We start from the raw sequence: 55,699 nt of genomic DNA on the forward strand, positions 1-55,699 counted from the left end.
GTGATGTGGCAGTTCGCCGAGGCCTGCCGCGGCCTCAAGGACGCCTGCGCCGAGCTCGGCATCCCGGTCACGGGCGGCAACGTCAGCCTCTACAACCAGACCGGCGAGACGGCCATCCTGCCGACGCCGGTGGTCGCGGTGCTGGGCGTCATCGAGGACGTTCGCCGCCGCACCCCCTCTGCCTTCCAGGCCGCCGGCGAGCACGTCGTGCTGCTCGGCACGACCCGCGAGGAGCTCTCCGGCTCGGAGTGGGCGCACGTCGTGCACGGCCACCTCGGCGGGCTGCCGCCGCGGGTCGACCTGCGGGCCGAGCGCGACCTGGCCCGCCTGCTCCAGGACCTGGTCGGCGTCGCCACGAGCGCACACGACCTCTCCGACGGCGGCCTCGCGCAGGCCCTCGCCGAGGCCGCGATGGTCAGTGGCATCGGCGTCTCGGTGCGCCTCGAGGGCGACCCGTTCGTCGGCCTGTTCTCCGAGTCCGCGGCCCGCGCCGTCGTCACGGTGCCGGCCGGCGACCTCGACGAGCTGCGGGCGCTGTGTGCCCGCCACGACGTGGCGATGACCGAGCTCGGCACCACCGGCGGCGACGTCCTCGCCGTCGAGGGGCAGTTCGAGGTCCCGGTCGCCGAGCTGCGCGAGGCGTGGAGCGGCACCCTGCCGAACGCGCTGGGCTGAGCAGGGCCCGGTCGACGACCGGCCGGGCTACTCGACGGGCAGCCGGGTCCGGTCGGTCACCGTCAGCTCGAGCTGCTCCGGTGCGTCGATCGTGCCCCAGGTCGAGGTGCGCCCGAGCTCGTAGCGCTGCTTGATCACGAGGTTGCGCGGCGCATCCTCGCCGACGTCGAAGAGCACGTGGAAGACCGCGCTGCAGTTCTGGTTGGCGATGTCGGGGCAGGTGCCGCGCCCGGCGTCGCGGATCACCTGCACGGCCTTCGATCCCCCGAGGGTGAACGCGCCGTCGACGGTGCCCGGGTAGTAGATCGCGCCCGCACTGAGGTCGGCGGCCGCCTCGTCCCAGCGGCCGAACGCCGTCTCCACCGTGAGGGCGAGCCACGTGCGGCCGTCCGCGGCCCACGCGTCGCCGGCGTACGGCAGCAGGACCGGCGGCGTCATGGTGCAGGTGAAGGCGAGCTCGCTGACGGTGACCGCGCGACTCGGCCGGGCCGTGCCGCCGCAGGGGAGGGGCTCGGCGGGGGCGGCCTCGAGGTCGTAGAGCGGGGCGGCAGCTCCCGCGTCGACCTCGCCCGAGGAGAGGTCGGCGGTCTGGGTCACGCCGTCGAAGTCGACCTTCAGCTCCGGGTCGTCGCCGTTCCCGCTGACGGTGACGAAGAAGGACTCGGGTCCCTCCGTCGCCGTCTCCGGCGGCGGGATGCGGTAGGACGCGCCGTCGACGACCAGGTCGACTACCGGCGTCGACGTCGTCTCCAGGTAGCGGGCGTAGGTGCCGAGCGAGGTCGTGTCGTACTGCCAGCTGACGGGCACGAACACCTCGCCGTCGCTGGCGGTCAGCCGCTCGAGCTGGCGGGTGTCGTCGGCGGAGATCTCGCGCACCGGCTTCCCCACGGTGACGAGCAGGTCGCCGATCGGCAGCGCGATCGTCGTCTCCGCGCCGCTCGCGGCGATCCCCGCCTCGTGCCGGGCGGGCACGACGTCGCCGGCCGCCACGGCCGCGGGGTCGTCTCCACAGGCGGCGAGGGTGGGCGCGAGCAGGAGCAGACCGAGGGCGGTCGCTGAGCGTCGGCGAGGGAGCATGGGCCCCATTGTGGTGGCTGGGGTCACGCGGTGTGCGCAGGACGCGGATCTGGGATCGCCGCGACGCTCCACCGCGCCGGTCGCGGCACCGTCCGGACCGACCGCGCGAGCGTCGGCACCAGGGCGACCAGGGCGGTCAGCCCGCCGAGGGCGAGCACCGCGTCCCGTCCGCCGAGGAGGGTCAGCAGGCCGCCGGCGAGCGCGGGCGCGACCGGGATGGTCAGCATCGACACCGCCTGCATCGACGACTGCAGCCGCCCCACCAGCTCCGGCGGCGTGATCGCCAGGCGGTAGGCGCCGAGCCCCGCGTTGCCGGCCGGGTTGAGGAACGTGCCGACGGACGAGGCCAGGGCGAGGGCCCACGGATGGTTCCACAGGGCGAGCGGCAGGGCGAGGGGGACGAAGCTCCACGCGACGAGGACGACGAGCGCCCCAGTCGCGACGCGGTCGATGAGGAAGGGCGCGGCGAGGGCGCCGAGGATGCCGAAGGCCCCGATCGCCGTCTCCGCCAGGCCGATCTGCCAGGCCGGGAAGCCCGCCTCGACCAGTCGGAGGAGCGCGACGAAGAAGAGCGCGTTGACGGCGAGATTGGCCGTCGGGGACCAGCACAGCACGACCCGCAGGAAGGGGTGCGCCCACAAGAAGCGCAGTCCCTCGCCGAGGTCGCGCAGCGGACGGGTGGCGGCGTCGGCATCGGGACGGGCCTCGGGGGAGAGGTCGGCGCGCACCCGGCCGAGGAGCATCCACCCGAGGGCGTAGGTGATCGCGTCGGCGGCGAAGGGCGCCCACCGGGCCACGCCGTACAGCGCCCCGCCGGCGGGTCCGCCGACCAGGCTGGCGACGTGCTGGCGGGCCTGCTGCTGGCTGAGCGCGGTCGGCAGCTCCTCGGCGCTCACCACCCGCCGGATCGCCGACGTCTCCGCCGGCAGGAACAGCCCGGCGACCAGGCCGCTCGCGAGGGCGACCGCGAGCAGGTGGGGAAGGGTCAGTCGGCCGGCGATGCCGGCCGCGGCGAGGGAGGCGTGCAGGAGGACCCCGGCGCCGAGGGACACGCGCATCAGCCGCAACCGGTCGCGCCGGTCGGCGAGCACGCCCGCCGGCAGCAGCATCGCGACCATGCCGAGCAGGTAGACCGCCTCCGCCGCCGCGGCCCACAGCGTCGAGCCGCTCAGCGCGTAGGCGACCAGCGGCAGCGCGAACGTCGTGACCCGGGTGCCCAGCTCGGAGACGGTCGCCCCGATCCACAGCGCGGTGAAGTCGTGGTTGCGCGCCAGCGAGCGGTAGGAGGACATGTCCGCACGTTATGGTGCGCACCTCTTATTGCGCAAGATATAGTGCGCAATGAGTGATGCGGATCTGGCTAGGCTGGGCCCATGGCGATGTACGACGACCCGCGGATCCTCCGCGCGATCGCCCATCCCGTCCGCAACCGGGTGCTCCACGAGCTCGAGGCGGCCGGCGCGCTGCGCGCCGCCGACATCGCCCGGCTGCTCGACGTCCCGGCGAACCAGGCCAGCTTCCACCTGCGCCAGCTCGCGAAGTACGGCCTCGTCGAGGAGGACCCCGACGCCGCGCGCGACCGCCGCGACCGGGTCTGGCGGCTCGCCGACCCCGACGGGATCCGGTTCCGCACCGCGGACATGCTCGCCCAGCCCGGCGGCCGGGCGGCGTACTCGGTCTTCCAGCGCAACACGGTCGCCCGCGGCCGGCACCTCGTCGAGCGCGCCCTCGCGGTCGACGGCTCGGAGAGCACCGGACGCAGCGTCTCGGAGTGGTCGCTGCGGATGAGCGTCGAGGAGGCCCAGGAGCTGATGGAGGAGCTCGCCGAGGTCGTCGAGCGCCGCCGGGACGCAGGTCGGGCCCACGGTCCCGGCGACGGCCGGGAGACCTACTCGGTGTTCCAGCTCATCCAGCCCTACCCGGAGGACGACTGACATGCCCGCCCGGCTCAAGCCCGCCCCCGCCGCGGACGTCGCCGCCGCCCGGACCCGCGTCGACGCCGGCGCCGCCGAGCGCGCCGACCTGCGGCTGCTCACCAAGCACTACCTCGCGCTGCTCGAGGCCCGCGCGCCCGGCCGCTCGGTCGAGGTCCGCGTGCCGCCCTACGCCGCGGTGCAGGTGATCGAGGGGGTCCGGCACACCCGGGGCACCCCGCCGGCCGTCGTCGAGACCGACGCCGCGACCTGGATCGCCCTCGCCACCGGCCGGCTCGCGTGGGCCGACGCCGTCGCCGACGTCCGCGTGCAGGCGAGTGGCGAGCGGACCGACCTGACGCCGTACCTGCCGCTGGGATGAGAGGCGGGCGCCGACGTACGTCCCGCGCCCTGCCCGGCATAGGTTGGTCGCCATGACCGGACCTGTCACCACCGCCGACCTGCGTACGCGCCTCGCCGAGATCCTCCCGGGCGTCCGATCGGACCTCGAGGCCCTCGTCCGCATCCCGTCCGTCAGCGCCGACCCCGCCCGCCTCGACCAGGTCGAGGTGAGCGCGCGGGCCACCGCCGACCTGTTCGCCGCGGAGGGCGTCGACGTGCAGATCGTGCGCGCCTTCGACGGCGCCCCGCCGGCGGTGATCGGCGAGAAGAAGGGCCCCGAGGGCGCGCCCACGGTGCTGCTCTACGCCCACCACGACGTGCAGCCCGAGAACGACCACGCCGAGTGGGACACGCCGCCGTGGGAGCCGACCGAGCGCGACGGCCGGCTCTACGGGCGCGGCGCCGCCGACGACAAGGCCGGCATCCTCACCCACGTCGCCGCGCTGCGCCTCCTGGGCGACGACCTGCCGGTGACCGTCCGGCTCTTCATCGAGGGCGAGGAGGAGGTCGCCAGCGCGACCCTCCCGCAGCTGCTGGAGAAGTACGTCGACGAGCTGCGCTCCGACGTGATCGTGATCGCCGACTCCGGGAACTGGGACATCGGCGTGCCCGCGCTCACCACCAGCCTGCGCGGCCTGGTCCGGGTCAACGTCGAGGTCCGCACGCTCAGCCACGCCGTCCACCAGGGCATGTGGGGCGGCCTGGTCCCCGACGCGCTCATCACGCTCTCCCGCCTCATCGCGAGCCTGCACGACGACGCCGGCAACCTGGTCGTCGAGGGGCTGCACTCGGGTCCGGCCGCGCCCGTGGACTACCCCGAGCAGCGGCTGCGGGCCGAGTCCGGCGTCGCGGAGGGCGTGGAGTGGATCGGCTCCGGGCCGGCCGTCGAGCGGCTGTGGACCCAGCCGGCGCTGTCGGTCATCGGCCTCGACGCCCCCAAGGTCGACGGGTCGTCCAACACGCTCATCCCCTCGGCGCGCGCCCGCCTCGCGCTGCGCACCGCTCCGGGCGAGACGTCCGAGAACGCGCTCGCCTGCCTGCGCGCCCACCTGGAGAAGCACGTCCCGTGGGGCGCGCAGCTCTCGATCGAGGTCGTCGACACCGGCGAGCCGATCGCGCTCGACGTCACCGGACCGGCGTACGACGCCGCGCGGGCGGCGTTCACCGAGGCCTGGGACGGCACCGCGCCGGTCGACATGGGCGTCGGCGGCTCGATCCCGTTCATCGCGGAGTTCCTCGAGTCCTTCCCGCAGGCGTCCGTGCTCGTGACGGGCGTCGAGGACCCCGACACCCGGGCCCACGGACCCAACGAGGGCCTGCACCTGGCCGAGTTCGAGAAGGTGCTGCTCGCCGAGGCGCTGCTGCTGCGCAACCTCGGCGCCTGACCCGGCCGCCCGCCGCTTGTAACTAAGTGTTACAGGTGGGTTATCCACCACAGGAGCCCCATCAGCCCCAGATGGGCGACGTAACACTTAGTTACAAGCGGCCGGGCGCCGGCTTTGCCCCTTAAGTCAAGTGATTCGCTAGACTCACTCCCATGACGCCGACCCGCACCCCGACGACCACCCCGACCTCCCCGCGGACGGGGACCCGGGTGGCGGTGGTCGGCGGCGGCGCCAGTGGTGTGCTCACCGCGATCAACCTGCTGGTCCGCGCCGACGATCCCGGGCTCGAGGTCGTCATCCACGAGGCCAGCGGGATCGTCGGTCGCGGTGTCGCCTACGGCACCAACGACCAGCGCCACCTGCTCAACGTGCGGGCGCGCCACATGAGCGCCTTCCCGGACGCCCCGTCAGACCTGCTCGACTGGGCGCTGCGCACCGGCCGCAGCAGCGACCCCCAGGGCTTCCTGCCCCGCGCCGACTACGCGATCTACCTCCAGGACCGGCTCGCCGACGTCGCCGACGACCGGCTGCGGATCCGGGCCGGCCGCGTGCTCGACGTCGTCCCCTCCGGCTCCGGCTTCGAGATCGTCACCGAGCGGTCCGCCGCGAGCGCCGACGCCGTCGTGCTCTGCCACGGGAACCAGCCGCCCCGTCCGCTCGCCACGGCGGACGGGGCGGTGCTCCCCGACGCGCCCTGGCACGTGGCCAACCCGTGGGCGCTCGCCCGGCTGCGGGCGCTGCCCGCGGACGCCCGCGTGGTGGTGGTCGGGACCGGGCTGACCGGCATCGACACCGCCATCACCCTGCTCGAGGACGGGCCCGGCCGGCACGTGACCCTGGTCAGCCGCAACGGGCTGCTGCCCAAGCCCCACGTCGGCCAGGCCCACACCGCGTGGGTGACCAAGGTCCCCGACGACGCCGTGACGGCCGACGCGATCGCGGCCGCGGTGGCCGAGGAGTGCCGGGCGGCCGTCGAGCGCGGCGTCGGCTGGCGGGCCGTCGTCGACGGCCTGCGCCCCCTCACCCAGGAGCTGTGGCGCCGGCTCCCGCTCGCCGAGCGCCGCCGCTTCCTCGACGTCCACGCGCGCGACTGGGAGGTCCGCCGGCACCGGATGGCGCCCGAGGTCGCGCTGCGCCTCCAGTCCTACCGGTACGACGACCGGCTCGCCGTCCGGGCCGGCAGCCTGCACGCCGTCGAGGACCTCGGCGAGCGCTGTCGGGTCCGCACCGGACCCGGCCACGAGCCCCTCGAGGTCGACGCGGTCGTCAACTGCACCGGCCCGCTCGCCGACGTACGCCGCAGCGGCGACCCGCTGCTGCGCGCCCTCGTCGCGCGCGGCACCGTCGCCCCCGATCCGCTCGCGCTCGGCATCGACGCGACCGTCGAGGGCGCCGTCCGCGACGCCGCCGGGCGCGTCGTCGACGGGATGTTCGTCGTCGGGCCGCCGCGCAAGGGCACCCTGTGGGAGTCGACCGCGATCCCGGAGATCCGGGCCCAGGCGGCCCAGGTCGCGAGCGCGGTGGTGGAGCGCACGTCTCGCCGGGTCGTCGCGAACTGAGTCAAACGGCGTCCGGCCGGTAGGCTTGGGCAACGTGTGCGGAGTCTTCGGTGTATGGGCCCCGGGTGAGGACGTCGCGAAGCTGACGTACTTCGGTCTCTACTCGCTGCAACACCGCGGCCAGGAGTCCGCCGGCATCTCGGTCAGCAACGGGCGGCAGATCCTCGTCTACAAGGACATGGGCCTGGTGTCCCAGGTCTTCGACGAGAACACCCTGGAGTCGTTCGCGGGGCATCTCGCCGTCGGTCACTGTCGCTACTCGACCACCGGCGCGAGCACCTGGCAGAACGCGCAGCCGACCTTCCGGCCCACCGAGGACGGGTCCATCGCGCTGGGTCACAACGGCAACCTGATCAACACCGCGCAGCTCGCGGAGATGGTCCAGGCCCTGCCCAGCGACGACGGCGAGCTCGACATCCACGCCCGCAACCTGGAGACCTCGACCAACGACACCAGCCTGGTGACCGCGCTCCTGGCGCACCACCCCGACCAGTCGCTGGAGGCCCGGGCGCTGGAACTGCTGCCGCAGGTGCACGGCGCGTTCTCGTTCGTGTTCATGAACGAGAACACGCTGTACGCCGCCCGCGACCCCGAGGGCATCCGGCCGCTCGTGCTCGGCCGTCTCGAGCGGGGCTGGGTCGTGGCCAGCGAGGACGCCGCGCTGGCCACCACCGGTGCCAGCGTCGTCCGCGAGGTCGAGCCCGGCGAGCTCATCGTCATCGACGAGGACGGCCTGCGCTCCCACCGGTTCGCCGAGCCGCGCCGCAAGGGCTGCGTCTTCGAGTACGTCTACCTCGCCCGCCCCGACGCCACGATCGCCAACCGCAGCGTCCACGAGGCGCGGGTCGAGATGGGCCGCCAGCTGGCCCGCGAATTCCCCGTCGAGGCCGACCTCGTCATCCCGGTCCCCGAGTCCGGCACCCCGGCCGCGTCCGGCTACGCGCTGGAGAGCGGCATCCCGTTCGGTCAGGGCTTCGTGAAGAACGCCTACGTCGGTCGCACCTTCATCCAGCCCAGCCAGACCCTGCGCCAGCTCGGCATCCGGCTCAAGCTCAACGCGCTCGAGCACATGATCCGCGGCAAGCGGATCGTCGTCGTCGACGACTCGATCGTGCGCGGCAACACCCAGCGCGCCCAGGTCCGGATGCTGCGCGAGGCCGGTGCGACCGAGGTCCACGTGCGGATCTCCAGCCCGCCGGTGAAGTGGCCCTGCTTCTACGGCATCGACTTCGCCACCCGCGCCGAGCTCATCGCCAACGGCCTCGACGTCGACGAGATCGCCGCCAGCGTCGGCGCCGACAGCCTCGGCTACATCTCCCTGGAGGGCATGGTCCAGGCGACCGGCCAGCCGGTCCAGACCCTGTGCACCGCCTGCTTCACCGGCGAGTACCCGATCGAGCTTCCCGACGAGAGCCTGCTCGGCAAGCACCTCCTCGAGGCGACGCTCCAGCCGAGCACGCACGGCGAGGCGCTCCCTGTTTTCAACAATCCATAATGGGCCGAGCGTGTCGCCCGATCGAGGACGCCGCACGGTCCTCGCTTCGCTCGCACCGCGGACGCCCTCGATGCGCTTCGCGCGGCGCGCCACGCTGCCGGCCACGCGGTCGAGGCGGTCCGGATCCACAACTTGGCTGGCGGCAACACCGCAGATTAAGGAATTGCATTGACTGACAACGCCTACGCCCGTGCCGGTGTCGACATCGAGGCCGCGGACCGCGCCGTCGACCTGATGAAGGAGTGGGTCGAAAAGGCCCGCCGGCCCGAGATGCTCGGCGGCCTCGGCGGCTTCGCCGGCCTCTTCGACGCGAGCGCCCTGACCTCGTACAAGCGTCCGCTGCTGGCGACCTCCACCGACGGCGTCGGCACCAAGGTCGCGGTCGCGCAGCTGATGGACAAGCACGACACGATCGGCTTCGACCTCGTCGGCATGGTCGTCGACGACCTCGTCGTGTGCGGCGCCGAGCCGCTCTTCATGACCGACTACATCGCCACCGGCAAGGTCGTCCCCGAGCGGATAGCCGCGATCGTCAAGGGCATCGCCGAGGCGTGCGTCGAGGCCGGCTGCGCCCTCGTCGGCGGCGAGACCGCCGAGCACCCGGGCCTGCTCGCCCCCGACGAGTACGACGTCGCGGGGGCCACCACCGGCGTCGTGGAGGCCGACGCGCTGCTCGGTGCCTCGCTGGTGCGCGAGGGCGACGTCGTGGTCGCGATGGCCGCCAGCGGACTGCACTCGAACGGCTACTCCCTGGCCCGCCACGTGTTCTTCACGCAGGCCGGCTGGAGCGTCGACCGTCACGTCGAGGAGCTCGGCCGCACCCTCGGCGAGGAGCTCCTCGAGCCCACCCGGCTCTACACCAAGCCCTGCCTCGCCATCGCCCGCGAGACCGAGACCCACGCGATGGCCCACGTCACCGGCGGCGGCCTCGCCAACAACCTCGCCCGGGTCATGCCGCCCGAGCTCAAGGCGACCCTCGACCGCGGCACCTGGACACCCGCGCCCGTCTTCGACGTCGTCCGCCGGGTCGGCGACGTCGCCCAGCCCGACCTGGAGGCCACCCTCAACTGCGGGGTCGGCATGGTCGCCCTCGTCGCCCCCGCCTCCGTGGACGCCGCCCTGGCCCGCCTCGCGGACTTCGGGATCGACGCGTGGGTGGCCGGCGAGGTCGCCCCCGACCCGGAGCAGAAGGGCACCGTCGAGCTGGTCGGCCAGCACCCCGGTTGGTGACCTGCGCCTCACCCCCCGCCCTCGCGACCGGCAGCGACGCTCCGGAGGGCATCCCGGCGTGCGGGAACAGCCATCGGCCATGTACCGTTGAGGCTACGAGACTCTGATTCAGCAGTCCGGGGCCCGGAGGGTACCCGGCCAAGTGTGCGAGGGGGCTGGACCCTATGGGCCGCGGCCGAGCGAAAGCCAAGCAGACGAAGGTCGCACGCGACCTGAAGTACCGCACTCACGACACGGATCTCAGCGCTCTCGCGCGCGAGCTCCACGGTGAGTCCGAGGACGTCGGCAAGACCGACGAGGTCGATGACATCGACGACAAGTGGTCGGACTACGCCGACCGCGACTGAGTTGATCTGGCCGAGCGTGTCGCTCGTTCCTCGCGACACGCTGCCGGCCGCGCGGTCGAGCAGGTAGGACTCACGTCTCGCTGGCGGCACGAGGCCGGCGCGGCGGAAAGCACCGCCCTCGTCGGCTCCGGTCGCTCGTTCCTCGCTCCCTGCGCGCTTCTCGTGCGGCGTTCCCGCCGCAGCCTTGCGGCGTGGGGGCTCGGCGGGGTTCGGTCAGGTCGCAGGGGCCTGCCGCATGATCAGCACGTCTCCGTGGGTGCCGTAGCCGGCCAGCCGGCCGGCGTACCTGGTGCCGTCGAAGGTCACCAGGCGCCACCGGTCGCCGGGCATGCCGGGGTCGGGCGGCACGACGGTCGGCCAGGGGATGTTGGTGGGGTACGGCGCGGCGAGGGTGCCGACCTCGCGCAGCGCGGTGTCGAAGACCGGGAAGCGTCCGCGGACCGCGCGCCGGTTGTCCCTGCCGTCGCTGGCGAGCACCCGCCAGTCCGCCCCGACGCGGAGCAGGGTCGTGCCCTCGGTCGCTCGGCGGTCGGTCGCGGCGCCGCGCAGCGCGAGGTGGTCGAGTGAGGGGCCGGCGGCGACCAGCGGGTGGAAGTCGAAGAACCTCCGCGCGCTGACGTAGCCGACCAGCCAGCCCCCACCCGGGCCGTCGGGACGCACCAGGTGCGGGTCCCACACCCCGACGCTCGCTCCGTCGGTCGGCAGCTCGAGCCGCCGGGTGGCGAGCACGTGCTGCCCACGGGTCAGGTCGTCGGTCGACGTGGCGAGCGTGACGCCGAGCGAGCCCGGCACCCGGTCGGCCTTGCGCGCGGGGAAGTCCGACCAGGTGCTGGTCGCGACCAGCCAGCGCTCGCCGTCTCGGACCAGATGGGTGGCGTGGTCGCCGTACACCCCGGGCCGGTCGGGACGCTCGAAGAAGAGATCGCTGCGCCAGCTGATCCCACCCGTGGCGCACAGCGACCACACCGAGGTGTGGGCGGTGTCGAAGAACCCGGGGCCGGCGCTGGTCGCGGTGAACAGCACGTCCGTCCCGTCGCCACCCGCCACCCGGTACGGCGACCCGTCGGCGTGCGACACGAGGCGGATGTCGCGCAGCCCGAGCTGCCCGAAGCTGCCCGCGCGCACGTCGTCGACCGCGCCCGAGGCGTCCGGGCGCAGCCCCGCCAGCCAGGCGGGGTCGCGGGTATCGGGTCCGCCGATCTCGCGCAGGTCGATCCGGCCGCGGGCGACCCACGCGCCCCGCTCGTGCGTGAGCACGGCGAGCTGGCTGCCGGTCAGGGTCAGCGCCAGCCGGGTCGCCGGCGCGCGCACGCGTCCGTACCGGCGGCTGTGCAGCGCCTGCTCGGCCCCGCCGATCCGGACGCGCAGCGATGCCCGGCCGTCCTCGAGCCGGACCGCGAGCCGGGTCCCGTCCGCACCGTCCAGCGCCAGCTCCGCGGACCCCGCGCCGGAGATTCCCGCCTCGACCGCGCCGAAGGGGGCGCGCAGGGGGAACACGTCGGTCGCCGTCACCAGCGACACCGGGCGGTGCCGGGCGGCGATCTCGAAGGGCGGCAGCACGGGCGAAGGCTACTGGCCGCCCGCGTCGTGCACGAACGGCGTCACGCCTCCAGGCGCAGGGGGCCGGTCGCGCCCGCGGGCGCGACGGATCCGCCCTCCTTGAGCACGATGCCGGTCGCCTGCAGCCGGCGGGCTCCCCGCACGAGCGAGGCGATGGTGCGGGCGGCGGACGCGTGGTCGAGGCCGTGCGGGGGATGGATGTTCGAGACGCAGTTGCGGGCCGCGTCCGGCGTGCCGGGCCGCGGCGCCCAGGTGAGGTACGCGCCGAGGCTGTCCGCCGTGGTCAGCCCGGGACGCTCGCCGACGAGCACCAGTGTCAGCCGCGTCCGCCAGGTGGCGCCGACGTGGTCGCCCAGCGCCACCCGGGCCTGGGTCGCGATCACCGGAGGAGCCCATCGAGTGCCCGGCAGCAGCGGCAGCAGCGCCCGGAGGACCCCGGTGGCGTGCCGCTGCACCGCCGTCGCGCACAGGCCGTCGGCGAGGACGACGGCCAGGTCGGCGCCCGGCTCGGCAGGCGGCAGCGGGTCGCGGAGGCGGCGTCCCAGGTCCGGCCGGGTGAGGTACGTCGCCCGGTCGGGCGCCGCGGACGCGACGACGACCGGGGCCGCGAGCTCGGGGATCGAGGCGAGGTCGGCCACGAGCGCGGGCACGTCGAGCGGCGTGTGCACGGCATCGCGGGCGGCGGCGTGGGCGCTGGCGAACGCGAGCCGCTCCCGGGTGCCGGGTGCCTCGCCGAACCGCTGCTGGCCGATCCGCGCCGGGGTGCGGGCGCGCAGCGCCTCCCAGAAGTCGCTCACCGGCGTGCTCCTGCCAGCTCCCGCAGCACGCTGCGCGCAGGGTCGACGGGGCGGATGCCGCCGTCCTCGGCGAGCAGGCCGACCCGGTCGAGCCAGGCCTCGAACTCCGGTGCCGGCCGCTTCCCCGAGATCCGGCGCGCGTAGAGGGCGTCGTGGTAGCTCGTCGACTGGTAGCCGAGCATCACATCGTCGGCACCCGGGACGGTGATCACGAACGAGCACCCGGCGGCGGTCAGCAGGGTCAGCAGGGTGTCGGTGTCGTCGGAGTCGGCCTCGGCGTGGTTGGTGTAGCAGACGTCGACCCCCATGGGGACGCCGAGCAGCTTGCCGCAGAGATGGTCCTCCAGACCGGCGCGGACGATCTGCTTGCCGTCGTAGAGGTACTCCGGGCCGATGAAGCCGACCACGGTGTTGACCAGGAACGGGTCGAAGGCCCGCGCGACGGCGTACGCCCTGGCCTCGAGGGTCTGCTGGTCGACGGGCAGCCCGCCGGTGCCGTGGTGCGCGCCGGCCGACAGCGCGGAGCCCTGGCCGGTCTCGAAGTACATGACCTGCCGGCCGACCTCGCCGCGGTCGAGGGAGAGGGCGGCGTCGCGTCCCTCGGCGAGCACGGCCAGGTCGACCCCGAAGCCGGTGTTGGCGGCCTCGGTGCCCGCGATCGACTGGAAGACCAGGTCCACCGGCTCGCCCGCCGCGATCAGGTCGATCGTGGTCGTGACGTGCGTCAGCACGCAGGACTGGGTCGGGATGTCGTAGCGCCGGCGCACCTCGTCGAGCAGCCGGAGCAGACGAGCCACGGTCGCGGGACTGTCGGAGGCGGGGTTGATGCCGATCACCGCGTCGCCGCAACCCAGCAGGAGTCCGTCGAGCACCGCCGCGGCGACGCCGGCGGGATCGTCGGTCGGGTGGTTGGGCTGCAGCCGGGTCGCGAGTCGTCCCGCGAGCCCCACCGTCGAGCGGAAGCCCGTCACCACCTCCGTCGCCGCACCGACGGCGATCAGCTCCTGGTTGCGCATCAGCTTGCTCACCGCAGCGACCATCTCCGGCGTCAGCCCGGGCGCGACGGCGGCGAGCGCCGATGCCGCCTCCGGCCCGGCGGCGGTGGCGAGCAGCCACTCCCGGAGGCCGCCGACCGTCAGATGACGCAGCGGCGCGAAGGCGAGCTCGTCGTGGCCGTCGACGATCAGCCGCGTCACCTCGTCCGTCTCGTAGGGCACGACCGGCTCCTCGAGGAAGGTCGTCAGCGGCACGTCGGCCAGCACCCACTGTGCCGCAGCCCGCTCCGCCGCGGACGCGGCGGCGCAGCCCGCGAGCACGTCGCCGGACCGCGGGGGAGAGGCCTTGCCGAGCACCTCCACCAGCGAGGAGAACGCGTAGGACCGGCCCCGGGCCTGGTGCGCGTACCTCATGCGGGCTCCCTTCGTCGTGGGCGGATCGACCAGCGTAGGCCGGTCCGCCCGCCGGGGTCGTCGGTCGATCGACGTATCCGACCGGCGCGTCCCGCGCGCGGTCCGTGACGGCGGACCGCGCCGTTCGTGAATCTCTTGTTTCGTCCCCGCTCACGGGCCGGCAGATACGTCAAACGACGGACGCGCCCGCACCTCCCGCCTTCCTACGGTCCTCGTCACCGCCGGGCGTGTGACCCGGACCGCACGACGAGGAAGCAGGACGCATGGACAACCTGACGGGACGCGTGGCGCTCGTGACGGGCGCCGCCCAAGGCATCGGGTACGCCGTCGCGACGCGGCTGGCCGAGGCCGGAGCCCGGGTCGTGGCGACCGACGTGCGCGACCAGTCGGATCTCGGGGACCACATCGTGACCCGCTCGCACGACGTCACCTCGGCCGCGCGCTGGGCGGAGGTGGTCGAGGAGGCCGTCGCGGAGCACGGGCGGCTGGACATCCTCGTCAACAACGCGGGCGTCTCGGGCTACGACCAGCTGCACGAGCTGTCCCTGGCCGAGTGGGAGCGGATCGTCGCGATCAACCAGACCGGTGTGCTGCTGGGGATGCAGACCGCGCTCGGCCCCATGCGCCGCCAGCGCGCCGGCGCGATCGTCAACATCTCCTCCATCTGCGGAGCGACCTCGGTGCCGGGCGTCGCGGCGTACCACTCCTCCAAGCACGCCGTGCTGACGATGACGAAGAACGCGGCCGTGACCTATGCCCGGGAGGGCATCCGCGCCAACGCCGTGCTTCCGGGCTGGATCCGCACCCCGCTGACGCTCGGGCAGACCGACGACCTCAACGACGCCTTCCTCGACGCGACGCCCATGGGCGCCGGCGGTGAGCCGGAGGACGTGGCCGACGCCGTGTGCTTCCTCGTGTCGGACCGCGCGCGGTTCATCACCGGGGTCGACCTGCCGGTCGACGGCGGCTACCTGGCTCGCTGACCCGCGGCCACGACACAGACACCGATCGGAGAGGAAGCGACATGGACCGGCTCAAGGACAAGGTGGCCGTGGTGACCGGCGGAGCCGTCGGGATCGGCCTGGCGACCGCCCGGCTGTTCGCCGAGGAGGGCGCGACCGTCGTCGTCGCGGACCTGGAGAAGCCCGAGCAGGAGGTGGACGGTCCCGGACTGGAGTACGCCGAGCTCGACGTGACCGACGAGGCCGCCTGGACCCGAGTGGTCGCCGACGTCGTCGCCCGGCACGGCCGGCTCGACGTGCTGGTCAACAACGCCGGCGTCATCGACTACGCAGCCATCGACGCCGTGACGCCCGCCGACTGGGCGCGGGTGGTCGGCGTCGACCAGACCGGGGTCTTCCTCGGCATGCGTGCCGCGCTGGGCCCGATGCTCGCCCAGGGCGCGGGCTCGATCATCAACCTCTCCTCGGCGTGGGGCGTCGTCGGCTCCGAGGGCGTCGCCGCCTACCAGGCGGCGAAGGGCGGCGTGCGCGGCCTGACCCGCAACGGCGCGGTGACCTACGCGAGCCGGGGCGTTCGCGTGAACACGGTGATCCCGGGATGGGTCACCACGCCGCTGACCGACGCGCAGCCCGCGGAGAAGAACGCGGAGGTGATCGCGCTGACGCCGCTCGGCTACGGCGCGGAGCCGCGCGACATCGCCTGGGGCTGCGTCTACCTGGCCAGCGACGAGTCCCGCTACGTGACCGGCAGCGAGCTCGTCATCGACGGCGGCCTGCTCGCCCAGTGACCACGCACCCGCAACGAGAGGACGTTCCCATGAGCCGCACCCTGACCGTGGCCGCCGCGCAGTTCGAGCTCCGCGAGGTCGACTCCTTCGACGCGTGGGCCGCGCAGGTCCGCGCCCTCCTCGACCGGACGCCCGATGCCCGGGTCGTCGTGCTGCCCGAGCTGGTCACGGAGTCGCTGTTCACCGTCGATCCCGACTGGCGCACCCACGATATCGCGCAGCTGACCCGGATCACCGACCACACCGACGCGTACGTCGCGCTGTTCACCGCCGAGGCCGCTCGCCGCGACCAGTGGATCCTGGCCGGCACCCACCTCGTGGCGACACCCGCCGGGCACCGCAACGTCGCCTTCCTGTTCGGGCCCGACGGCGAGGTCCACCAGCACGCCAAGACCCACATCTTCCCGGCCGAGGCCGACTGGGGCACGGGTGAGGGCGACGAGCTGGCCGTGTACGAGATCGACGGAGTCACCGTCGGGATCGCGATCTGCTACGAGGCGGAGATCCCCGAGGTCTGCACCACGCTGACCGCGCTGGGCGCGGAGGTGTTGCTCGTGCCGTCGTACACCTTCACCGAGGCGGGCTTCTGGAGGGTGCGTCACTGCGCGGCCGCCCGCGCGATCGAGAACCAGGTGTACGTCGTGCACTGCCCCACGGTCTCCCACCTGGAGGCGCCGCTGGCGCCCGGCTGGGCGCGGGCCGCGGTGCTCTCGCCGTGCGACCTGGTCTTCCCCGCGGACGGCGTGCTGGCACAGGCGCGCACGAACGAGCAGGACGCCGTCTCCTTCGAGCTCGACCTCGACCTGCTGGCCGAGAACCGGCGCGCCGGCGCGGCCACGACGTACCTGGACCGCGGGCGTCGCCGCGACCTCTACGAGAAGTACGCCCACATCACCCTCTGACCGCCCGCACCGGGCCCGACCGACACCAAGGAGCACCGACCCATGCCTCTCAACCTTCCCGAGGGCACGAAGATCGCCGTCAACATCGGCGCCGACTTCGACGCCCACGCCGTGTGGATGGGCACCTTCGGCAAGACCAGTCCCAGCTACCTCTCCCGCGGTGAGTACTGCGCGACCGTCGGCGTGCCGCGGCTGCTCGACCTGTTCGACCGCTACGGCATCCAGGGCACCTGGTGCACGCCGGTGCACACCATGGAGACCTTCCCCGAGGCGTTCGCGAAGATCGTCGAGGCGGGCCAGGAGATCGCGGCCCACGGGTGCTACCACGAGTCCGTCCCGAGCCTGGACCAGGACACCGAGATCCGGCTGATGGAGCAGACCATCGAGGGGCATCTCAAGCACGTGGGCAAGCGCCCGCGCGGCTACCGCTCGCCGGCCTGGGACTTCACCGAGCACACCCTCGACCTGCTGGAGAAGACCGGCTTCGAGTGGGACTCCTCGCTCATGGGCCACGACTTCCAGCCCTACCACCCGCGCCCGGTGGACGTGCGCTGGGAGGAGGGCTCCGTCTTCGGGCCGCCGAGCCCGCTGCTGGAGTTCCCCGTGTCGTGGTACCTCGACGACTTCCCGGTCGGCGAGTACATCCCGGGGGTGAACCCGGGCCTCGGCTCGAGCGAGGTCATGTTCCGCCGCTTCCAGGACCACTTCGACTTCGCCTACGAGCGGGAGACCAACCCGGTCCTGGCGATCACGCTGCACCCCCAGACGGCAGCCCGCGCCCACCACCTGCTGGGCCTCGAGCGGCTGCTCGACCACATGGCGTCCCACGAGGGCGTGTGGTTCGCGTCGCTGAGCGACATCTACGACACCTGGACCGAGGACTGATCCAGGCCACCTCTCGGGCACTTCCGGTCGCAGCGCCGCGTCCGTCTCTCGACCCTCACGTTCGAAGGAACCAACCATGAAGCACCGTCCCCTCCTCTCCATCGCCGTCGCGGGCGTCGCCGCCAGCCTCGTGATGACCGGCTGCTCCTCGGGTGTCAGCGACACGGCCTCCGCGTCGAGCGAGATCATCGACGCCCCGGTGAGTGACCCGGCCGACCTCAAGATCGCCTACTTCTCGGCGGGCACCAGCAACTCCTACCTGCAGGCCGCGATCGACGAGGCGAAGAAGACCGCCGCCGAGCTCGGTGCCGACCTCGACGTCTTCGACGGCGCCTTCGACGCCCAGGTGCAGTTCGACCAGATGCAGCAGGCGCTCACGAGCGGCAAGTACAACGCGTTCGTCGTCGAGCCCAACGACGGCAACCTGGTCTGCGACATCCTCACCCAGCAGGCGCCCGAGAAGGACGTCCTGGTCTCCGTGTTCAACCTGCCCATCTGCGGCCGGGCGACGAAGCTGGGGGAGGAGACCCACCAGCCGGGCACCATCACCTACGTCGGCGGCCAGACCCTGGACGTCTACGAGGACTGGGTGCAGGACGTCATCGACTCCCACCCGGACGGCGCGAAGGTCGCCCTGGTGTCCGGTCCCGACCTCAACGCCAACACGCTGTGCTTCTTCGAGGCGGCGAAGGCCTTCGCGAAGGTCGACGGGTTCGAGGTCGTGGCGCAGCAGACCACCGACTACACGACGCCGAAGGCGTTCGACGCCGCCCAGACGATCGTCCAGGCCAACCCCGACGTCGACATCATCATGTCGAACTTCTCGGGCATGACCCGCGGCGTCGTCGAGGCGGTCGGCGGCAAGGACATCGAGATCTACGACTTCGGGGGCGACGAGTGGGCCCTGCAGAACGTCGCGTCCGGTGCCCTGACCAGCTCCGTGATGATGCTCCCGCGCGTCGAGACCCGCGAGGCGATCGAGGCGGTCGCCCGCTACGTCGAGGGCGAGGACGTCCCCGTCTTCATCAACCTCGCCGAGTCCGACACCCTCCCCGGCACGCCCTTCGCGACCAAGGAGAACGTCGCGAAGTTCACGGCCGAGTACTGAGCGGCCCAGGAGGATCCATGAGCGAGACGACCACGCCCGCCATCGCCTGCCGCGGGGCACGCAAGGTCTTCGGCGGGGCCGTCGCCGTCGCCGGCGCGGACCTCACGGTCCGGGCCGGGGAGGTGCACGCCCTGGTCGGCGAGAACGGCGCCGGCAAGTCCACGCTGCTCGGCATGGTGAGCGGCCGGTTGGCCGCCGACGGGGGCACCGTCGAGGTGTTCGGGCACCGGATGCACGGCGGCGACCCGCGCGAGAGTCGGGAGCGCGGCCTCGTGGCGGTCTACCAGGAGCTGACGATGGTGCCGGGGCTGACCGCGGAGGCGAACGTCTTCCTCGGTCAGGCCCGCACCCGGCGCGGCCTCCTGGACGGCCGGGCCATGCGGCGGCGCTACCTCGAGCTGTGCGCGGAGCTGGAGGTCGACGTACCGCCGACGGCGCTGGCGCGGGACCTGTCGGTGTCGCAGCAGCAGATGCTCGAGATCATCCGCGGCATCGAGAGCGACGGTCGGGTCCTGGTGCTCGACGAGCCGACCGCGGCGCTGGCCGAGCACGAGCGGGACACGCTCTACCGGGTGCTGCGGCGGCTGACCGCCCGCGGCACGACGGTCGTCTTCGTCAGCCACAACCTCGACGAGGTGCTCGACCTCAGCGACACCATCACGGTCCTGCGCGACGGTCAGGTGGTGCGCAGCGCGCCGCGCGGCGAGTGGAGCAAGCCGACGCTGATCGAGCACATGGTGGGCCGCACGGTCGACCGGCTGGCCGACCGTGGCACGCACCCGCTCGGCGAGGAGGTGCTGGCCGCGCACGGCGTACGACTGCCGGGCGTCCTCCACGACATCGACCTCACCGTGCGGGCCGGCGAGATCGTCGGCCTGTGGGGGCTCGTCGGCTCGGGCCGCACGACCTTCCTGCGCTCGCTCGCCGGTGCGGAGCCGGCCTCGTCCGGCGACCTGCGCCTGGCCGGCGCGCCGGTGCCCTGGCCGCGCTCGGTGCGCCAGGCCGTCGGTCGCGGCGTCGTGATGGTTCCCGAGTCGCGCAAGCAGGCGCTGGTGCTCGGCATGGACGGCACCAGCAACTACTGGCTCGGCCGCGGTCGCCGCGGGCTCTTCCTGGACCGCGGCGCCGAGCGGGTCGAGGCGGGCGACACGGCCGACTTCTTCGCCTTCAAGCGGTCCCGGCTCGGCGAGCCCGTGCGCAACCTCTCGGGCGGCAACCAGCAGAAGGTCCTGCTGGCCAAGTGGGCCGGGCACCGTCCCGACGTCTTCCTCATCGACGAGCCGACCCGCGGCATCGACATCGGTGCCAAGGCCGAGGTCCTCACGTCCCTGGTCCGCCTCGCGGCCGAGGGCGCAGCCGTCGTCGTCACGTCGTCGGAGCTGGAGGAGGTGCTCGCGATCGCGAACCGGCTGCTCGTCTTCGCCCATGGCTCCGTGGTCCGCGAGATCCCCAGCGACGACCCCGAATTCAACGTCGACGCCGTCGTGCGTCACGGATTCAGCACAGGAGAGACCCATGAACCCGTCCACTGAACTCTCGCCCGCCGGAGCGGCGGCCGCCGCGCCGCCGATCACCCGGGCCTCGCTCGCCCCGCTCGCGTCGCGCTTCGCGATGATCGCGGTGCTCGTGGGCCTGGTGGTCCTGGCGAGCATCCTGTATCCGGGCTTCCTCGCCGCGGCCAACGTGCGCGACCTGCTCCTGCAGAACACCGCGGTCGGCATCGTCGCGCTGGGCATGACCTTCGTGATCATCTCCGGCGGCTTCGACCTGTCCGTCGGCGCGACCTACGCGCTGGGCGCCACGGTGTCGGCGGGCGTCGCGCTGTCGACGGGATCGCCCGTCGCCGGCATCGTCGCGGCGATCCTCGCGGGACTGGTCTGCGGCGTGGTCAACGGCGTGCTCGTCGCGCGGGTCGGCATCAACCCGTTCGTCGCGACGCTCGGCAGCGCGTCGGTGATCTCCGGCGTCGCCTATCTCTACTCGAACTCCGCGCCGTTCATCGTGTCCGACCCGAACTTCAAGATCCTCGCCCGCTCCAGCGTCGCGGGCATCCCGACGCCGATCCTGATCCTCGTCGTCACCTTCGCGCTCGGGGGCGTGGCGCTCGCGATGACCCGCTACGGCCGCAACATCTACGCCGTCGGCGGCAACCATGAGGCGGGCTGGCTCTCGGGCCTGCGGGTCAAGGACCTGACCGCCAGCGTCTACGTCCTGACCGGCGTGCTCGCCGCGTTCGCGGGCACCATCGACGCCTCGCGGCTCGGCGTCGGGCAGGCCGACGTCGGGGCCAATATCGCCCTCGACGCGATCGCCATCGTGATCGTCGGCGGTACGTCGCTGCGCGGTGGCGAGGGCGCGGTGTGGCGCAGCGCGGTCGGACTGCTCATCTTCGCGACGCTCACCAACCTGTTCTACAGCCTCAATCTGTCGCAGAACTGGCAACTGATCGCCAAGGGCACGATCGTGCTGCTCGCGGTCGCACTCGACTCCTGGTCGCGCAACCGACGCGGCTGAGAGCGATCCGCGACGATCCGCGACCCGGGCGGGACCCGGCCCCGACCGATATCCTCGAGGGACGGGCTCGGGCTCTGCTCGGCGGGGGAAAGGAGGGAGCCGTGCCCACGGACGAGACCACCGTCGCGACCGCGCACGAGATCGTCCTGACCCCGGAGGGGGAGCTCTCCACGGTCCGCGGGGTCGGGGCCGAGGCCGCCGGGCGCCTCGAGGGCCTGCTCGCCATCGCGCGGCGGGCCGGTCGGCTCGCCGGACACCACGAGCTGTCGTTCTACTGGCGTGACGACGACAACCGGGTCGTCTTCGCGACGGTCCGCTCGCCGGGCCACGAGTCCCGGACCTCGCTGTCGTGGGTCGACGCCGCCGAGCTCCCGCACGCCATCACGCAGCGCGAGCTCGACGTGCTCACCCTCCTGGTCGGCGGCCTGAGCAACGCCCAGATCGCAACCCGGCTGTGGACCAGCGTCCGCACCGTGTCCACCCATGTGGAGCGCGTGCTCGCCAAGCTGGAGGTCGCCACCCGCGCCGGCGCGGCCGCCGTCGCCGTGGAGGAGAGCCTGCTGGTGCTGCCCGTCCCGGGCGGCCCGGAGGGCTTCGAGCGGCTCCTCATCGGCAGGCTCAGCATGCCCGACCCCGATCCGGAGCCGCCGCTGCTCGGCCGCCGCCCGCCTCCGCCCCCGCGCAGCGGTCGACGCTCGGTACGACGCCCGATCCTGCTCGGCAGTGCCTTCCCGACGACCGGCCAGATCGCCGAGGACGGCCTCGAGATGGTGCGGGCCAGCCAGCTCGCGATCGACGAGATCAACGCCCGCGGCGGGATCAGCGGCCGGCCGGTGAAGCTGGTCAACGTCGACCTCGACATCCGCAGCTCGGCCTCGGTCGCGCGGGCGTTCGACGAGCTGGCCGGTCTCGACGTCGACGCCATGGTCTCGGGCTATCTCGACGACCAGCTCGTGGCCCACGAGATCGCCGCGGAGCACCAGGCGCCGTACCTCCACGCCGCGACGCTGGACTCGATGGTGCGCATGGTCGAGGACAACCCGGGTCGCTACGGCAACGTCTTCCAGATCTGCCCGAGCGACACCAACTACGGCCCCGGCTTCGTCAACGCGATGAGCTTCCTGCGCGAGTCCGGCCAGCTCGCGCCCAGCTCGCGCTCGCTCGCCGTCGTCCGCGGGCGGTGGAAGCTCGGCGACCTGGGCCTGGAGGCCGCCATCGTGCGCGCCGAGCGCGACGGGTGGTCCATCGACTACCTCGCCGACGACGTCGTCGGCGACGAGGCCTGGCGCGAGCACGGCCGCCGAGTCGCCCGGCACGCGCCCGCGGCGGTGCTGATCGGCACCTACTTCGAGGACGAGGCGGCGCAGTTCGTGCGCGCCTTCCAGGCCGACCCGGCGCCCACGGTCCTCTACGCGCTCTACGCGCCGTCGATCCCGCGGTTCCGGATCGACCTGGGGCCGGCTGCCGAGGGCCTGCTCTGGGCGACGACGACGGGCACCTACTCCGACGACGTCGCCCGCCGCTTCACCCGGCGCTACCGCGACGCCTGGGCCGTCAGCCCCGGCCGCTCCCACGCCGGCATCGCCTACGACCGGGTGCGGATCCTCGCCTCCGCCTGGGCCCGGGCGGACTCGCCCCGCGACTTCGCGTCGGTCATCGAGTCGCTGCGCCAAGGCGTCCACCGCGGCGTCAACGGCGCCTACAGCTTCGCCAACGCCGGCCAGTCCGCCCTGGCCTACCCGCTGGCGACCCCGGACCCCTCGATCGGCATGGCGCACCTGGTCTTCCAGATCCAGGACAACCGGCAACGGATCGTGCACCCGGCGCCGTACACCGAGGCTCGCTTCCGGCGCCCCGCCTGGTGGCCCGCCTGATCGGCGCCTCGACTCTGGCGAGGCGCCGGAGCGGCCCAACCTAGCCGCGGCAGGGCGACCCGCGCTCGGTCAGGATCTCACCAAGTGCCGCCCGAGCGTTGGGCAACGCTCGCCGGTGCCGACCCATACCAGACCACACAAGGATCTCCCGAAAGTGACGCCCGACACATCCGCCTCGGGGCGGGCCCCAGGACGGTCGGGCGTTCGGACTCCTTGAAGGGTTGGGCAACATGCGCGCACTCATTCGACTTCTGGCGGGCCTGATGGCGGTCCTGCTGGTCGCGACCGGCTGTGGCGGCGGCGACGGTGGCGGCAGCGGCGACGGGAAGGTGCGGATCGCGGCGATCTTCTCCGGGCCGACGACCGACGCCGACTACAACGCCCTCGGGCTCGAGGCGCTCAAGGCCGCCGAGAAGGACGGCGCGGAGGTGTCGTACTCCGAGAGCGTCGCGGTGCCCGACATCGAGCGCGTGCTGCAGGAGTACGTCGCGGACGGGTTCAACGTGATCTGGACGCACGGCTCGCAGTTCTACGAGGCCACGGCGAAGATCGCCGAGCAGAACCCCGAGGTCCGCTTCATCGGCGAGTTCGACGGCGAGCCCGAGGGGCAGCCCGACAACGTCTGGGTGATCGACCGCAACTTCCACACCGTCTTCTACCCGCTCGGCGTGCTCGCGACGAACCTCACCAAGAGTGGCAAGGTCGGCTACCTCGGCGGCCTGAGCCTGCCCTTCTCCTACTCCGAGGTGCACGCCGTCGAGCAGGCGATCGCGGACAGCGGCAAGGACGTCGAGCTGACCTCCGTGTGGAGCGGTGACTTCAACGACACGGTCAAGGCGCAGCAGCTCACCAGCCAGCTCATCTCCGGCGGCGCCGACGTCGTCGTCACCTCGCTGAACCTCGGCGTGGTGGGCGCGTTCAAGGCCGTCAACGACACCGACCCCGGCTCGGCATGGGTGACCGTGAAGTACACCGACAAGTCCCAGAACGGACCCGAGCACTACGCCGCCACGGTCCTCTACGACTTCGTGGGCCCGCTGACCGAGATCCTCGCCGACATCGACGGGGGCACCACCCAGGGCCACTACGTCATCGGCTTCGGCCAGGGCGCCAGCGTCGACGTGGGCGACAGCATCCCGGCCGAGGTGAAGGCCGAGGTCGAGAAGGCCGTCGCCGGCATCACCGACGGCTCCATCGAGGTCGGCCTCGACCAGTCCGAAGTGAAGTGACCACCATGGAGAACCCGCGTCTGGAGATGCGGGGGATCGTCAAGACCTTCGGGCCGGTGACCGCCCTCGACGCCGTCGACCTGGTGGTCGGCCGCAACGAGGTGCACGGCCTGCTCGGCGGCAACGGCGCCGGCAAGACGACGCTGATGAACGTCCTCTACGGGCTGTACCGACCCAACGCCGGGGAGGTCCTCCTCGACGGGCAGCCGGTCAGCATCGCCTCGCCGAAGGACGCCATCGCCGCGGGGGTGGGCATGGTCCACCAGACGTTCCTCCAGGTCGACAACTACACCGTGACCGAGAACATCGTGCTCGGGACCGACGTGCCCGGCCCGCTGCGGCTGGACCTGTCCGACGCCAAGGCGCGCATCCGCGAGCTGAGCGAGCGGTTCGGACTGGCCGTCGACCCCGACGCGGTCGTCGAGGAGCTGCCCGTCGGCGTACGCCAGCGGGTCGAGATCCTCAAGGCGCTCTACCGCGGCGCGAAGCTGCTCATCCTCGACGAGCCGACCACCAACCTCACCCCGCAGGAGGTCGACGACCTCTTCGGCTCCATGCGGGCGATGGTGGATGACGGCATGAGCGTCGTGCTCATCACGCACAAGATCCGCGAGACGCTCAGCGTCTGCGACCGGATGACCGTGATGCGCGACGGCCGGCGGGTCGAGACCATCGAGCGTGCGGACACCGACGCCGAGCACCTCGCCGAGAAGATGGTGGGGAGCACGACGGACCCAGGGGCCGCGGTGGACGCCGCCGCCCTGGGGGCGGTGGATGCCGAGAAGGTCGAGGAGGTCCTCTCCTCCGTCGGTACGACGACAGCGGTCGCCGTCCGCGACCTGGTGGTGGTCAACGACCAGGGCCATGAGCTCATCCAGGGCTTCGACCTGGAGCTGCGCGAGGGTGAGATCGTCGGCATCGCCGGGGTCGCGGGCAACGGCCAGGTCGAGCTCGCCGAGGCGCTGGCCGGGGTCCGGCCGGTGCGCTCGGGCAGCGTCGAGGTCGCGGGCCGCGCGATGTGCGGCCTGGCGACCTCGAGCTGGCTGGACCACGGCGTCGCCTACGTGCCGGAGGACCGGCACCGCGACGGCATCCTGCCGACGGCGAGCATCACGGAGAACCTCGTGCTCGGCTCGCAGCGCAGCGGGCAGGTCCGCAAGCGCGGCCTGATCGACTGGGGGGCGGCCAAGCAGCGCGCGGTCGAGGCGATCGCTGAGTTCTCGGTGCGCGCCAACGGTCCGGCCACCCTCGTCGGCGACCTGTCCGGCGGCAACATCCAGCGGGTCATCCTGGCCCGGGCCTTCGCCCGGCAGCCACGGATGCTGATCCTGCACAACCCGACGCGCGGCCTCGACATCGGCTCGACGCGGTTCGTGTACCAGCAGGTGCGCACGGCCACGGCGGCCGGCTGCGCGGTCCTGCTCATCTCCGAGGACCTCGACGAGGTGATCGCCCTGTCCGACCGGGTGATCGCGCTCTATCAGGGCTCCCGGGCGGGAGAGTGGCAGCACGGATCCGTCGACGCGTACGAGGTCGGCCGCAGCATGACTGGACTGGGAGAAGCTCGTGTCTGAGACCCTGACCGCTCCACCGTCGGCCGCATCGGGCCCGCCGGTCGAGCCCACCCAGCGACCGCGCCGGGTCGTCGAGGCGCTCTGGCTCGTCGTGCCCTATGTCGTCTCGGTCCTCCTCGCGTTCGTGGTGGGCGGGCTCATCATCGCCGCCATCGGCCGCGACCCGTTCGCCGCGTTCGAGTCGGTCCTGACCACGAGCTTCAACACGCGGTTCGGCACCATCGAGACCCTGCACAAGTGGGTTCCGGTGCTGCTGTGCGCCTATGCGTTCGCCATCCCGCTCGCCACGGGCAAGTTCAACATCGGCGCGGAGGGGCAGCTGCTGGTCGGCGCGACGGGCGGTGTCGCCCTCGGCATCCTCTGGTCCGACCTGCCGATGGTCGTGCTGCTGCCCTGCGTGCTCGTGGCCGGCGCGCTCGCCGGTGCGGTCTGGGCGGGCATCGCGGCCTTCTTGATGACGAAGTTCCAGGTCAACGAGATCCTCAGCACCGTCGTGCTGAACTTCGTGTCCTTCCAGCTGATCGACTACGTCGCCAGCCATGTCTGGCCCGACCGCGGCGCAGGCCACCCGGCGACCACGCCGGTCGGGGAGGGCGCCCGCCTGCCCGGCATCGGCGAGGCGCCGCCCATGCACGCCGGCGTGCTGCTGACCGTCGTCCTGGTCGTCGTGATCGCGGTGTTCATGAGGCGCACGTCGACCGGCTTCGAGATGCGGGCGGTCGGTGCCAACCTGCGGGCCGCGCAGGTGCACGGCATCCGCACGTCCCGGCTCGCCGGCGCGGGACTGGTCGTCGGCGGTGCCGTCGCCGGCCTGGCCGGTGCGATCGAGGTGTCCGGTGTCCACGGCAAGATGCTCGAGGGGATGCAGTCCAACTTCTTGATCCTCGGCATCATCGTCGGCCTGATGGCACGGGGGAGCATGCTGGCGCTGCCGTTCATCGCCTTCGGCATCGCGGTCCTCGAGGTCGGCGCGGGGTCGATGCAGCGCACCGCGCAGGTGCCGGTCGAGATGGTCCTCATCATCGAGGCGCTGATCCTGCTCTTCCTGCTGTTGTCCGACATCGCCCGAGCGAAGATCCGGAGGCACTGACATGGGTGAGATCACCGAGTTCCTCACGCTGATGATCCCGGCGATGGTGCCGTTCCTGCTCGCCGCGCAGGGCACGGTCCTCAGCGGCCGGGCCGGAGTCTTCAACGTCTCGCAGGAGGGCCTGATGGTCCTCGGTGCTGCGGTCGGGTTCCTCGTCAGCTTCAAGGTCGGCAGCAACACCGTCGGCATGGCAGCCGCCTTCGCGATCGCCGGCGTCTTCGGCCTGGTGCTGGCCTACATGACGACCCAGCTGCGGCTGGACCAGTTCGTCGTCGGCCTGGCGCTCTACTTCGCCGCCCTCGGCGCCGCCGGCCTGCTCTACCGCGAGGTCATCGGCATCACGATGGAGCCGCCGCTGATCCCGACGCTCGACGACTACCCGATCCCGCTGCTCTCGGACATCCCGTTCCTCGGAGAGGTGCTGTTCGACCACGACCTGGTCGTCTACGCCGCCTTCCTGATCTCCGCGGCCATCTACTGGTTCATGTACAAGACCCGCAGCGGCCTGGCCTTCCGGTCGATCGGCGAGAACCCGAAGGCCGCCGACAGCCTCGGCATCAACGTGACCTGGGCCCGGACCTGGTCCACGGTCGTCGGCTCGGGCCTGGTCGGCATGGCCGGCGCGTACCTGCCCATGGTCTACACCGGCCTCTACACCGAGGGCATGGTCGCGGGGCGCGGCTGGCTCGTCATCGCCCTGGCGTTCCTCGGCGGCTGGCGCCCCCACCTGGTGGTCGCCGGTGCGGCGTTCTTCGCCGGCATGGAGGTGCTGGCGCTGCGGGCCCAGGTCGCGGGCATCGGGATCCCGCACCAGTTCGTGCTGATGCTGCCGTACGTCGCCACGCTGCTGGTCATGGTGTTCGCCTTCCGCTGGGCGCGGCAGCCGTCCTTCCTGGGACGCAACTACGACCGCGAGAGCCGTCTGGTCGGCTGATCCGGGCCGTTCGCGGCCTCCCCGAACGCGAAGCCCCCGCCGAGAGTCCCGGCGGGGGCTTCGTGCGTCGCGACCTCGTGCGCGCGCCCGGCCGGGTCCCCTGATCAGGGGAGGGGCGGGAGGGGACCGCGATCGCGGGATGTGCGGCCCGCGGCGACGGACCAGGGTGGTCGACACGCCCGCCGGCGAGGACCGGCGGTGACGACGACGCCAATCCGAGGAGGGTCCGATGGGCTCACGCAACAGTGTCACCGAGATCAACGAGCTGTTCGTCGAGGCGATGAACGCCGGCGACCTCGATCTCGCCCTCTCCTGCTGGGACGAGGACACCGTCTTCCAGACCGCGCCCGGCACGGAGCCGGTCAGCGGCACCGCCAACCTGCGCGACGCCCTGGCGGCCTTCATCGACACCAAGCCGCACCTGACCATCGAGGAGCTCCACCGCGTCGAGGCCGGCGACGTCGCCCTCGTCGCGCTCCGCTGGCACCTGACCGGCACCGGTCCCGACGGCGCGCCGATCGAGATGGGCGCCGTCGACAGCAACGTCTTCTGCCGGCTGCCGGACGGCACCTGGAAGATCCGCATCGACAACCCGTTCCACTCCGCCCACCTCGGGTTCTGAGATGACCAGCGTCCTCGCGCCGCAGCGGCTCACGCTCGACGCGCCGCTCCCGCACCTGATCGGGGGCGAGGAGATCGCCCCCGGCCGGACCTTCCCCGCCGTCGAGCCGAGCACCGGGCGGACCTGGGCCGAGGTCGCCGCCGGCACCCCGGCCGACGTCGACCGGGCGGTCACCGCGGCCGGCGCCGCCTTCGAGACGTGGCGGACGAGCTCCCTCGACACCCGCCAGGCCTGCCTGTGGCAGGTCGCCGAGCGGCTGACCGCGTCGGCCGAGCGCTGGCCCGCGCTGCTCGCGACGGAGAACGGCCGGGCGATCCGCGAGGCCGGGCTGATCGACGTACCGACGGCCGCCGAGATCTTCCGGTTCTTCGCCGGCGTGGTCCGCGACCTGCACGGCCGCACGCTGCCCTGCGGGCCCGGGGCCCACGTCGCGACCTCGCCGCGTCCCCTGGGCGTGGTGGCCGCGCTGGTCCCCTGGAACTCACCGCTCATCTCGGTGGCGCACAAGCTCGCACCTGCGCTCGCCGCCGGCAACACGGTCGTGGTCAAGCCCAGCGAGCTCGCCTCGGTCAGCACCGTCGAGCTGGTCCGGATGATCGCCGACGTCTTCCCGCCCGGCGTGGTCAACGTGGTCACCGGGCTGGGGCCCGAGGTCGGCGAGGCCCTGGTGGCGCACCCCGGCGTGGCGAAGGTCAGCTTCACCGGCGGCACGGAGACCGGCCGCCGGATCCTCGGGCGGCTCTCCGAGCGCCTCGTCCCGGCACTCATGGAGCTCGGTGGCAAGGGCGCGATGGTCGTGTGCCCCGACGCCGACCTCGACACGGTCACCGAGGACGTGCTGACCGGGATCTTCGCCGCCAACGGCGAGGTCTGCTTCGCGGCCTCGCGGCTGCTGGTGCACCGCAGCCTCCACGACGAGCTGCTGGAGCGGGTCTGCGCCCGGGCCGAGCGGATCCGGGTCGGCGACGCCCTCGACCCGCAGACCCAGCTCGGCCCGCTGATCTCCCGGCCCCACCGCGACGGCGTCGCCGCGCGGGTCGCCGCGGCGGTCGCGGAGGGTGCCGAGCTGCGCACCGGCGGCCGGGTCCCGGACCTGGGCGCCGAGCTGTCCGGCGGCAGCTACCTGACGCCGACCGTGCTCTCCTCGCCCGGGGGCACGACGTCGGCGTCGTGCGAGGAGTTCTTCGGTCCGGTCCTCACCGTCGAGGCGTGGGACGACGAGGACGACGCCGTCCGCCGTGCCAACGACGTGGCGTACGGCCTCGCCAACGGCGTCTGGTCGGCCGACCTGGCCCGCGCACTGCGGATCGCCGACCGGCTCGAGTCCGGGATGGTCTGGGTCAACACCTGGTTCGCCACACCGCTCGGGCAGCCGCAGGGCGGTGTCCGGGCCAGCGGCTTCGGCCGCGAGGGCGCCACCGCGACCCTGCTCGAGTACACCTCGACCAAGGTCGTCCACGCCAGCCTCGACACCACTCGCCCCCCGATGTGGACCTGACGGTCCCACCCTGAGGAGAACGACCATGGACTTCCGACTCGACGAGCACAGCCGCCTGCTGGCGGGGATCGGCGCCGAGCTGGCCGCCGACTTCGCGACCCGTGCCGACCAGCACGACCGCGAGCGCAGCACCGCGACCGAGAACCTCGCCCGCCTGCGCGACGAGGGCCTGTACGCCGTCGCGCTGCCGCAGGACCTCGGTGGCCAGGGCGCCCGCACGACGCAGTGGCTCGCGTTCATCGAGGCCCTCGCCCAGGGCGACGCCTCGACGGCGCTCGGCTTCAACATGCACTACGTCGCCACGCGGATCATCTCGACGCTGGACGCCGTCCCCGCCGACGCGCGGAAGCGGGCCGCGGGGCTGGTGCTGGACGGTGCGCTGATCTGCGCGCCGCTCTCGGAGCCGGCCGCCTCCAGCCTGCTGCCGGCCAGCTATGTGCCGACCCTGTCGGCCCGCCGGGTCGCGGGCGGCCTGGAGGTGACCGGCACGAAGATGTTCGCCTCCCTGTGGGAGGCCAGCGACTACGCCTTCATGTTCGCCCACCCCGAGGGCGTCGCGGACCCGACCCACGTCGTCGGCTTCCTGATGCCGACCCGCCAGCCGGACGCCGTCACCGTCGTCGACGACTGGGACACGCTGGGCATGCGCTCGACGCGCAGCAACCAGGTGCGGATCGACCGGGCCTTCGTGCCCGACGACCTGGTCCTGTGCGAGTTCGACGACTTCATCGGCCACTGGATCATCGCCCAGGCGCACATCGCGTGGGGCGGCTACACCGGCTGCTACCTCGGTGTCGTCGAAGGCATGGTGACCTGGCTCCAGCAGGCCCTCGGCACCCGTGCCGCCAAGGGGTACGACCAGCCGATGGGCTACCACCCGACGATCAGCAGCGTGGTCGGGCACGCCACCTCCCAGGTCGAGGCCGCCCGGCTGATGATGTACCAGGCCACCTGGGAGGCGGACGAGAACAGCGGGCCCAGCCTGGAGACCTGCGGCGCCTTCCTGCGCGCCAAGCTGATGCTCGCCACGGCGATCAACACCGTCGCGACCCTCGGCACCACCGCGGGCGGCCTCAACTCGCTGCTGCGCTCGCGCTCCTACGAGCGGATGCTCCGCGACGCGACCACCGGGCCGATCATGCCGCCCAACGCGCTCGCCTGCGCGGAGATGGCCGGGCTGGTCGCGATGGGCCTCGACCCGAGCCAGGCGCCCTCGCTGCGGAGCGCGTCGTGACCGCCGGCCTGGTCGGGGAGCCGATGCCGCTGACCGGGCCGGAGCTGTCCGAGCAGGCCTTCCGACGGGCCTGCGCGCAGTTCCCGACCGGGGTCACCGTGGTGACCGCGGCGTCCGCGGGCGAGCTGTACGGCACCACGGTCAACGCCTTCAGCTCCCTGACCCTCGCGCCCGCGCAGGTCCTGGTGTGCCTGGCCCGCACGTCGCGGACCTGGCCCGCGATCGAGCGCTCACGCCGCTTCGCGGTCAGCGTGCTGGCCCGCGGGCAGGCCGATGTCGCGCGTCTGTTCGCCACCAAGGAGCCGGACAAGCTCGCGCGCGTCCCGCACCGCTCGTCCCCGGGCGCGCCGCCGGTCCTGGACGGCGCGGCGGCCTGGTTCGAGTGCGAGCTGGCCGACGCGATCACCAGCCACACGCACCGGATCGTCGTCGGGCGAGTGGTGCGGCTGATGGTCGACGAGGACCGCGACCCGCTGGTCTTCGCCCGGGGTCGGCTGGATGGGTGACGCGCGCGGCGTCGTCGGGGTAGCGTCGTCGGCGGCCTCGGGCGCCGCCGGCAGGTGAGTGACGCAGAGCGGAGGCACCGATGCGACCAGAGGCTCCGGACCCCTCGCAGGCGCTGCCGCCCGCTCTCGCGGCCGACCTGGTGGCGGCGCGCTCCGTGGAGGAGATGGTCGACCGCTTCCTGTCCGAAGCCATCGACCGGCTCGGCGCCTTCGCGGTCGGCGTCTACGTGCACGACCAGGCCACGGGTCAGCCGGCCTTCACCGAGGTGCGCGGACTGGGCAGCTACTACGTCCGCAGCTACGAGCGCCACGGTCGGGAGCAGGACCCGGTGGTCCAGGTCGCGATGAGCAGCCACGCGCTGTGCGACAGCGACGCGCTGATGCCGGAGGAGCAGTGGCGGCGCCTGCCCGTCGTCCGCGAGATCTTCGGCCCGCACGCGATGGCCCGGGTGCTGTGCGCGCCGTTCGTGGTGGGCGGCCGCGTCGTCGGCACCCTCAACCTGGCGCGGCACGACGAGCAGCCCCGCTTCGACGACGCCGACCGCTCGGCGGCGAGGACCGCGGCGGCGGTGCTCGGCACGGCGGTGGTCGCGGTGAGCGAGCGCACGTCCCTGGCCCGCGAGCGCGACCAGCTGATCGCCGCCCTGGACCGCTGCCGGACCCCGGTCGTCGTGACCGACCTGCGGACGGCGGCGCGGCACGTCAACGCCCCTGCCGCGGAGCTCGTGGCGCGCACCGGGATGACCGGTCGTGAGCTGTCCCTCCTGCTGGAGTGCGACGAGGTCCGCGCCGTGCGCTCCTGGGACGGCCCGGGGGAGTCCGGCACCGGGATCGTGGCGACCTCGCAGCGACTCCCCGGCGACGCGGAGGTGGTCGTCTCGGTGCTCGACGTCCCCGCACGCGACGCCGGCGCCGTCGAGCGCGGCATCGATCCCGAGCTCGCCGGCGCCCTCACGCCGCGCGAGGCCGAGATCGCGGCCTGCGCGCTGCGGGGCAGGAGCGACCGGGAGATCGCGGCCGAGCTCTTCCTCAGCACCCACACCGTCAAGCACCACATGAAGGCGGTCTACGCCAAGCTCGGCGTGCACAGCCGAGCGCAGCTGCTCGCCCGCCTGCGTCCCTGACCCGCGCGCGTCCGGCGCGGCGCGGCTACGCCACCGGTCCGTGCGTCGGGACCGTCGGCCCCGCGCTGTCCGCCAGGCGGTCGCCGAGCTGCTGGGTGGCCTCCGCGGCGCCGGCCAGCCAACGCTCGACGACGCGCACCTCGGCGTCGTCGAGACCCGACAGCGACGCCCGCAGCACGTCGGCGAGGGGGCCGAAGAAGGCGCTCGCCACCTGGCGGGCGGTCCCGGTCAGGCTGAGCACCTGGCGTCGGCCGTCGGCGGGGTCGGGCGCCCGCTCGACGTGCCCGCCGGACTCCAGCCGTCGCAGCAGGGCGGACGTCGCCGGCGGGCTCAGGTCGATCGCCGCGGCGAGGCGGCTCGGGGTCATCGCCGTCCCCCGCAGCGCCGCCTGATGGAGATGGGCAAGGGCGTCGACGTCGGTCGGGTGGAGGCCGTGACGGTGGGCGAACAGCTGCGTGAAGCGGTTGAGCTCGTAGGAGAACTGCTGCACCAGGACCGGCACCCGGCTCCCCGCGGGGGGCTCGGCGCGCGGGTGGTCAGCGGTGGGGGGCATGCGCATATCCTTCCATCATGGAATCATCGTCGGCGATCGCACGGCTGCTCCCGATTCTCCGTCCTCGGGTGGCCTGGATCCTCCCCGTGCTCTACCTCCTCGTCGGGGGCGCGCTCATCGGAGTCGTCGGGACCGCGCCCGTCGACCGGGCGGCGACCGACCAGCTGCCCGACGGCTACGACTCCACCGAGGTCGTGCGGCTGCTCGAGGACTTCCCCTCGGGGGACGGCCAGGTCGCGCTCGTGCTGTTCTCCGCCGACCGCGAGCTGACGGCGCCGGAGCGCGCGGCCGCCGAGGAGGCCTTCGGCCGGGCGGCCGGCGCGGCCGCCGCGGCGCCGCTGCAGGCGGCCGAGGACGGCACGGCCCTGGTCGGCGTCCTGCCCATGCCCAGCACGGACGCGGCGGAGCTCGCCGACGACGTCGAGGAGCTGCGTGGCGCCGTACGCGAGGGCCTGCCGGACGGCCTGCGCGCCGAGGTCACCGGACCCGCGGCGATCCAGGGTGACCTGGCCCGTGTGTTCGAGGGCGCCGACGTGACCCTGCTCGCGGTGACCGCGTCGGTGGTGGCCTTCCTGCTCATCGTCACCTACCGCTCGCCGCTGCTCTGGCTGGTCCCGCTGCTGGTGGTCGGGCTCGCCGACCGGCTGGCCGCGGTCGCGGCCACCCACGCGCTCACCGGGCTCGGCGTCGCCTTCGACCAGTCGACGACCGGGATCTTGTCGGTGCTCGTGTTCGGTGCGGGCACCGACTACGCGCTCCTCCTCATCTCCCGCTACCGCGACGAGCTGCACCGCGGCGAGAGCCGGCCGGAGGCGATGGCGCGGGCGTGGCTGCGCACCGGTGAGGCGGTCCTCGCCAGCGCGGCCACGGTCGTCGTGGCGCTCCTCGCGCTGCTGCTGTCCGCCTTCCCCTCGACGCGAGGCCTCGGGCTGGCCTGTGCCCTCGGCGTGGTCGTCGCCGCCGTCGCGGTCCTGGTCGTGCTGCCGCTCGCGCTCGTCGTCTTCCCCCGGTGGATCTTCTGGCCGCGCCGGCCCCGGGTGGGGACGCCGACGCTGTCCGAGGGCAGGTCCTTCTGGCGGCGGGTCGGCGACGCGGTCGCCCGCCGCCCGGTGCTCTCCGCGTCCGCGGCGGTCGTCCTGCTGGCGGTGATGGCCGGCGGGATCCTCGGCATCCGCAGCGGGCTCTCGGAGGCGGACCAGTTCATCGACACGCCCGAGTCGATCGCCGCCGCCGGTCGGCTGGCGTCCTCCTTCCCGGCCGGGAGTGCCGACCCGGCGATCGTGCTGACCCGCGACGACGTCGCCGAGGTCGTCCGCGCCGCCGAGTCCGCCGACGGCGTCGCCACCGTGCGTCCCGCGGGGGAGCACGACGGCCGGACCCGCCTCGACGTGGTGCTCGCCCATCCTCCCGGCACGCCCGAGGCGCGCGACGACGTCACCGCGCTGCGAGCGGCCCTCGACCACCTGCCCGCGACGCTCGTCGGCGGCACGGACGCCGAGGACGTCGACACCGACGCCGCGACGCGCGACGACCGGGCGCTCGTCCTCCCGCTCATCCTCGTCGTCGTGCTGCTCGCCCTGGGCCTCCTGCTCCGCTCGCTGGTCGCGCCGATCGTGCTGGTGCTGACCGTCGTCGCGACCTACCTGGCCGCCCTCGGCGCGGGCTGGGTGCTCAGCAGCGGCCTGTTCGGGTTCGACCGGCTCGACGTCGGCGTACCCCTCCAGGCGTTCCTGTTCCTCGTCGCCCTGGGCGTCGACTACAACATCTTCCTCGTCGCGCGGGCCGCGGAGGAGGCCGAGCGGTACGGCGCCCGCGAGGGGATGCTGCGCGCCCTGGCCTCGACCGGCGGCGTGATCACCAGTGCGGGGGTGCTCCTGGCCGCCGTGTTCGCGGTCCTCGGCGTGCTCCCCCTGGTCGTCCTCGCCCAGCTGGGGATCGTGATCTGCGTCGGCGTCCTGCTGGACACGCTGCTGGTCCGTACCGTCCTCGTGCCGGCGATCGCGGTGCGCCTGGGCGACCGGTTCTGGTGGCCGCGCCGGGTGGCCGGTCGTGGCTGAGCCCGCGGCCGGGGCGCCGGGCGCCTCCCGGAGGCGACCCGCAGACGCGAACACCCCCGCCGGTGACCCGGCGGGGGTGTCCTGCAGGTCGGGGACCTGCTGCTCGGTGGGCAGGGGCGGGGTCGAACCGCCGACCTATCACTTTTCAGGCGATCGCTCGTACCAACTGAGCTACCTGCCCGAGCAGTCGCCTACCTTACCGGAGGGTGGGGCGTCGTACGAAAGTGGCGGCGACATCCGGACGTCCCGGCTACCGGCGCCGGGGGTGCGGCGTGACGGTCGGCGCCGGCAGCAGTCCCAGCCGCTGGGCGCGGATCAGCGCCGACCCGCGGTCGTGCACACCGAGCTTGGCGTAGATCGACACCATCTGCTTCTTGACGGTGTTGACCGACACCGTGAGGCTGCGGGCGACCGCGGCGGCCGTCTCGTGGCGCCCCATCTCGGTCAGCACCACGACCTCCCGGGGCGTGAGCCGGACGAAGGTGGCCGACGCGGGGTAGACCGCGGGCGTGCGGTCCAGGGCGGCCCGCTCCTCCTCGCGGAGGGCCAGGCCGGCCTCGGCCAGCAGGGCGTGCCGGTCCTCGCCGAGCAGGAGATAGGGCTCCAGGCTGCCGACGTGTCCTCCGAGCGCATGGGCTCGCCGGAGGTCCTCGAGCGCCTCGCCTGTCCGTCCCACGGTGTGCAGGGCCCGCGCGCTGACGACGAGCAGCTCCATCCGGTCGCGGGCATGCACCACGCCCTGCCAGGCGCCGGCCCGCGCGACCCGGGCGGCGGCGAGGGGCTCTCCGGTGATGAGGTGGAAGCGGGCCGCCGACGGGACCAGCCAGGGGGGTACGTCGGTCGCGTCGTGCCCGAGCAGGGCGCGGGCCCGGTCGACCTCGCCCAGGGCGAGCAGCAGGTCCACCGACGACCGGTCGAAGACCTGGCGCCACAGCCCGCCCGGGGTCGCGAGCTGACGCTCGGCCAGGAGGGCGAGATGGTCGAGCCGGGCGAGCATCGCGACCGGCTCGCCGAAGAGCAGGGCGTGCCGCGTGTGCGCCGCGACGGCGACCGGGAGCATGCCGCTCGCGTCGCCCGACAGCGACGAGTCGGCGAGGTGCTCCTCGGCCGCGAGGGGGTCGAGGCGGTCCATGGCCTGCATCGCCCGGGCCAGCCGCGCCGGGAGCCCGGCCAGCCGGGCGCCCCACGAGCCGTCGTCGCCACCCGCGTCCCACAGTGCGAGCCAGCGCTCCGCCTCGGCCCGGTCGCCGGAGGAGGTGGCCAGGAGGCCGAGCAGCGCCGCCGCCCCGCGACCGAGGACGCTGCGCGGCGCGGCGTCGTTGGCCGCCATCGCCAGGCGGTGGGCCTCGCCGTACCGGCCGGCGTGCAGGTGGGTCATCGCGGCCTGCACCCAGGCCCAGGACGCCTGGGCGGCCAGGCTCCGGCCGACGGCGGTACGGCGGGCCCGGATCGCCCGGTCCAGCTCGTCGGCCAGCCGCACGGCGTCGGAGAGGGCACCCTCGCCGCGCCGGGCCACCATCGCCGCGGTGAGCAGGTCCAGGCGCGCCGAGGGCGACGTCGCCTCGCGGCGCTCGGCGAGGAAGCGCTCGCCCACCGACGCATAGCGCCGCAGGAGGGTCTCGGTGCGCGTGAGCCAGTCGGCCTCCGGGGGCACCCGCCGGGACGCGTCCGCCAGGGCCGCGGCCACGAGGAGCGCGTCGTCGGCGGGCTCGGCCCCGTGCTCGCCGTCGGGGAGGTGGCCGAACGCCTGCGCGAAGCCCGTCAGGTCCGTGCCGAGGAGCGCCCAACCGTGCTCGGCCCACAGCTCGGCGAGCAGGGCGGGGTCCCCGGCGGCACGGCTGTGCTCGACGAGCTCGACCGGGTCGGCCTCGCCGCGGCAGGCGAGGATCCGGGCGGTCACCCGGTGGGCATGCCGCTGCCCGTCCGGGTCCGTGCGTCCGTGGGCGAGCAGGGCGGAGCGGACCAGGGCGGGAAGGCGCCAGCGCGGTCGGCCGCCCGTGGTCGGGTGTCGCCAGAGGAGGTCCCGACGCTCGAGGGCCTCCACCAGGGCCGGGCCGCTGTGCGCGAGGTCCGTGAGCAGCGCCTCGGCCAGCGGGCCGTCGATGATGCGCGGCACCGCGAGCCGGGCGGCGGCCCGCAGCTCGTCGTCGGCGAGCAGGCCGGGCAGGACCTCGTCGCGCACGTAGTCGTCGGCGACGTGCAACGCGAGCACGTCGGAGCCGGGCGGTGTCGCCTCGAGGGCCAGGCGCAGCGGCAGGATCCACCCGCCGACCCGGTCCGCGACGGCGCGCGCCGCGACCTCGTCGAGCGGGTGCCCCCACGCCCCGGCGAACGCCCGGACGTCCTCGGGCCGCAGCGTGAGATCGCTGCTGCGGATGGCCTGCACGTCCACGCCACCGCGGCGGGCCGCCTCCACGAAGGCCTGGGTGTCGGCATCGATCAGCACGAGGTGGACCGGATGGGCGTTCCGGGCGACGGCGAGCAGGCGCTCGGCGCTGCGCCCGGTCAGCAGCCACGAGGCGCCGGCGATCACGATGACCACCGGGCGCCGACAGGCCGCGAGGGCCGGGACCCAGCCGACGAGGTCGGGCCCGGTGTCGTCCGGCAGGGCGCCCGCGGTGACCAGCGCCGCGCGGAGCCTGTCGCGGAACGCGGCCGGCTTCTCGTCGGCGATGCCGTCCAGCCACACGACGTGCCGGCCGGCGGCGTGCTGCTCCCGTGCCCAGGCGGCGACCAGGGTGCGACCGCCGAAGCCGGGGAGGGCGTCGACCACGGTGATCGCGGCCAGCCGGTCCAGGCGTCTGCTCAGGTGGGTCCGGGGGACCAGGCCGCCGGGCAGGCGGGGCAGCCCCGGGAGCCTGGACGCACCGGGCGCCGGCTCGGGAGTGGGGGTAGGGGTGGATGTGGGGGGCTGGGGGTGCGGCCCGGGGGTCCGGTCCACGGCTGTCATCGGTCGTCACGTCTCCGAGGGCGCGACCGGACGACGCGTGACCACATCCCCCCGGATGGTGTGCGCGTGCCCGAGCCTCGCGCCCCATGTCGCTCGGCGTTGTCAACAGGCATCGCCGCTTCATGACGGTGCCGGAGCAATTGTCCCTGCGGGCCGCACTATAGACAGGTAAAGGAATGGGCCAGACGCGGACCAAGAGCGGACCAATCGAGGACCATGCCGGACCTCCCGCGGGACCCGCCTCGACGCCCGGCGCCCTCGCGATGAGCGGGCGGCGGCCGGTGCGCACTATGCTGGCCCGCGCTGCGGGGCCCTCGGTCCCACGGTGGGCCCCCATCGTCTAGCGGCCTAGGACACCGCCCTTTCACGGCGGGTACGCCGGTTCGAATCCGGTTGGGGGTGCCTGGTCCTCCCGCTCGACGTCGAGGTCGCTCCCGATTGGGTCCTCGGCAGATGCATGGGCTAGAGTTCCATCCGCTGCTCACGCGAGTGAGCGGTGCAACCAGGCCCCGTAGCGCAGTTGGTTAGCGCGCCGCCCTGTCACGGCGGAGGCCGCGGGTTCGAGTCCCGTCGGGGTCGCCAGCGATGCCCGGACCGCAAGGTCCGGGCATGCTGCATTTCCGGAGCCCTTCGCCGCCCCGGGCACAATGACGCCATGCCCGTCGAGATGAGCCCCGAGGACTTCGACGCCCTCGTCGACCGTGCCCTCGACGACATCCCCGAGGAGCTGGCCCGGCTCGTGCACAACGTGGTCGTGCTGGTGGAGGACGAGCCGCCGGAGGGCGAGCCCGACGACCTGCTGGGCCTGTACGACGGCGTCGCGCTCACCGAGCGCGGCGGCGGCCTGCTGCCCCAGCTGCCCGACCGGATCTTCCTGTTCCGCGGCCCCCTGCTGGACATGTGCGAGGACGAGGAGGACCTGGCCGAGGAGGTGCGCATCACCGTGGTCCACGAGGTCGCCCACCACTTCGGGATCGACGACGCGCGGCTGCACGACCTCGGCTACGCCTGAGCCGGGGCGATAGTCCCTGCTCAAAAGCACCGATCTCCCGCAGGTCACGGTGCTTGTGAGCAGGGACTATCGCGCGGTGAGGCCGTATCCGAGCGCACACGCGGCCAGCCCGAGCGCGATCGTGACGACGGCGTACGCCGCGCCGCGGCGGGGTCCGAGGTCACGCGCCTGCACCGCGAGCGAGGAGTAGGTCGACAGCCCGCCGCAGAAGCCGGTGCCGACGAGCGCGAGCGCGGAGCCGCCCACCGACCAGCCGACGCAGGCGCCGAGCACGAGGCTGGCGAGCGTGTTAGCGGTGAGCGTGCCGCGGTGCCAGCGGCCGTCGAAGCGCTGGCCGAGGGCGAAGCGCAGCGGAGCGCCGACGGCGGCGCCGAGGGCGACGAGGAGGGCGCTCACAGCTCGTCCTCGGCGGGCAGCGGCGGCGCGAGCAGGCCGACCAGGACGACCGCGACCAGGCAGGCCGCGAGGGTGCCGCCGACGTAGGCGAGCGCGAGAACGGCCCGGCCGTCGGCGAGGAACGTCCGCGCCTGCTCGGAGGTGGCGGAGAAGGTGGTGTACCCGCCCAGCACGCCGGGGCCCAGGGCCGCGGCCCAGACGGGGGAGCGCCGGGCGAGCGGGAGGAGCAGGAGAGCGGCGAGCAGTGCCGAGCCCGAGACGTTGACCGCGAACGTCGTCCACGCGAAGCCCGGTCCGTCGGCGACCAGCTCGGTCGCGGCGTACCGGACCACGGCGCCCACGGCGCCTCCCGCAGCCACGGCCAGGAGCAGCCGCGGGTGCCGGCCAGGGGTCATGCCTGCAGACTAGGGCGCGCTCCCGAGCCGTTGCCGGTGCCCTGCCAGGCGACCGGCGGCGCGCCGACGGCCTGGCGGCGGAACTCGCCGAGGAACCAGATCTGGAAGGACCGCTGCTCGGCCGTGCGGGGCGCGGTCAGCAGCCGCTGGGCGCGGGAGAACTCGTCGGCCGCGTCGAGGAGGTCGATCAGCCCGCCGATCTGCCGCGCGGTCTCCCGCGGCATCCGCAGCCGCAGGTCGATCGACTCGCGCCCGTCGGCGTAGGCCTTGTCGACCTGCTCGCGGCCCATGTTGGCGCGCAGCGGGCGCTCCAGGGCGTCGAAGTGCTCGGAGAGGACCTTCGCCAGGGGGTAGTCGTCCTCGTGGGCGAGCGCGAGCAGCCGGATCTCGCGGCGCAGGTCGCGGTAGTGGCGCTGGAACCGCCCGAAGGCCCCGATCGGGACGCCGTTGATCTGGACGCCGACCTCGCCCACCCGGGTGTGGTCGGCCTGCAGGGACGGCATGCTGTGGGTCTGCTGGTAGGGCGCGCCCTCGGTCTCCGACAGCTCCGGGGCCGGCTCGAACCACACGGCCTTGCCGTCCTCGTCGATCTCGGCGCCCCAGGCCACTGAGGCCCGCGAGACGATGTCGAGGCCCCGGCCGACGGTCGTCAGCGCGGCCAGCTGCTCCTCGTCGAGGGCGTCGAAGGCGTCGAGGTCGAAGGCGTCGATGTCGAAGCCGCTCGCCTGGGTCGAGGGCTGCGGCGGGATCACGGAGGAGTCGTGCACCTCGAACCGGGGGTGATCGGCGGTGCCGCGCACCTGCAGCCGCACCGGCGCGGTGCCGTGCAGGACGGCGTTGGTGACCAGCTCGGACACGGCGAGCTCCGCGCAGTCGGCGAGGTCCGCGCGACCCAGCTGACCGCAGGTCTGGACCACCCAGCGTCGTGCGTCGTGCACGATCCGTGGCCCGGGGGCCAGGTCCAGGGTCTGCCGGTGCTGCACGGAGGAACCTTCCGGGGTCTCGTCCGGTCGAGGGGGGTGCCGATCCCGGGTGCGATACCCCGCCCGGGTCGCCACTAAACCAACCCCCCTGATGATATTTGGTGACGCTCCGGGACGCATGTGACCAACCAGACCTTGACGCCAGGTTGGGGGTCGTGCGGCGCAGGCGGAAGAATGGTCCGCAAGGACGTCATCGTGTCGTCACCCGAGGTGCCCAGGAGGAAGTCATGGCAGCAGGCGACACTCAGCCCGACCTGCCCGACCGCATCATCGTCCCCCGCTCCGACCGTCATCAGGTCGTCGTCATCGGCTCCGGCTTCGGTGGCCTGTTCGGCACCAAGCAGCTGCGCCGTGCCGACGTCGACGTGACGATGATCGCGAAGACGACCCACCACCTCTTCCAGCCGCTGCTCTACCAGGTGGCGACCGGCATCCTGTCCGAGGGAGAGATCGCACCGCCGACCCGCGAGGTGCTCGCCAACCAGAAGAACGCCCAGGTCCTGCTCGGCGAGGTCACCACGATCGACCTCGAGAACCGCCAGGTGACCTCGCACGTCCTGGGCCGCGAGCTCGTGACGCCGTACGACTCCCTCATCGTCGCGGCCGGCGCGGGCCAGTCGTACTTCGGCAACGACCACTTCGCCGAGTTCGCGCCCGGGATGAAGAGCATCGACGACGCCCTCGAGCTGCGCGGCCGGATCTTCGGCGCGTTCGAGATGGCCGAGCTGGGCGCCTCGCGCGGCGAGAACGTCGACCACCTGCTGACCTTCGTCGTCGTGGGCGCGGGTCCGACCGGCGTGGAGATGGCCGGCCAGATCGCCGAGCTCGCGCACCGCACGCTCACCCGCGACTTCCGCGCGATCTCGACCCGCCACGCCCGGGTCATCCTCGTCGACGCCGCGCCGCAGGTGCTGCCGCCGTTCGGCGCGAAGCTGGGCCGGTGGACGCAGGAGAAGCTGGAGAAGCTCGGCGTCGAGGTCATGCTCGGTGCCCTGGTGTCGCAGGTCGACGAGCGCGGCCTCACGGTGAAGTACAAGGACGGCAGCGAGGAGCGGATCGAGGCGGTCGCCAAGGTCTGGGCAGCCGGCGTCCAGGCGAACCCGCTCGGCAAGCAGCTCTCGGCGCAGACCGGAGCCCCGCTCGACCGCGCCGGCCGGATCTCGGTCAACCCCGACCTCACCCTCCCGGGCTACCCGGAGGTGTTCGTCGTCGGCGACATGATCTCGCTCGACAACCTCCCCGGCGTCGCGCAGGTCGCGATCCAGGGGGCGAAGTACGCCGCCAAGGAGATCGAGGGGCGTCTCGAGGGCAAGCCCGCGCAGCCGCCGTTCAAGTACTTCGACAAGGGGTCGATGGCCATCATCAGCCGCTTCCGGGCGGTCGCCATGGTCGGCAAGCTCCGGATCACCGGCATCCTCGCCTGGCTGATGTGGCTGGTGGTGCACCTGTTCTACCTCACCGGCTTCAAGAACCGGGTGACGGCCGTCCTGCGCTGGGCGGTCTCGTTCCTCGGCCGCGGTCGCTCGGAGCGGACCTCGACCGAGCAGCAGATCTTCGCCCGGGTGGCGTTGCAGCGTCTCGCCCGCGGTGCGACGGACCTGGTCTCCCAGCCCGGTGAGTACGACGAGGCGCAGCGCCGCGCCGAGCTCGAGGCGCAAGCCGCCGAGGAGGCCCGGCTCTCCGACGAGAACAAGCGGGGCGTCAAGGTCCCGGGCTGAGCCGGCCGCAGGAATCGCCGGTCGACCGGCGATTCCTGCGCCTGTCGGGTGTTGCAACGCCCGACAAGCGCAGGAAATGCCCGACAAGTCGCCATCTCAGGCCCCCCGTTCCCGGATGTGGCGGGGCAGGATGAACACGCCCTCGGCCTCGGCGGTCACGCCGTCGGGTCCGACCAGGTGGGCCCGCGCCCAGGTCTTGATGCCGTCGACGCGGTCGATCCAGGCCTCCGCCCGCAGGTCGCCGAGCGGCGTCCCCTGCCGGTAGACGATCGTCAGGGTCCCGGTCATGCCCGGACGCCCCGCGGCGCCGACGGCGTGCCCGAGGATCTGGTCGAGGATCAGGGACACCACGCCGCCGTGGACCAGCCCGGGCGGTCCCTCGTACGCCGCGCCGCAGCGGAACTGCGTCGTGGCCCGGCCGGTCGGGTCGCTGGTGACCTCCACCGGGGGCGCGATCGGGTTGCGCAGTCCGATGACCGGGTTGCCCCAGGGTCGCCGTCGCCCGCCGGTCAGGTGCTCCTCACCGAGGGTCCGGACGCGCCGCACCTTCCGCAGTCGCGCGACCGCCGCCTCGACGTCGGCCTGCGCGGCGCGCACCTCCTCCTCGTCGACGTCCGACATCACGCACAGGTCGACCAGCTCGCGGGTGGCCTCCGTGAGCGGGCGCCAGGTGGCCGCCTGCCGTTCGATCTCGGCCGCCGGCGTCGCGTCGGAGTCGGGGAGGTGCCAGTTCATGCCCGCCAGGGTAGAACACGTTCTCGTTTCGCGGGGAGAGGAAACCGGTTGACCCGCGGTGATGGGATGGGCGCATGACCGCGCTCGTCGACCCCGACCTCGCGCGCTGGGAGTCCTGGGCCGCGATGGTCGACGACTTCGGTGACGCCACGCAGATGCACGGCTCCGGCTGCTGGCAGCTCGACGGCGATCCGGTGCCCACGCGCGCCGGCTGCGCGGCCTTCGTCGCCATGACCGAGGCGACGGCGACCGCCGACCTCGACGGCACCCGCGTCCCGTCGACGTACTTCTGGATCGCGGGCGGCGACGGCGCGCCCGACGACGACCTCGTCGGCTTCCTGCACCTACGGCACAGCCTCAACCCCTGGCTGTTCGAGCAGGGCGGCCACATCGGCTACTCGGTGCGCCCCGCGGCGCGCCGGCGCGGACATGCCACGCGCGCCCTCGCGCTCGGGGTGGCGGTTGCGGGCCGGCTCGGGATCGACCGGGTGCTGGTCACCTGCGACGTCGACAACGTCGCGTCCCGGCGCACCATCGAGGCCGGGGGCGGCGTGCTGGAGGACGAGCGCGCGGGCAGGCTCCGCTTCTGGATCGCCTCCGGGAGCCCTACGGCCGGCTGACCGGCTCGTCCGGTCCGGGCGCGGAGGAGGGCCGCAGCCCGGGACGCAGCCGGTAGAGCACGGTCGTGAACCAGTGCGGGTCGACCATCGAGCGGGTGATCACGACCAGGGGCAGGCCCTCCCGCTCGATCAGCACCGTCCACCGCCGGTCGCCGGGCTCGCCCACGATCGCGATCGGCGTGTAGGGACTGGCCACGTCGACGATCTCGGTCTGCCCGTTGCGCCGGATGCTGAGCTGACCGCGTCGCACGGCGAGCTCGGTGGTCGTGCAGCCCGCGCGCACCGCCCAGACGACGAGCAGCAGGAAGCCCAGGACGCACGCCGCCCCGACGCTCGCCGACGTCGGCTCCCGCGTCGCGGCGTACGTCGCCGCGCCGGTCGCGACGAGGACAGCGAGCAGCACCCAGGACAGCGTGCGGCGGACGCCGCCGCGGACCGGGAACTGCGCGTCGGTGCTGGCGTTGAGCGCGGTCAGGTTGTCCTCGGGCTCGGTCCACCGGCCGTGCCGGACCTCCGGCTCGGCACGGCGCCGCGGCGGGGGCGCGGGGCGCACCCGCTGCGCGTCGGCGGCGGGCGCCGGAGCCGGGTCCGCGGCCGGCTCGGGCGCCTCGGCCGGCAGGTCCGGCGGTGCGGTCGGGTCCGGCTTCGCCCGCTTCGGCCGGTCGGCGCGCAGCGCCTCGACCACGGACCGACCCAGGTCGGTGCTGTCGAGGGTGCCGGCCTGCGCGATCCGGGGCGGTGGCTCGGGCGGCGCCTCGACGCCGAGGGCCTCCAGGACCGAGCGGCCGGCCGAGGTCGAGTCGACCAGTGGCTGCTCCGGTGCGGACCGGCGCCGTCCCGGCGACCGGTCGGGAGTCCCTGCCGGAGTCGTGCCGGGGGTCTGCGCGGCGGACGGGGTGGGGGCCGCGGGCCGGGCGACGGGACCGCCACCGCGGGGCGCGCCGACGACCCGGGCGTCGCGGGCATAGGTGGCCCGCTTGTCCAGCCAGGCGCGGATGCTCTCCGTGTCCGGGCCGAACTCGTCATTGCTCCCCACGAACGAGTCCTCTCTGTCCCTCTCCCGCCGCTCAGGCTACTCCGCGCCGAGCCCGCCCGTCGCCGGTTCGGCGCTCCGCGCCGCGGTGGTCGGATCGGGCCGGGCGGCTCCTGTCCCAGGGCCCGGGCGGTAGATTGAGAGCGATTCCCAGTCCGATGGCAGGTCCCCAGGAGGTCCGGTGTCCGACACCCGCCCCGCCGCGCTCCGGCCGACCCGGCAGCGCCGGGCGATCACCGATGCCCTGGCCCAGGCGGCCGACTTCCAGAGCGCGCAGGAGATCCACGACAGCCTGCGCCGCACCGGCGACAAGGTCGGTCTCGCCACCGTCTACCGGACCCTCCAGGCCATGGCGGAGGCCGGCGACGTCGACGTGCGCCACAACCCGGCCGGCGAGGCGACGTACCGCCGGTGCAGCGACTCCCACCACCACCACCTGGTCTGCCGCTCCTGCGGTCGCACCGTCGAGATCACCGGGTCCGCCGTGGAGCGGTGGGCGCACGCCATCGCCGACGAGCACGGGTTCACCGAGGTCAGCCACACGGTCGAGCTCGTCGGGCTGTGTGCCGACTGCGCCGCCCGCCAGGCGTGAGCCCGCGCGGGCCCGGCGTCGGAGTAGGCCGTGCGGGGCTCGAACCCGCGACACTCGGATTAAAAGTCCGGTGCTCTACCAACTGAGCTAACGGCCCGGGTCGAGCCTAGTGGGCGCGCCGGGCGGGTCGGCGGGCACCCGGGGCCGTGCGGCCGCGGAAGAGCGGCGGCAGGAAGCGCAGCATCAGTGCCGACCAGACGGTGTGGGTGATGAGCGGTGCCTGGATCCCGCCGGACGCGCGCCGCTGCAGGCCGAACAGCGTGCCCATGACCCCGGCGGCGAGCACCAGGGCGGGGTTGCGGGTCGTCGTGGTCGCGAGGGCGTAGACCACTGTCGACCGCGCCACCGGACGGTGCGTGCCCAGGGCGGCGTAGAGCGCCCCGCGGAAGAAGATCTCCTCGCCGACGCCGTTGGCGAGGGTGGTCGCGAGCACCCTGGCGTCCTCGCCCTCGTCGGCGAAGCGCAGCACCCGCGTCACCGCGTCGGCGAGGACCGGCACCCGGCGGGCCGCCAGCGCGCCGGCGTAGAACACGCCGAACGCGGCGACGCCGGTGGCCAGGGGGGTGAGGAGCGGCCGGCGCAGGGTGGCGTCGCGGTTCTCGATCCAGCCGAGGTGGAGCGGGCCCGAGGTCACGCCACCGACGCACCACACACCCGCGACCGCGGCGGTCGAGAGGTAGAACTCCCGGGATCCGGGCGCCGTCGAGAGGGAGGTGCCGAGCAGCCCGGCACCGGTCACGGCGGTGGTCGCGACGACCCGGCGGCGCCGACGGCGCTGCGCCGGCGTCTCCGCGACCTCCTCGACGACGACGTGGGAGAGGGGCTTGGGTAGCAGCCGGTCCAGGAGGGCCGCGGGTCTCATCGCTCGTCCTCACGCTCCCTCAGGGCGGCGCGGACCGCCTCGTCGTAGGTCATCGGCGCGAAGGGGACCACCTCGCGGATGCGCGGGTCGGTGACCACGACCTCGTTGACCATCGAGTCGACCAGGGTGCGGCCGGCGCGGACGTCGACGTCGGTGACCAGGGCCAGCCAGTACGACGACAGCCCCGGCGTGAGCAGGGGGACCGGCACGATCGGGAGCCGGCGCCCCTCGATCGCCGCGACCCGCTCGAGCATCTCGGCGTACGCGAGGACGTCGGGCCCGCCGATCTCGAAGACCCGGCCGGACGCGTCGGGATGCCCCAGCACGCCGACCAGGTAGCGGACGACGTCCGCCACGGCGATCGGCTGGGTGCGGGTCCGCACCCAGCGGGGCGTGACCATCGCGGGGAGGTGCTCGACCAGCTGCCGGGTGATCTCCCAGGAGATCCCGCCGTGGCCGACCACGATGCCCGCCCGCAGGACCGTGACGGGTACGCCGCCGGCCGCGAGGCGCGCCTCCACCTCGCGGCGGCTGCGCAGGTGGGGCGACAGGTCGTCGCCGTCCCGGCCGAGGCCGCCGAGGTAGACCAGCTGCTCCAGTCCGGCGCGCCCGGCCTCGGCGCCGAAGGCGTCGGCGGCCCGCGCGTCGCGCGTCTCGAAGTCCGCGCTGTCCAAGGAGTGCACGAGGTAGTAGGCCGCCGCGCAACCCCGCAGCGGCGCGGCGAGCGTGGCCGGGGCCGCGACGTCGCCGTGGACGGGGGTGCCGGGCCCGTCGTAGCGATCGGGGTGCCGGGTCATCACCCGCACCGACCGTCCCTCCTCGACCAGCGCGGCGACGAGCCGGCGACCGACGAAGCCGGTGCCGCCGGCGACCAGGACGGGAGACGTCACGCGCCGACCCCGACGGTCGCGGCGCGGCGGACCAGCGGTGCGGGCCCGGACGGCAGGCTGAGCAGCCACGCGCGCGCGGTGAGTCCCGATCCGGCCTGGGCGGCGGCATGCAGCCAGGCGGCGGCGTACCGGCGGCGCGTGGCGACCGTCGCGCGCTCGGCGTCACCGTGGCGGCACAGCTCCAGCCGCCAGGTGACCGCGCAGGTCGCGTCGTAGAAGCCCAGGAAGGCGTCGCGGTCACCGGTCGCCGCGCGGGCCAGCAGGCGCCGCAGCTCGGCGTCCGGTGCCGTGCGGGGGCGGGCGGTGGCCGCCCGGTGGCGGGCCTGCGGCGCGGCCGCACTCTCCTGACGCATCGGGCCTCCCTGAGTCCAACAAAATCTTCAACGATCTGTTTAAGATTAGGCTATGAGCATGGACCAGGACCTCGGCGTCGCGCAACCCCCGGACGGCGGGGAGGCCGACGCCGACCCCCTGACGATCGGCGACCTGGCCCGGCGGGCCGGGGTGAGCACGGCCGTGCTCCGGATGTGGGAGTCGCGCCACGGCTTCCCCGTGGCGCGGCGGCTGGCGAGCGGTCACCGGCGCTACGCCGAGGGCGACGTCGCCCTCGTCCGGCAGGTCCTGCGCCGCAAGGCCGCGGGGGTCCGTCTGGAGGTCGCGATCGCCGAGGTGGCGGCGAGCGCGGCGCCGGCCCGTCCGTCGATCTTCGCCGAGCTGCGGCGCCGGCACCCCGCGCTCGCGGTGCACCGATTGCGCAAGTCCACGCTGATCGCGCTGTCGTGGGCGATCGAGGACGAGTGCTGCGCCGTGGCCGAGCGCCCGGTCCTCTTCGGCGCCTTCCAGCGCGGCCGGTTCTACGAGGCCTCCGCGGCGCGGTGGTCCGAGCTCGCCCGGGTCGCGCGCGCCGCGGTCGTGTTCGCCGACACCTGGGACCCGGGGGCGCATGGTGGCCCCGGCCCGATCCGGGTCGACCTTGAGCCGAACGCGCCGTTGCGACGCGAGTGGGCCGTGGTCTGCGACGCGCGCGACTCGACGGCCTGCCTGTCGGCCTGGGAGCTGCCCGGCCAGGCCGCGACGCCCGACCGCGACCGGGTCTTCGAGACGCTGTGGACGGTGGACCCGGTCGTCGTGCGCGACGCGGCCCGGGTGGCCGCGTCGATCGCCGGCGGCGCCGGTCTGGGCGCGGCCGGCCCGCTGCTCGCCGAGCTCGCCGAACCCCCGGCGCCGGGCACCACCGCCCCGGCCGTGACCGCGCTGCTCAACCGCGTCGTCGCCTACGTCGACCGGCTGACCTGAGCCGCCGCGAGCGGCGCCCGGGGTGGTTTTCCGGGCCGTCACACGTGTGTTGCAGAACCTTCATGACCGAACCGAAGTTCGTGGCGGCGGAGAGGTTCCGCTGTCGTCCCGGATTGGTAGTGTCGACTCCGCAGCGGCTGCAGTTCTCGAAGGTGAACGCCTGCGGAGTCTGTGGCCGACGGCGTATCTGGTTTGTGGTGGTGTCATCACGCATCGGAGCGACGTGTCATCGCAGCCGCTGCGGGCCGTCGAGGTGGCGGCTCTCGCCCCGATACGAGGAGTGACGAGCAACATGGCTCAGGGCACCGTCAAGTGGTTCAGCGCCGAGAAGGGCTTCGGCTTCATCGAGCAGGAGGGTGGCGGCGACGACGTCTTCGTCCACTACTCCGCGATCCAGACCCAGGGCTACAAGTCGCTGGAGGACAACCAGAAGGTCGAGTTCGACGTCACGCAGGGCCCCAAGGGCCCGCAGGCCGAGAACGTCCGCCCGCTCTGACCCGTTCCCGGGAGACCTCGTCTCCGTGGGGCCTCGCCGACCGGCGGGGCCCCACGTCGTTTTCGGCGGGCTGATTTTTCTGCGAACTTTTGGGTTTGCCGGCGCTCCGACGGGGGATCATGGTCTCGGAAGACCGCGCTGGGCTCGGCTCGAGGAGGGAAGGGATGGCCGATCAGTTCGACGTCACCCTCGAGGACGGCGAGCTCCTCACGGAGGTCGAGCTGACCACCAACCTGATCATCGCGGCCAGCGCCAGCGACGATCGCCTCTCGGTCGAGGAGATCGACCGGATCCTCGGCGTCAGCCACTGAATCTCTCTGCGCGAGCGTGTCGTCCATCGAAGGCGGCGCACGGACCCTCCGGGCCCATGCTTGCCTCCGATGCGCTGCGCGCGGACGCCACGCTGCCGCGCGATTCTCTCTGCGCGAGCGTGTCGTCCATCGAAGGCGGCGCACGGACCCTCCGGGCCCATGCTTGCCTCCGATGCGCTGCGCGCGGACGGCACGCTGCCGCGCGGTTCTCTCTGCGCGAGCGTGTCGTCCATCGAAGGCAGCGCACGGACCCTCCGGGCGCGGGCAAGCACGGACCCTCCGGGCCCATGCTCGCCTCCGATGCGCTGCCGCGACGGTCAGCAGGTGGCGAACAGCACCGGTCCGTGGCTGAGGTCGGAGACCACATAGGTCCCCTCGACGGGCGTCATCGCCATCGTCAGCACCCGGCCCGACGCCACGACGTCGCCGAGCTCGAACCGCTCCGGGAAGGTGCCGCCCTGTCCCGGCGCCGGTCCGGCGGCGAGCCGGGAGCGGCTGTCGGCGTCCGCGCGCGCCTGGTCCTCGGTCTCGAACGCCATCGCCACCCGTACGTCGCCGCCCGGCTGCGCCGCGATGGCGAAGCCGGTGACCGGGTGGACCCCGCCCGCCTGCTCGACCAGCTCGGTCGCCCGGGTCCGGTCGGCCGGGTCGGCGTCGGTCATCGCGAGGGACGAGCAGGCCTGGTCGCCGGTCGCCACGGAAGCGCTGAGCGCCGGGCCGACGGCGTCGACGACCTCGCGCACGCCGTCCTCGCGGTCGCCGCGAGCCAGCTCGCCGCGCTGCTCGAGGAAGTCCGGGTCGTCGCTGCCGGCGAGGACGCCGGCGTCCTCGTCGACCACGAGTGCCGCGAGCTCCGGGGTGACCGGGCCGCCGAGGCCCTCGAGCAGGTCGACGCCGCCGAGCCACACCCCGTCGGCGTCGTCGGGCTCCTCGAAGCCGAGGGAGCGCAGCCGGTCGCGCAGCCCGGGCACGTCGAAGCCGTCGGGCAGCCCCATCAGGACCAGGGCCCCGTCCGTGCCCTGTGCGAACAGCTCCCACTCGAGCGTGGCGGGGGAGAAGCCGATCTCGTCCTGGAGCGTCGGCGCCGACGCGTCCAGCGCCGTCGTGGACGACAGGTCGCGGTCGAAGGCGTCCTGCAGGAAGGCCTCGACCTCGTCGCCGCTCGAGGACGCCGACAGGTCGGCGTCGAGCTCGGCGCGGACCGCGGCCCAATCGGTCCAGCTGAGGCGGGCAGACGTGCTCGGCGCGAGAGCGAGCGCCTCGGCGAAGCGGGAGCGGTCGTCGGCGCGCAGCCGCCAGGTCACGACGACGGCGACCGACCCGAGGAGCGCCGCGACGACGACGAGCACGATCCAGCGGCGACGCATGTGCGTACCCTAGAACGTGTGGGGCCCTACGCTGGCTCCGTGCCCGACATCCTCGCTGCCGGCGTGGTCGTGTTCCGTCCCGGACGCGAGGTGCTCCTCGTGCACCGCCCGAAGTACGGCGACTGGTCGTTCCCGAAGGGCAAGCTGGACCGCGGCGAGCATCCCACCGCGGCGGCCGTGCGTGAGGTCGCCGAGGAGACCGGGGTCCACGTCCGCCTCGGCCCGCCGCTGCCCTCCCAGCGCTATCCGGTCGCGCGCCGGATGAAGACCGTCCACTACTGGACCGGGCGGGTCGTCGGCGACGACGACGTCTCGGCCTACCGGCCCAACGAGGAGATCGACGACGTCGCCTGGGTGCCGATCGACGAAGCGCCACGGCGGCTCAGCTACGAGCACGACCGCGCGACGCTGGCAGCCGCGCTGAAGGTGCGTCGCCGCACGCACGCCGTCGTCATCCTCCGGCACGCCCGGGCCCGCTCGCGCGGCGCCTGGCGCGGCCCCGACGCCGGACGCACCCTGCTCCAGGTGGGCGAGCACGAGGCGGACCGCTGGGTGCCCCTCCTGGCGGCGTACGACGTCACCCGCATCGTCACCTCGACGAGCACACGGTGCGTGCAGACGGTGCGGCCCTACGCCGAGACGGCGGGCTTCCCGCTGGACCTGCGCCCGCGGCTGAGCGAGGAGCACGCGACCCCGAAGGCGATCGCGCGGCTCGTCGAGGACCTGCTCGCGACCGAGGCCGGCAGCGTCGTGTGCACGCACCGACCGGTCCTGCCCCTCGTGTACGACGCCGCGGGGATCGAGGTCGCCCCGGACGCCGGCCTGGAGCCCGCCGAGGCGCTCGTGCTCCACGTCCGCAAGGGCCGGGTCGTCGCGGTCGAGCGTCACCGTCCCACGCCGCCGAGTCGTCGGATCTGACGCCTCGGCACCGCGCGCCCCGCCCCGACCGCCACTGTTCACCTCTCGTTCAGATCGGTCGGGGAGATGCGTTACCGACGCTGCCTAACTTCACGATCGTCCTAGTACGCATCGAGGGGCGGGAACGTCGTGCCCCTCACCTCCGAGAGGCGAGTTCCTTGAACCTCAAGTCCATCCGCCGTGCCGCGGTGCCCGGTATCGCTGCCCTGGCCCTGCTGATGAGCGCCTGCGGCGCGTCCAACGAGGACGGCGGCAGCGACAACGGCGACTCCTCCGCCGGCAGCGGCCTCAGCGGCAACCTCAAGGGTGGCGGCGCGACGTCGCAGGAGAAGGCCCAGGAGGCCTGGAAGACCGCGTTCCAGGGCCAGAACGACGGCCTCACCGTCGACTACGCGCTGCTCGGCTCGACCGACGGCCGCAGCCAGTTCACCAGCGGCGCGCTGTCCTTCGCGGGCTCCGACTCCTACATCGCCGACGAGGAGCTCGACGCCGCCAAGGAGCGCTGCGGCGGCAACGTCATCGAGGTCCCGGCCTACATCTCCTCGATCGCCATCGCGTTCAACATCCCGGACGTCGACACGCTCAACCTCGACGCCTCGACGATCGCCAAGATCTTCGACGGCAAGATCACCAACTGGAACGACCAGGCGATCGCCGACCAGAACCCCGACGCGACGCTCCCCGACCTGAAGATCTCGCCGGTCCACCGCGCCGACGACTCGGGCACGACCAAGAACTTCACCGACTACCTCGGCAAGGTCGCGTCCGCCGACTGGGGCTACGAGGCCGAGGACGCCTTCCCGGTCTCCGGCGGCCTGTCCGCCGAGGGCACCTCGGGTGTCGTCAAGCAGATCGGTGACGTCGACGGCGCGATCGGGTACGCCGACGCCAGCCAGACCGGCGACCTGAACGTCGTCTCGGTCAAGGTCGGCGAGGAGTACGTCGCACCGTCGCCCGAGGGCGCCGCCAAGACCGTCGCGGTCTCGCCGGTCGTCGAGGGCCGGGACGCGACCGACATCGCCGTCGACGTCGACCGCAACACCACGGAGGCCGGCGCCTACCCGGTCATCCTGCTGTCCTACCTCATCGCCTGCGAGACCTACGAGGACCAGGCCGAGGCGGACAACGTCAAGGGCTACCTGAGCTACATCGTCTCCGACGAGGGCCAGGCCGAGGCGGCCGACTTCGCCGGCTCCGCCCAGCTCGCGCCCGAGACCGCCGCCCAGGCGCAGGAGATCGTGGCGGGCATCTCCGCCCAGTGAGCTCCCGTGAGGGGTGAGGACGATCCCTCGTCCTCACCCCTCACCCCCTTCCGCAGCACCACCCCGAGCAGCACCCGAGCATGAGGTGACACCAGTGACAGCACCCACCGCCGAGGCCGAGGAGGCCTCCGCGAACTGGGCCCGGGCCCGCGCCGGCGTCGGCGACCGGATCTTCGCCGGCAGCGCCCTCGCCGCCGGCCTGACCATCCTGGCCGCGCTGGCCGGCGTCTTCGTGTTCCTCGCGATCAAGGGCGCGTCCGGCTTCACCAAGCCGGCCGAGGTCTACGGTCCGCACGCCGAGAGCTTCCTCGGGTACGTGTTCCCGCTCCTCGTCGGTACCTTCACCGCCTCGATCATCGCGCTGATCATCGCGGTCCCGCTGTCCTTCGGCATCGCGCTCGTGATCAGCCACTACGCACCGCGGTGGATCGCGGCGCCGGTCGCCTACGTCATCGACCTGCTCGCCGCCGTACCCTCGGTCGTCTACGGCCTGTGGGGCGCGTTCTTCCTCGCCAACAAGCTCGTGCCGATGCACGTGTGGCTGCACGAGAACATCGGTCCCATCCCGGTCATCGGCAACCTGTTCGGCGAGCCGAACCCGGCCGGCCGCTCGGTGCTCACCGCCGGCATCGTGCTGGCGATCATGATCCTGCCGATCATCACCGCCATCACCCGCGAGGTCTTCTCCCGCACGCCGCGGCTGCACGAGGAGGCCGCGCTGGCCCTCGGCGCGACGCGGTGGGAGATGGTGCGGATGACGGTGTTCCCCTACGCCCGCTCCGGCATGGTCTCGGCCGTCATGCTCGGCCTCGGCCGGGCGCTCGGCGAGACGATGGCCGTCACGATGGTGCTCTCGGTGGGCTTCGACCTGTCGTGGAACATCATTGCCACCTCGAGCCCGACCTCGATCGCGGCCAACATCGCGCTCAAGTACAAGGAGCGCAGCGCGGACCTGCTCAACGTCCTCGTCGCGACGGGTCTGGTGCTCTTCTTGATGACCTTCCTGGTCAACTTCCTCGCCCGCTGGATCGTGGGCCGCAGTGAGAGGCGGATGGCGAAGTGACCACCCTCGAAGAGGTGCAGACGCGGGTCCACGTCCCGCTCGTCCAGCCCCGCCTGCCCCGGCAGGCGCCCGCGGTCGTCGGCGTGATCGCCGCTGCCTTCGGCGCCCTGCTGCTCGTCCTCGGCCTCGGCGTCGTCGGCGCCGTCATCCTCGGCGGCGTCGCCTACCTGGTCGCGCTGCCGGTCTGGTCGCTGGTCATCGAGGGCCGACGCGGCGCCACCGACCGGCTCATGACCGGCCTGATCTGGACGTCCTTCGCCATCGCCGTCGTCCCCCTGGTCTCGCTGATCTGGCGGGTCATCGCCAAGGGTGCCGACCGGATCGACGGCACCTTCCTCAGCTACTCGTTCTTCAAGACCCAGATCGACCAGCCGGTCGGCGTCTACCACGCGATCATCGGCACCCTGCTGGTGACGCTCGGCGCCGCCGTCATCTCGGTCCCGGTGGGCGTGATGGCGGCGATCTACCTCATCGAGTACGGCAAGGGCAACAAGCTCGCCAAGGCGATCACCTTCCTCGTCGACGTCATGACGGGCATCCCGTCGATCGTCGCCGGCCTGTTCGCCTTCGCGTTGTTCACGCTGATCTTCGGGCCCGCCTACGTCTCCGGGTTCGGGGGATCGGTGGCGCTGTCGCTGCTGATGATCCCCATCGTGGTGCGGGCGACCGAGGAGATGCTCATGCTCGTGCCCGACGACCTGCGTGAGGCGTCGTACGCGCTGGGGACGCCGAAGTGGAAGACGATCGTGCGGATCGTGCTGCCCACCGCGCTCGGCGGCATCCTCACCGGCGTCACCCTGGCGACCTCGCGCGTCATCGGCGAGACCGCGCCGCTGCTGCTCATCGCCGGCGCCACGGACCGCACCAACATGAACCTCTTCGACGGCGCGATGACGACCCTCCCCGTCCTCATCTACGGGCAGAACCTGCGGGGCGACGCCCCCGCCGAGGCCATCGCCTGGGGCGCCGCCTTCATCCTCATCGTCATCGTGATGGTGCTCAACCTCGTAGCACGCATCGTCGGCAAGATCTTCGCGCCCAAGAAGGGTTGAGAACCACCATGGCCAAGAGCATCGACGTCTCCGACGTCAACATCTACTACGGCGACTTCCTCGCGGTCGAGGGCGTCAACATGACGATCCGCGCCGGCGCGGTGACCGCGTTCATCGGACCCTCGGGCTGCGGCAAGTCCACCTTCCTGCGCTCGCTCAACCGGATGCACGAGGTGATCCCGGGCGCGCGGGTCGAGGGCAAGATCGTCGTCGACGGCCAGGACCTCTACGAGCCCGGCGTCGACCCGGTCGCCGTACGCCGCCAGGTCGGCATGGTCTTCCAGCGACCCAACCCGTTCCCGACGATGTCGATCTACGACAACGTCCTCGCGGGTCTGAAGCTCAACGCCGGCAAGATGAAGAAGTCCGCGGCCGACGACATCGTCGAGAAGTCCCTGCGCGGCGCGAACCTGTGGAACGAGGTCAAGGACCGGCTCAACAAGCC

Annotated in this window: 54 protein-coding genes and 4 tRNA genes (2 of these 58 cut by a window edge); 40 read left to right on the forward strand and 18 right to left on the reverse strand. The window is 73.2% G+C overall.

Going from position 1 to position 55,699, the window contains the following annotated elements:
• On the forward strand, positions 1-675 hold the final stretch of the coding sequence (gene purL / locus ACPZVR_RS01980) for a phosphoribosylformylglycinamidine synthase subunit PurL (protein WP_436697887.1). Its footprint begins 1,599 nt before the window's first position; 675 of the gene's 2,274 nt are visible here — the last part of the coding sequence; its start codon lies beyond the left edge, outside the window; it ends in the stop codon at positions 673-675.
• A gap of 27 nt (positions 676-702) precedes the next feature.
• On the opposite strand, the gene ACPZVR_RS01985 is transcribed toward purL, so the two are convergent.
• Both ACPZVR_RS01985 and ACPZVR_RS01990 read right to left on the reverse strand, forming a co-directional pair.
• Entirely contained in the window at positions 703-1,752 is a 1,050-nt protein-coding gene (locus ACPZVR_RS01985) for a hypothetical protein (RefSeq protein WP_436697888.1), read from the reverse strand.
• Positions 1,753-1,775: 23 nt separating this feature from the next.
• The gene (locus ACPZVR_RS01990) at positions 1,776-3,044 is read right to left on the reverse strand and encodes an MFS transporter (RefSeq protein ID WP_436697889.1); all 1,269 of its coding nucleotides are present in this window, start codon (positions 3,042-3,044) and stop codon (positions 1,776-1,778) included.
• Between the two features lie 81 nt (positions 3,045-3,125).
• Between ACPZVR_RS01990 and ACPZVR_RS01995 the strand changes: the two genes are divergently transcribed.
• From ACPZVR_RS01995 to ACPZVR_RS02025, 7 genes are all read left to right on the forward strand, one after another.
• Positions 3,126-3,686 carry a helix-turn-helix domain-containing protein gene (locus ACPZVR_RS01995; protein WP_436697890.1) on the forward strand — a complete coding sequence of 187 codons (561 nt, stop codon included), beginning with the start codon at positions 3,126-3,128 and terminating at the stop codon, positions 3,684-3,686.
• A gap of 1 nt (position 3,687) precedes the next feature.
• Complete coding sequence (locus ACPZVR_RS02000) at positions 3,688-4,047, forward strand: sterol carrier family protein (RefSeq protein WP_436697891.1); 360 nt, start codon at positions 3,688-3,690, stop codon at positions 4,045-4,047.
• A gap of 52 nt (positions 4,048-4,099) precedes the next feature.
• The gene (locus ACPZVR_RS02005; RefSeq protein ID WP_436697892.1) at positions 4,100-5,452 is read left to right on the forward strand and encodes a dipeptidase; all 1,353 of its coding nucleotides are present in this window, start codon (positions 4,100-4,102) and stop codon (positions 5,450-5,452) included.
• A gap of 152 nt (positions 5,453-5,604) precedes the next feature.
• A complete protein-coding gene (locus ACPZVR_RS02010) occupies positions 5,605-7,011 on the forward strand; it encodes an FAD/NAD(P)-binding protein (RefSeq protein ID WP_436697893.1) in 1,407 nt (468 codons plus the stop codon).
• A gap of 25 nt (positions 7,012-7,036) precedes the next feature.
• Positions 7,037-8,506: an amidophosphoribosyltransferase gene (gene purF, locus ACPZVR_RS02015; protein WP_436697894.1), complete on the forward strand. Its 1,470-nt coding sequence runs from the start codon at positions 7,037-7,039 to the stop codon at positions 8,504-8,506.
• A gap of 168 nt (positions 8,507-8,674) precedes the next feature.
• On the forward strand, positions 8,675-9,736 hold the full coding sequence (gene purM / locus ACPZVR_RS02020; protein ID WP_436697895.1) for a phosphoribosylformylglycinamidine cyclo-ligase: 1,062 nt from the start codon (positions 8,675-8,677) through the stop codon (positions 9,734-9,736).
• A gap of 164 nt (positions 9,737-9,900) precedes the next feature.
• Complete coding sequence (locus tag ACPZVR_RS02025) at positions 9,901-10,083, forward strand: DUF3073 domain-containing protein (RefSeq protein WP_436697896.1); 183 nt, start codon at positions 9,901-9,903, stop codon at positions 10,081-10,083.
• A 213-nt stretch (positions 10,084-10,296) separates the two neighbouring features.
• Here the strand turns inward: ACPZVR_RS02025 and ACPZVR_RS02030 are convergent, their stop codons facing one another.
• The 3 genes from ACPZVR_RS02030 to ACPZVR_RS02040 are packed head-to-tail and all read right to left on the reverse strand — an operon-like array spanning position 10,297 to position 13,849.
• Entirely contained in the window at positions 10,297-11,643 is a 1,347-nt protein-coding gene (locus ACPZVR_RS02030) for a hypothetical protein (protein ID WP_436697897.1), read from the reverse strand.
• A 41-nt stretch (positions 11,644-11,684) separates the two neighbouring features.
• Positions 11,685-12,440: an ethanolamine ammonia-lyase subunit EutC gene (gene eutC / locus ACPZVR_RS02035; RefSeq protein WP_436697898.1), complete on the reverse strand. Its 756-nt coding sequence runs from the start codon at positions 12,438-12,440 to the stop codon at positions 11,685-11,687.
• Entirely contained in the window at positions 12,437-13,849 is a 1,413-nt protein-coding gene (locus ACPZVR_RS02040; protein ID WP_436697899.1) for an ethanolamine ammonia-lyase subunit EutB, read from the reverse strand. Before ACPZVR_RS02040 ends, eutC begins: the two co-directional genes overlap by 4 nt.
• Positions 13,850-14,112: 263 nt before the next feature.
• Between ACPZVR_RS02040 and ACPZVR_RS02045 the strand changes: the two genes are divergently transcribed.
• The 17 genes from ACPZVR_RS02045 to ACPZVR_RS02125 all read left to right on the forward strand — a co-directional run bounded on the left by ACPZVR_RS02045 (position 14,113) and on the right by ACPZVR_RS02125 (position 32,693).
• Entirely contained in the window at positions 14,113-14,832 is a 720-nt protein-coding gene (locus tag ACPZVR_RS02045) for an SDR family NAD(P)-dependent oxidoreductase (protein WP_436697900.1), read from the forward strand.
• Positions 14,833-14,873: 41 nt separating this feature from the next.
• A complete protein-coding gene (locus ACPZVR_RS02050; protein ID WP_436697901.1) occupies positions 14,874-15,599 on the forward strand; it encodes an SDR family NAD(P)-dependent oxidoreductase in 726 nt (241 codons plus the stop codon).
• A gap of 29 nt (positions 15,600-15,628) precedes the next feature.
• Positions 15,629-16,501 carry a nitrilase-related carbon-nitrogen hydrolase gene (locus tag ACPZVR_RS02055; protein WP_436697902.1) on the forward strand — a complete coding sequence of 291 codons (873 nt, stop codon included), beginning with the start codon at positions 15,629-15,631 and terminating at the stop codon, positions 16,499-16,501.
• Between the two features lie 42 nt (positions 16,502-16,543).
• On the forward strand, positions 16,544-17,386 hold the full coding sequence (locus ACPZVR_RS02060; protein ID WP_436697903.1) for a polysaccharide deacetylase family protein: 843 nt from the start codon (positions 16,544-16,546) through the stop codon (positions 17,384-17,386).
• A gap of 76 nt (positions 17,387-17,462) precedes the next feature.
• The gene (locus ACPZVR_RS02065; RefSeq protein WP_436697904.1) at positions 17,463-18,494 is read left to right on the forward strand and encodes a sugar ABC transporter substrate-binding protein; all 1,032 of its coding nucleotides are present in this window, start codon (positions 17,463-17,465) and stop codon (positions 18,492-18,494) included.
• A 17-nt stretch (positions 18,495-18,511) separates the two neighbouring features.
• Positions 18,512-20,026, forward strand: a complete 1,515-nt coding sequence (locus ACPZVR_RS02070) for a sugar ABC transporter ATP-binding protein (RefSeq protein WP_436697905.1) — start codon at positions 18,512-18,514, stop codon at positions 20,024-20,026.
• Complete coding sequence (locus ACPZVR_RS02075) at positions 20,010-21,008, forward strand: ABC transporter permease (RefSeq protein WP_436697906.1); 999 nt, start codon at positions 20,010-20,012, stop codon at positions 21,006-21,008. Before ACPZVR_RS02070 ends, ACPZVR_RS02075 begins: the two co-directional genes overlap by 17 nt.
• Before the next feature lie 101 nt (positions 21,009-21,109).
• On the forward strand, positions 21,110-22,882 hold the full coding sequence (locus ACPZVR_RS02080; protein WP_436697907.1) for an ABC transporter substrate-binding protein: 1,773 nt from the start codon (positions 21,110-21,112) through the stop codon (positions 22,880-22,882).
• A gap of 230 nt (positions 22,883-23,112) precedes the next feature.
• On the forward strand, positions 23,113-24,111 hold the full coding sequence (locus tag ACPZVR_RS02085) for a BMP family protein (protein ID WP_436697908.1): 999 nt from the start codon (positions 23,113-23,115) through the stop codon (positions 24,109-24,111).
• A 5-nt stretch (positions 24,112-24,116) separates the two neighbouring features.
• Complete coding sequence (locus ACPZVR_RS02090; RefSeq protein WP_436697909.1) at positions 24,117-25,685, forward strand: ABC transporter ATP-binding protein; 1,569 nt, start codon at positions 24,117-24,119, stop codon at positions 25,683-25,685.
• Positions 25,678-26,775, forward strand: a complete 1,098-nt coding sequence (locus ACPZVR_RS02095; protein WP_436697910.1) for an ABC transporter permease — start codon at positions 25,678-25,680, stop codon at positions 26,773-26,775. The genes ACPZVR_RS02090 and ACPZVR_RS02095 overlap by 8 nt, the downstream gene beginning before the upstream one ends.
• A 1-nt stretch (position 26,776) precedes the next feature.
• Entirely contained in the window at positions 26,777-27,709 is a 933-nt protein-coding gene (locus tag ACPZVR_RS02100; protein WP_436697911.1) for an ABC transporter permease, read from the forward strand.
• 229 nt (positions 27,710-27,938) lie between these two features.
• Entirely contained in the window at positions 27,939-28,331 is a 393-nt protein-coding gene (locus ACPZVR_RS02105; RefSeq protein ID WP_436697912.1) for a YybH family protein, read from the forward strand.
• A gap of 1 nt (position 28,332) precedes the next feature.
• The gene (locus ACPZVR_RS02110) at positions 28,333-29,829 is read left to right on the forward strand and encodes an aldehyde dehydrogenase family protein (RefSeq protein ID WP_436697913.1); all 1,497 of its coding nucleotides are present in this window, start codon (positions 28,333-28,335) and stop codon (positions 29,827-29,829) included.
• 25 nt (positions 29,830-29,854) lie between these two features.
• Positions 29,855-31,063, forward strand: coding sequence for an acyl-CoA dehydrogenase family protein (locus ACPZVR_RS02115; RefSeq protein ID WP_436697914.1), 1,209 nt, complete (start codon positions 29,855-29,857; stop codon positions 31,061-31,063).
• Positions 31,060-31,569 carry a flavin reductase family protein gene (locus ACPZVR_RS02120; protein ID WP_436697915.1) on the forward strand — a complete coding sequence of 170 codons (510 nt, stop codon included), beginning with the start codon at positions 31,060-31,062 and terminating at the stop codon, positions 31,567-31,569. Before ACPZVR_RS02115 ends, ACPZVR_RS02120 begins: the two co-directional genes overlap by 4 nt.
• 80 nt (positions 31,570-31,649) lie before the next feature.
• On the forward strand, positions 31,650-32,693 hold the full coding sequence (locus ACPZVR_RS02125) for a LuxR C-terminal-related transcriptional regulator (protein WP_436697916.1): 1,044 nt from the start codon (positions 31,650-31,652) through the stop codon (positions 32,691-32,693).
• Between the two features lie 25 nt (positions 32,694-32,718).
• Here the strand turns inward: ACPZVR_RS02125 and ACPZVR_RS02130 are convergent, their stop codons facing one another.
• Entirely contained in the window at positions 32,719-33,246 is a 528-nt protein-coding gene (locus ACPZVR_RS02130; RefSeq protein WP_436697917.1) for a MarR family winged helix-turn-helix transcriptional regulator, read from the reverse strand.
• Positions 33,247-33,263: 17 nt separating this feature from the next.
• On the opposite strand from ACPZVR_RS02130, the gene ACPZVR_RS02135 reads away from it, so the two are divergent.
• Positions 33,264-35,303 (forward strand): MMPL family transporter, encoded by a 2,040-nt coding sequence (locus ACPZVR_RS02135; RefSeq protein WP_436697918.1) that lies wholly within the window; start codon positions 33,264-33,266, stop codon positions 35,301-35,303.
• 107 nt (positions 35,304-35,410) lie between these two features.
• Here the strand turns inward: ACPZVR_RS02135 and ACPZVR_RS02140 are convergent.
• Positions 35,411-35,484: transfer RNA gene (locus ACPZVR_RS02140), tRNA-Phe, on the reverse strand.
• Positions 35,485-35,553: 69 nt separating this feature from the next.
• The gene (locus ACPZVR_RS02145; protein WP_436697919.1) at positions 35,554-38,253 is read right to left on the reverse strand and encodes a helix-turn-helix transcriptional regulator; all 2,700 of its coding nucleotides are present in this window, start codon (positions 38,251-38,253) and stop codon (positions 35,554-35,556) included.
• A gap of 329 nt (positions 38,254-38,582) precedes the next feature.
• Between ACPZVR_RS02145 and ACPZVR_RS02150 the strand changes: the two genes are divergently transcribed.
• The 3 genes from ACPZVR_RS02150 (at position 38,583) to ACPZVR_RS02160 (ending at position 39,265) form a co-directional block, all read left to right on the forward strand.
• Positions 38,583-38,655: transfer RNA gene (locus ACPZVR_RS02150), tRNA-Glu, on the forward strand.
• Positions 38,656-38,758: 103 nt separating this feature from the next.
• A tRNA-Asp gene (locus ACPZVR_RS02155) sits at positions 38,759-38,835 on the forward strand.
• Between the two features lie 73 nt (positions 38,836-38,908).
• The gene (locus tag ACPZVR_RS02160; RefSeq protein WP_436697920.1) at positions 38,909-39,265 is read left to right on the forward strand and encodes a metallopeptidase family protein; all 357 of its coding nucleotides are present in this window, start codon (positions 38,909-38,911) and stop codon (positions 39,263-39,265) included.
• Between the two features lie 66 nt (positions 39,266-39,331).
• On the opposite strand, the gene ACPZVR_RS02165 is transcribed toward ACPZVR_RS02160, so the two are convergent.
• The 3 genes from ACPZVR_RS02165 to ACPZVR_RS02175 are packed head-to-tail and all read right to left on the reverse strand — an operon-like array spanning position 39,332 to position 41,039.
• Positions 39,332-39,661, reverse strand: coding sequence for a fluoride efflux transporter FluC (locus ACPZVR_RS02165; protein ID WP_436697921.1), 330 nt, complete (start codon positions 39,659-39,661; stop codon positions 39,332-39,334).
• Positions 39,658-40,056, reverse strand: a complete 399-nt coding sequence (locus tag ACPZVR_RS02170; RefSeq protein WP_436697922.1) for a fluoride efflux transporter FluC — start codon at positions 40,054-40,056, stop codon at positions 39,658-39,660. The genes ACPZVR_RS02165 and ACPZVR_RS02170 overlap by 4 nt, the downstream gene beginning before the upstream one ends.
• The gene (locus tag ACPZVR_RS02175; protein ID WP_436697923.1) at positions 40,053-41,039 is read right to left on the reverse strand and encodes an ATP-binding protein; all 987 of its coding nucleotides are present in this window, start codon (positions 41,037-41,039) and stop codon (positions 40,053-40,055) included. The genes ACPZVR_RS02170 and ACPZVR_RS02175 overlap by 4 nt, the downstream gene beginning before the upstream one ends.
• 227 nt (positions 41,040-41,266) lie before the next feature.
• Here ACPZVR_RS02175 and ACPZVR_RS02180 point away from each other — a divergent pair, with 227 nt between their 5' ends.
• Positions 41,267-42,757, forward strand: a complete 1,491-nt coding sequence (locus ACPZVR_RS02180) for an NAD(P)/FAD-dependent oxidoreductase (RefSeq protein ID WP_436697924.1) — start codon at positions 41,267-41,269, stop codon at positions 42,755-42,757.
• 96 nt (positions 42,758-42,853) lie between these two features.
• Here the strand turns inward: ACPZVR_RS02180 and ACPZVR_RS02185 are convergent, their stop codons facing one another.
• Complete coding sequence (locus tag ACPZVR_RS02185; RefSeq protein ID WP_436697925.1) at positions 42,854-43,492, reverse strand: PaaI family thioesterase; 639 nt, start codon at positions 43,490-43,492, stop codon at positions 42,854-42,856.
• Between the two features lie 74 nt (positions 43,493-43,566).
• Here ACPZVR_RS02185 and ACPZVR_RS02190 point away from each other — a divergent pair, with 74 nt between their 5' ends.
• The gene (locus tag ACPZVR_RS02190; RefSeq protein WP_436697926.1) at positions 43,567-44,112 is read left to right on the forward strand and encodes a GNAT family N-acetyltransferase; all 546 of its coding nucleotides are present in this window, start codon (positions 43,567-43,569) and stop codon (positions 44,110-44,112) included.
• Here the strand turns inward: ACPZVR_RS02190 and ACPZVR_RS02195 are convergent.
• Complete coding sequence (locus ACPZVR_RS02195) at positions 44,099-45,148, reverse strand: hypothetical protein (RefSeq protein WP_436697927.1); 1,050 nt, start codon at positions 45,146-45,148, stop codon at positions 44,099-44,101. The genes ACPZVR_RS02190 and ACPZVR_RS02195 overlap by 14 nt on opposite strands.
• Positions 45,149-45,326: 178 nt before the next feature.
• Here ACPZVR_RS02195 and ACPZVR_RS02200 point away from each other — a divergent pair, with 178 nt between their 5' ends.
• Positions 45,327-45,737, forward strand: coding sequence for a Fur family transcriptional regulator (locus ACPZVR_RS02200; protein ID WP_436697928.1), 411 nt, complete (start codon positions 45,327-45,329; stop codon positions 45,735-45,737).
• Between the two features lie 24 nt (positions 45,738-45,761).
• Here the strand turns inward: ACPZVR_RS02200 and ACPZVR_RS02205 are convergent.
• The 4 genes from ACPZVR_RS02205 to ACPZVR_RS02220 form a co-directional block, all read right to left on the reverse strand.
• A tRNA-Lys gene (locus ACPZVR_RS02205) sits at positions 45,762-45,834 on the reverse strand.
• Positions 45,835-45,843: 9 nt separating this feature from the next.
• Positions 45,844-46,599 carry a CPBP family intramembrane glutamic endopeptidase gene (locus ACPZVR_RS02210; RefSeq protein ID WP_436697929.1) on the reverse strand — a complete coding sequence of 252 codons (756 nt, stop codon included), beginning with the start codon at positions 46,597-46,599 and terminating at the stop codon, positions 45,844-45,846.
• On the reverse strand, positions 46,596-47,489 hold the full coding sequence (locus ACPZVR_RS02215) for an NAD(P)H-binding protein (protein ID WP_436697930.1): 894 nt from the start codon (positions 47,487-47,489) through the stop codon (positions 46,596-46,598). Before ACPZVR_RS02215 ends, ACPZVR_RS02210 begins: the two co-directional genes overlap by 4 nt.
• On the reverse strand, positions 47,486-47,842 hold the full coding sequence (locus ACPZVR_RS02220; RefSeq protein ID WP_436697931.1) for a hypothetical protein: 357 nt from the start codon (positions 47,840-47,842) through the stop codon (positions 47,486-47,488). The genes ACPZVR_RS02215 and ACPZVR_RS02220 overlap by 4 nt, the downstream gene beginning before the upstream one ends.
• Before the next feature lie 52 nt (positions 47,843-47,894).
• On the opposite strand from ACPZVR_RS02220, the gene ACPZVR_RS02225 reads away from it, so the two are divergent.
• The 3 genes from ACPZVR_RS02225 (at position 47,895) to ACPZVR_RS02235 (ending at position 49,592) form a co-directional block, all read left to right on the forward strand.
• Complete coding sequence (locus ACPZVR_RS02225) at positions 47,895-48,785, forward strand: DICT sensory domain-containing protein (protein ID WP_436697932.1); 891 nt, start codon at positions 47,895-47,897, stop codon at positions 48,783-48,785.
• Positions 48,786-49,077: 292 nt separating this feature from the next.
• Positions 49,078-49,281 (forward strand): cold-shock protein, encoded by a 204-nt coding sequence (locus ACPZVR_RS02230; RefSeq protein ID WP_136593559.1) that lies wholly within the window; start codon positions 49,078-49,080, stop codon positions 49,279-49,281.
• Positions 49,282-49,445: 164 nt separating this feature from the next.
• Complete coding sequence (locus tag ACPZVR_RS02235) at positions 49,446-49,592, forward strand: hypothetical protein (RefSeq protein ID WP_436697933.1); 147 nt, start codon at positions 49,446-49,448, stop codon at positions 49,590-49,592.
• A 317-nt stretch (positions 49,593-49,909) separates the two neighbouring features.
• Here ACPZVR_RS02235 and ACPZVR_RS02240 read toward each other — a convergent pair whose 3' ends face one another.
• Entirely contained in the window at positions 49,910-50,959 is a 1,050-nt protein-coding gene (locus tag ACPZVR_RS02240; protein WP_436697934.1) for a hypothetical protein, read from the reverse strand.
• A 39-nt stretch (positions 50,960-50,998) separates the two neighbouring features.
• Between ACPZVR_RS02240 and ACPZVR_RS02245 the strand changes: the two genes are divergently transcribed.
• The 5 genes from ACPZVR_RS02245 to pstB form a co-directional block, all read left to right on the forward strand.
• Positions 50,999-51,877, forward strand: a complete 879-nt coding sequence (locus tag ACPZVR_RS02245; RefSeq protein WP_436697935.1) for an NUDIX hydrolase — start codon at positions 50,999-51,001, stop codon at positions 51,875-51,877.
• A gap of 158 nt (positions 51,878-52,035) precedes the next feature.
• The gene (locus tag ACPZVR_RS02250; protein ID WP_436697936.1) at positions 52,036-53,139 is read left to right on the forward strand and encodes a phosphate ABC transporter substrate-binding protein PstS; all 1,104 of its coding nucleotides are present in this window, start codon (positions 52,036-52,038) and stop codon (positions 53,137-53,139) included.
• Between the two features lie 94 nt (positions 53,140-53,233).
• A complete protein-coding gene (gene pstC / locus ACPZVR_RS02255) occupies positions 53,234-54,202 on the forward strand; it encodes a phosphate ABC transporter permease subunit PstC (RefSeq protein WP_436697937.1) in 969 nt (322 codons plus the stop codon).
• Positions 54,199-55,254: a phosphate ABC transporter permease PstA gene (gene pstA, locus ACPZVR_RS02260; protein ID WP_436697938.1), complete on the forward strand. Its 1,056-nt coding sequence runs from the start codon at positions 54,199-54,201 to the stop codon at positions 55,252-55,254. Before pstC ends, pstA begins: the two co-directional genes overlap by 4 nt.
• A gap of 8 nt (positions 55,255-55,262) precedes the next feature.
• Positions 55,263-55,699: the 5' portion of a phosphate ABC transporter ATP-binding protein PstB gene (gene pstB, locus ACPZVR_RS02265; RefSeq protein WP_436697939.1), read on the forward strand. The gene runs 343 nt beyond the window's last position; 437 of the gene's 780 nt are visible here — the first part of the coding sequence; its start codon is at positions 55,263-55,265; the stop codon falls past the right edge of the window.

Source organism: Nocardioides segetis, assembly GCF_051390595.1.
In the GTDB taxonomy this organism is placed as follows: domain Bacteria; phylum Actinomycetota; class Actinomycetes; order Propionibacteriales; family Nocardioidaceae; genus Nocardioides.

Coding starts and splice junctions, on each gene's coding strand:
- ACPZVR_RS02210 (WP_436697929.1), bottom strand. CDS start 46,599: ATGAGACCCGCGGCCCTCCTGGACCGGCTGCTACCCAAGCCCCTCTCC.
- ACPZVR_RS02000 (WP_436697891.1), top strand. CDS start 3,688: ATGCCCGCCCGGCTCAAGCCCGCCCCCGCCGCGGACGTCGCCGCCGCC.
- ACPZVR_RS02160 (WP_436697920.1), top strand. CDS start 38,909: ATGCCCGTCGAGATGAGCCCCGAGGACTTCGACGCCCTCGTCGACCGT.
- ACPZVR_RS02125 (WP_436697916.1), top strand. CDS start 31,650: ATGCGACCAGAGGCTCCGGACCCCTCGCAGGCGCTGCCGCCCGCTCTC.
- ACPZVR_RS02010 (WP_436697893.1), top strand. CDS start 5,605: ATGACGCCGACCCGCACCCCGACGACCACCCCGACCTCCCCGCGGACG.
- ACPZVR_RS02075 (WP_436697906.1), top strand. CDS start 20,010: ATGAACCCGTCCACTGAACTCTCGCCCGCCGGAGCGGCGGCCGCCGCG.
- ACPZVR_RS02050 (WP_436697901.1), top strand. CDS start 14,874: ATGGACCGGCTCAAGGACAAGGTGGCCGTGGTGACCGGCGGAGCCGTC.
- ACPZVR_RS02045 (WP_436697900.1), top strand. CDS start 14,113: ATGGACAACCTGACGGGACGCGTGGCGCTCGTGACGGGCGCCGCCCAA.
- ACPZVR_RS02235 (WP_436697933.1), top strand. CDS start 49,446: ATGGCCGATCAGTTCGACGTCACCCTCGAGGACGGCGAGCTCCTCACG.
- ACPZVR_RS02170 (WP_436697922.1), bottom strand. CDS start 40,056: ATGACCCCTGGCCGGCACCCGCGGCTGCTCCTGGCCGTGGCTGCGGGA.
- ACPZVR_RS02065 (WP_436697904.1), top strand. CDS start 17,463: ATGAAGCACCGTCCCCTCCTCTCCATCGCCGTCGCGGGCGTCGCCGCC.
- ACPZVR_RS02090 (WP_436697909.1), top strand. CDS start 24,117: ATGGAGAACCCGCGTCTGGAGATGCGGGGGATCGTCAAGACCTTCGGG.
- ACPZVR_RS02005 (WP_436697892.1), top strand. CDS start 4,100: ATGACCGGACCTGTCACCACCGCCGACCTGCGTACGCGCCTCGCCGAG.
- ACPZVR_RS02240 (WP_436697934.1), bottom strand. CDS start 50,959: ATGCGTCGCCGCTGGATCGTGCTCGTCGTCGTCGCGGCGCTCCTCGGG.
- ACPZVR_RS02060 (WP_436697903.1), top strand. CDS start 16,544: ATGCCTCTCAACCTTCCCGAGGGCACGAAGATCGCCGTCAACATCGGC.
- ACPZVR_RS02025 (WP_436697896.1), top strand. CDS start 9,901: ATGGGCCGCGGCCGAGCGAAAGCCAAGCAGACGAAGGTCGCACGCGAC.
- ACPZVR_RS02220 (WP_436697931.1), bottom strand. CDS start 47,842: ATGCGTCAGGAGAGTGCGGCCGCGCCGCAGGCCCGCCACCGGGCGGCC.
- ACPZVR_RS02055 (WP_436697902.1), top strand. CDS start 15,629: ATGAGCCGCACCCTGACCGTGGCCGCCGCGCAGTTCGAGCTCCGCGAG.
- ACPZVR_RS02130 (WP_436697917.1), bottom strand. CDS start 33,246: ATGCCCCCCACCGCTGACCACCCGCGCGCCGAGCCCCCCGCGGGGAGC.
- ACPZVR_RS02085 (WP_436697908.1), top strand. CDS start 23,113: ATGCGCGCACTCATTCGACTTCTGGCGGGCCTGATGGCGGTCCTGCTG.
- ACPZVR_RS02105 (WP_436697912.1), top strand. CDS start 27,939: ATGGGCTCACGCAACAGTGTCACCGAGATCAACGAGCTGTTCGTCGAG.
- ACPZVR_RS02190 (WP_436697926.1), top strand. CDS start 43,567: ATGACCGCGCTCGTCGACCCCGACCTCGCGCGCTGGGAGTCCTGGGCC.
- ACPZVR_RS02115 (WP_436697914.1), top strand. CDS start 29,855: ATGGACTTCCGACTCGACGAGCACAGCCGCCTGCTGGCGGGGATCGGC.
- ACPZVR_RS01985 (WP_436697888.1), bottom strand. CDS start 1,752: ATGCTCCCTCGCCGACGCTCAGCGACCGCCCTCGGTCTGCTCCTGCTC.
- ACPZVR_RS02110 (WP_436697913.1), top strand. CDS start 28,333: ATGACCAGCGTCCTCGCGCCGCAGCGGCTCACGCTCGACGCGCCGCTC.
- ACPZVR_RS02185 (WP_436697925.1), bottom strand. CDS start 43,492: ATGAACTGGCACCTCCCCGACTCCGACGCGACGCCGGCGGCCGAGATC.
- ACPZVR_RS01995 (WP_436697890.1), top strand. CDS start 3,126: ATGGCGATGTACGACGACCCGCGGATCCTCCGCGCGATCGCCCATCCC.
- ACPZVR_RS02135 (WP_436697918.1), top strand. CDS start 33,264: ATGGAATCATCGTCGGCGATCGCACGGCTGCTCCCGATTCTCCGTCCT.
- ACPZVR_RS02040 (WP_436697899.1), bottom strand. CDS start 13,849: ATGAGGTACGCGCACCAGGCCCGGGGCCGGTCCTACGCGTTCTCCTCG.
- ACPZVR_RS02100 (WP_436697911.1), top strand. CDS start 26,777: ATGGGTGAGATCACCGAGTTCCTCACGCTGATGATCCCGGCGATGGTG.
- ACPZVR_RS02180 (WP_436697924.1), top strand. CDS start 41,267: ATGGCAGCAGGCGACACTCAGCCCGACCTGCCCGACCGCATCATCGTC.
- ACPZVR_RS02145 (WP_436697919.1), bottom strand. CDS start 38,253: ATGACAGCCGTGGACCGGACCCCCGGGCCGCACCCCCAGCCCCCCACA.
- ACPZVR_RS01990 (WP_436697889.1), bottom strand. CDS start 3,044: ATGTCCTCCTACCGCTCGCTGGCGCGCAACCACGACTTCACCGCGCTG.
- ACPZVR_RS02230 (WP_136593559.1), top strand. CDS start 49,078: ATGGCTCAGGGCACCGTCAAGTGGTTCAGCGCCGAGAAGGGCTTCGGC.
- ACPZVR_RS02225 (WP_436697932.1), top strand. CDS start 47,895: ATGAGCATGGACCAGGACCTCGGCGTCGCGCAACCCCCGGACGGCGGG.
- ACPZVR_RS02070 (WP_436697905.1), top strand. CDS start 18,512: ATGAGCGAGACGACCACGCCCGCCATCGCCTGCCGCGGGGCACGCAAG.